General features: G+C 51.2%; 49 protein-coding genes and 1 tRNA gene (1 of these 50 cut by a window edge). 4 read left to right on the top strand and 46 right to left on the bottom strand.

Annotation, left to right across the window (positions count from 1 at the left end; all coding sequences use genetic code 11):
* The first annotated feature begins 189 nt into the window (after positions 1-189).
* Positions 190-441 carry a hypothetical protein gene (locus G5B42_RS11940; protein WP_231133390.1) on the top strand — a complete coding sequence of 84 codons (252 nt, stop codon included), beginning with the start codon at positions 190-192 and terminating at the stop codon, positions 439-441.
* A gap of 256 nt (positions 442-697) precedes the next feature.
* Here G5B42_RS11940 and G5B42_RS08855 read toward each other — a convergent pair whose 3' ends face one another.
* A complete protein-coding gene (locus G5B42_RS08855; protein ID WP_181340111.1) occupies positions 698-1045 on the bottom strand; it encodes a LysM peptidoglycan-binding domain-containing protein in 348 nt (115 codons plus the stop codon).
* Positions 1046-1253: 208 nt separating this feature from the next.
* Here G5B42_RS08855 and lexA point away from each other — a divergent pair, with 208 nt between their 5' ends.
* Positions 1254-1874 (top strand): transcriptional repressor LexA, encoded by a 621-nt coding sequence (gene lexA, locus G5B42_RS08850; RefSeq protein ID WP_181340110.1) that lies wholly within the window; start codon positions 1254-1256, stop codon positions 1872-1874.
* Between the two features lie 191 nt (positions 1875-2065).
* On the opposite strand, the gene G5B42_RS11935 is transcribed toward lexA, so the two are convergent.
* From G5B42_RS11935 to G5B42_RS08635, 43 genes are all read right to left on the bottom strand, one after another.
* A complete protein-coding gene (locus G5B42_RS11935) occupies positions 2066-2440 on the bottom strand; it encodes a CAP domain-containing protein (RefSeq protein WP_231133389.1) in 375 nt (124 codons plus the stop codon).
* 657 nt (positions 2441-3097) lie between these two features.
* Complete coding sequence (locus tag G5B42_RS08840; protein WP_231133388.1) at positions 3098-3355, bottom strand: response regulator transcription factor; 258 nt, start codon at positions 3353-3355, stop codon at positions 3098-3100.
* Positions 3356-3471: 116 nt separating this feature from the next.
* A complete protein-coding gene (nuoF, locus tag G5B42_RS08835) occupies positions 3472-5265 on the bottom strand; it encodes an NADH-quinone oxidoreductase subunit NuoF (protein WP_181340107.1) in 1794 nt (597 codons plus the stop codon).
* A gap of 47 nt (positions 5266-5312) precedes the next feature.
* On the bottom strand, positions 5313-5525 hold the full coding sequence (locus G5B42_RS08830) for a hypothetical protein (RefSeq protein ID WP_231133387.1): 213 nt from the start codon (positions 5523-5525) through the stop codon (positions 5313-5315).
* The gene (locus G5B42_RS12360; RefSeq protein ID WP_181340106.1) at positions 5443-5859 is read right to left on the bottom strand and encodes an ATP-binding protein; all 417 of its coding nucleotides are present in this window, start codon (positions 5857-5859) and stop codon (positions 5443-5445) included. Before G5B42_RS12360 ends, G5B42_RS08830 begins: the two co-directional genes overlap by 83 nt.
* 56 nt (positions 5860-5915) lie before the next feature.
* Positions 5916-6410 carry an NADH-quinone oxidoreductase subunit NuoE gene (nuoE, locus tag G5B42_RS08820; RefSeq protein ID WP_181340105.1) on the bottom strand — a complete coding sequence of 165 codons (495 nt, stop codon included), beginning with the start codon at positions 6408-6410 and terminating at the stop codon, positions 5916-5918.
* A gap of 101 nt (positions 6411-6511) precedes the next feature.
* The gene (locus tag G5B42_RS08815; RefSeq protein WP_181340104.1) at positions 6512-7252 is read right to left on the bottom strand and encodes a PHP domain-containing protein; all 741 of its coding nucleotides are present in this window, start codon (positions 7250-7252) and stop codon (positions 6512-6514) included.
* Entirely contained in the window at positions 7249-7581 is a 333-nt protein-coding gene (locus tag G5B42_RS08810) for a DRTGG domain-containing protein (protein ID WP_181340103.1), read from the bottom strand. The genes G5B42_RS08815 and G5B42_RS08810 overlap by 4 nt, the downstream gene beginning before the upstream one ends.
* Entirely contained in the window at positions 7550-8923 is a 1374-nt protein-coding gene (locus G5B42_RS08805) for a [Fe-Fe] hydrogenase large subunit C-terminal domain-containing protein (protein WP_407926907.1), read from the bottom strand. The genes G5B42_RS08810 and G5B42_RS08805 overlap by 32 nt, the downstream gene beginning before the upstream one ends.
* A 29-nt stretch (positions 8924-8952) precedes the next feature.
* Complete coding sequence (locus tag G5B42_RS08800) at positions 8953-9390, bottom strand: ATP-binding protein (RefSeq protein ID WP_181340102.1); 438 nt, start codon at positions 9388-9390, stop codon at positions 8953-8955.
* Complete coding sequence (locus tag G5B42_RS08795; RefSeq protein ID WP_181340101.1) at positions 9347-9766, bottom strand: DRTGG domain-containing protein; 420 nt, start codon at positions 9764-9766, stop codon at positions 9347-9349. Before G5B42_RS08795 ends, G5B42_RS08800 begins: the two co-directional genes overlap by 44 nt.
* 178 nt (positions 9767-9944) lie before the next feature.
* Positions 9945-10433, bottom strand: coding sequence for an SPOR domain-containing protein (locus G5B42_RS08790; RefSeq protein WP_181340100.1), 489 nt, complete (start codon positions 10431-10433; stop codon positions 9945-9947).
* A gap of 103 nt (positions 10434-10536) precedes the next feature.
* The gene (gene murA / locus G5B42_RS08785; RefSeq protein ID WP_181340099.1) at positions 10537-11799 is read right to left on the bottom strand and encodes a UDP-N-acetylglucosamine 1-carboxyvinyltransferase; all 1263 of its coding nucleotides are present in this window, start codon (positions 11797-11799) and stop codon (positions 10537-10539) included.
* A 182-nt stretch (positions 11800-11981) separates the two neighbouring features.
* Positions 11982-13082, bottom strand: a complete 1101-nt coding sequence (gene ftsW, locus G5B42_RS08780) for a putative lipid II flippase FtsW (RefSeq protein ID WP_181340098.1) — start codon at positions 13080-13082, stop codon at positions 11982-11984.
* Positions 13083-13126: 44 nt separating this feature from the next.
* Positions 13127-14107 carry a phospho-N-acetylmuramoyl-pentapeptide-transferase gene (mraY, locus tag G5B42_RS08775; RefSeq protein ID WP_181340097.1) on the bottom strand — a complete coding sequence of 327 codons (981 nt, stop codon included), beginning with the start codon at positions 14105-14107 and terminating at the stop codon, positions 13127-13129.
* Between the two features lie 2 nt (positions 14108-14109).
* Complete coding sequence (locus tag G5B42_RS08770; RefSeq protein ID WP_181340096.1) at positions 14110-15513, bottom strand: UDP-N-acetylmuramoyl-tripeptide--D-alanyl-D-alanine ligase; 1404 nt, start codon at positions 15511-15513, stop codon at positions 14110-14112.
* 5 nt (positions 15514-15518) lie between these two features.
* On the bottom strand, positions 15519-16991 hold the full coding sequence (locus G5B42_RS08765) for a UDP-N-acetylmuramoyl-L-alanyl-D-glutamate--2,6-diaminopimelate ligase (protein ID WP_181340095.1): 1473 nt from the start codon (positions 16989-16991) through the stop codon (positions 15519-15521).
* Positions 16992-17069: 78 nt separating this feature from the next.
* Complete coding sequence (locus G5B42_RS08760) at positions 17070-19193, bottom strand: stage V sporulation protein D (protein ID WP_331274094.1); 2124 nt, start codon at positions 19191-19193, stop codon at positions 17070-17072.
* A gap of 21 nt (positions 19194-19214) precedes the next feature.
* Positions 19215-19649 (bottom strand): hypothetical protein, encoded by a 435-nt coding sequence (locus G5B42_RS08755; protein WP_231133385.1) that lies wholly within the window; start codon positions 19647-19649, stop codon positions 19215-19217.
* 67 nt (positions 19650-19716) lie between these two features.
* On the bottom strand, positions 19717-20658 hold the full coding sequence (gene rsmH, locus G5B42_RS08750) for a 16S rRNA (cytosine(1402)-N(4))-methyltransferase RsmH (protein WP_181340093.1): 942 nt from the start codon (positions 20656-20658) through the stop codon (positions 19717-19719).
* A 20-nt stretch (positions 20659-20678) separates the two neighbouring features.
* Positions 20679-21110 carry a division/cell wall cluster transcriptional repressor MraZ gene (mraZ, locus tag G5B42_RS08745; RefSeq protein WP_181340092.1) on the bottom strand — a complete coding sequence of 144 codons (432 nt, stop codon included), beginning with the start codon at positions 21108-21110 and terminating at the stop codon, positions 20679-20681.
* Positions 21111-21260: 150 nt separating this feature from the next.
* Entirely contained in the window at positions 21261-21437 is a 177-nt protein-coding gene (locus tag G5B42_RS08740; RefSeq protein WP_181340091.1) for a hypothetical protein, read from the bottom strand.
* A 106-nt stretch (positions 21438-21543) separates the two neighbouring features.
* A complete protein-coding gene (pnp, locus tag G5B42_RS08735; RefSeq protein ID WP_407926908.1) occupies positions 21544-23589 on the bottom strand; it encodes a polyribonucleotide nucleotidyltransferase in 2046 nt (681 codons plus the stop codon).
* A 171-nt stretch (positions 23590-23760) separates the two neighbouring features.
* Positions 23761-24027, bottom strand: coding sequence for a 30S ribosomal protein S15 (gene rpsO, locus G5B42_RS08730; protein ID WP_181340089.1), 267 nt, complete (start codon positions 24025-24027; stop codon positions 23761-23763).
* Positions 24028-24174: 147 nt separating this feature from the next.
* On the bottom strand, positions 24175-26697 hold the full coding sequence (locus G5B42_RS08725) for a DUF3656 domain-containing U32 family peptidase (RefSeq protein ID WP_181340088.1): 2523 nt from the start codon (positions 26695-26697) through the stop codon (positions 24175-24177).
* A gap of 91 nt (positions 26698-26788) precedes the next feature.
* Positions 26789-27625 carry a CvpA family protein gene (locus G5B42_RS08720; protein ID WP_181340087.1) on the bottom strand — a complete coding sequence of 279 codons (837 nt, stop codon included), beginning with the start codon at positions 27623-27625 and terminating at the stop codon, positions 26789-26791.
* Positions 27626-27711: 86 nt separating this feature from the next.
* On the bottom strand, positions 27712-27990 hold the full coding sequence (locus tag G5B42_RS08715) for a cell division protein ZapA (RefSeq protein WP_181340086.1): 279 nt from the start codon (positions 27988-27990) through the stop codon (positions 27712-27714).
* A 145-nt stretch (positions 27991-28135) separates the two neighbouring features.
* Positions 28136-28789, bottom strand: coding sequence for a hypothetical protein (locus tag G5B42_RS08710; protein ID WP_231133384.1), 654 nt, complete (start codon positions 28787-28789; stop codon positions 28136-28138).
* An 859-nt stretch (positions 28790-29648) separates the two neighbouring features.
* Positions 29649-29762, bottom strand: coding sequence for a cyclic lactone autoinducer peptide (locus G5B42_RS12355; RefSeq protein ID WP_181340084.1), 114 nt, complete (start codon positions 29760-29762; stop codon positions 29649-29651).
* Positions 29763-29766: 4 nt separating this feature from the next.
* Positions 29767-30456 (bottom strand): accessory gene regulator ArgB-like protein, encoded by a 690-nt coding sequence (locus G5B42_RS08700; protein WP_231133383.1) that lies wholly within the window; start codon positions 30454-30456, stop codon positions 29767-29769.
* A 125-nt stretch (positions 30457-30581) separates the two neighbouring features.
* Positions 30582-32996, bottom strand: a complete 2415-nt coding sequence (pheT, locus tag G5B42_RS08695) for a phenylalanine--tRNA ligase subunit beta (protein WP_181340082.1) — start codon at positions 32994-32996, stop codon at positions 30582-30584.
* A 14-nt stretch (positions 32997-33010) separates the two neighbouring features.
* Entirely contained in the window at positions 33011-34033 is a 1023-nt protein-coding gene (pheS, locus tag G5B42_RS08690; RefSeq protein ID WP_181340081.1) for a phenylalanine--tRNA ligase subunit alpha, read from the bottom strand.
* 313 nt (positions 34034-34346) lie between these two features.
* Complete coding sequence (locus tag G5B42_RS08685) at positions 34347-34442, bottom strand: YqzL family protein (RefSeq protein WP_187350989.1); 96 nt, start codon at positions 34440-34442, stop codon at positions 34347-34349.
* Between the two features lie 179 nt (positions 34443-34621).
* A tRNA-Val gene (locus tag G5B42_RS08680) sits at positions 34622-34698 on the bottom strand.
* Between the two features lie 123 nt (positions 34699-34821).
* Positions 34822-36567 carry an NADH-dependent [FeFe] hydrogenase, group A6 gene (locus tag G5B42_RS08675; RefSeq protein ID WP_181340080.1) on the bottom strand — a complete coding sequence of 582 codons (1746 nt, stop codon included), beginning with the start codon at positions 36565-36567 and terminating at the stop codon, positions 34822-34824.
* A gap of 170 nt (positions 36568-36737) precedes the next feature.
* Positions 36738-37100: a (2Fe-2S) ferredoxin domain-containing protein gene (locus tag G5B42_RS08670; RefSeq protein WP_181340079.1), complete on the bottom strand. Its 363-nt coding sequence runs from the start codon at positions 37098-37100 to the stop codon at positions 36738-36740.
* A 103-nt stretch (positions 37101-37203) separates the two neighbouring features.
* Positions 37204-38253 (bottom strand): low-specificity L-threonine aldolase, encoded by a 1050-nt coding sequence (ltaE, locus tag G5B42_RS08665; protein WP_181340078.1) that lies wholly within the window; start codon positions 38251-38253, stop codon positions 37204-37206.
* A 28-nt stretch (positions 38254-38281) separates the two neighbouring features.
* Positions 38282-38764, bottom strand: coding sequence for a 2-amino-4-hydroxy-6-hydroxymethyldihydropteridine diphosphokinase (folK, locus tag G5B42_RS08660; RefSeq protein ID WP_181340077.1), 483 nt, complete (start codon positions 38762-38764; stop codon positions 38282-38284).
* 26 nt (positions 38765-38790) lie between these two features.
* Positions 38791-39996 (bottom strand): dihydropteroate synthase, encoded by a 1206-nt coding sequence (gene folP, locus G5B42_RS08655; RefSeq protein WP_181340076.1) that lies wholly within the window; start codon positions 39994-39996, stop codon positions 38791-38793.
* Between the two features lie 141 nt (positions 39997-40137).
* Entirely contained in the window at positions 40138-40899 is a 762-nt protein-coding gene (locus tag G5B42_RS08650) for a sigma-70 family RNA polymerase sigma factor (protein WP_181340075.1), read from the bottom strand.
* Complete coding sequence (spoIIAB, locus tag G5B42_RS08645) at positions 40886-41329, bottom strand: anti-sigma F factor (protein WP_181340074.1); 444 nt, start codon at positions 41327-41329, stop codon at positions 40886-40888. The genes G5B42_RS08650 and spoIIAB overlap by 14 nt, the downstream gene beginning before the upstream one ends.
* A 16-nt stretch (positions 41330-41345) precedes the next feature.
* Positions 41346-41684: an STAS domain-containing protein gene (locus tag G5B42_RS08640; protein WP_231133382.1), complete on the bottom strand. Its 339-nt coding sequence runs from the start codon at positions 41682-41684 to the stop codon at positions 41346-41348.
* A gap of 204 nt (positions 41685-41888) precedes the next feature.
* Complete coding sequence (locus tag G5B42_RS08635) at positions 41889-43052, bottom strand: D-alanyl-D-alanine carboxypeptidase family protein (protein ID WP_181340072.1); 1164 nt, start codon at positions 43050-43052, stop codon at positions 41889-41891.
* Between the two features lie 164 nt (positions 43053-43216).
* Here G5B42_RS08635 and folE2 point away from each other — a divergent pair, with 164 nt between their 5' ends.
* Positions 43217-44050: a GTP cyclohydrolase FolE2 gene (folE2, locus tag G5B42_RS08630; protein WP_181340071.1), complete on the top strand. Its 834-nt coding sequence runs from the start codon at positions 43217-43219 to the stop codon at positions 44048-44050.
* Here the strand turns inward: folE2 and G5B42_RS08625 are convergent.
* Entirely contained in the window at positions 43975-47394 is a 3420-nt protein-coding gene (locus G5B42_RS08625; protein WP_181340070.1) for a UvrD-helicase domain-containing protein, read from the bottom strand. The genes folE2 and G5B42_RS08625 overlap by 76 nt on opposite strands.
* Positions 47381-50422: a PD-(D/E)XK nuclease family protein gene (locus tag G5B42_RS08620; RefSeq protein ID WP_181340069.1), complete on the bottom strand. Its 3042-nt coding sequence runs from the start codon at positions 50420-50422 to the stop codon at positions 47381-47383. The genes G5B42_RS08625 and G5B42_RS08620 overlap by 14 nt, the downstream gene beginning before the upstream one ends.
* 137 nt (positions 50423-50559) lie before the next feature.
* Between G5B42_RS08620 and G5B42_RS08615 the strand changes: the two genes are divergently transcribed.
* Positions 50560-50609 carry the beginning of a PspC domain-containing protein gene (locus G5B42_RS08615; RefSeq protein WP_181340068.1) on the top strand. It continues 337 nt past the right edge of the window, so 50 of the gene's 387 nt are visible here — the first part of the coding sequence; its start codon is at positions 50560-50562; the stop codon falls past the right edge of the window.

Genomic DNA, 50609 nt, shown 5'->3' with positions numbered 1-50609 from the left:
CACCTTCAATATCCCGTAAATGTTTGATATAATCGATTTGAGTCACTGTTAGCACTCCTTTAAATTGCCTCCTTACAATGATATGCTCAGAGGCTTATTTTCAGGATGCTATGCAGTGACTCCTCCTTTTTTACCGAACTATGGAATTTTAGACTGCCATTCTCGGTATTCTTATACTACCACAAACAAATGAGTATCTTTTTAATTCTGGTTTTAGCTATTCTTCTTATTGGTTGTGGCAAAAAATCGGAAAAAGACACTTCTAAACACACATCTTTAGAAGGAACATGGAAAGTAACAGAACGAATTTTTGCAGTCGATGGAGAAATCCATCAAGAACTTAAATACCCGTCAGAAACAGAGTTAGCGGGTATGAAGTTTGTGATACAGCCATACTATCACAAAGTTCCCGATTCAGAAGTGGATGGGTGGGACAGATAAGAGCTCTTTTTATATATACCCTGAGAGAACAGCAATTCCAACCATACCAAAAATTTCGCACCTCATCGAAACCCAGGAGGCATGAGGTGCTTTTTTATGCCTTAAGCTTATTCCTGACAATATTGAAATATCTTCGCGGTAGCTTCAAAGTGTATTCTTTTGAAGTTTAAGCATGAAATACATTTAAAATAACCCCTCTACTCCCCTCTTCTTCATACGAGCTGCCTATAATCGTATATGCAATAAATTATTACTTCTATTGGGGTAAGCGTAGGACTTGCCCAGTATAAATCATCGAAGTTTTCATGTTATTCAATTTCATAATCTCGGCAATCGGTTTTCGCGGGTCCGTATTGGGGTAATGACGGCTCGCGATTTCCCATAACGTGTCCCCCATTTCAACCGTGATCTCCCGGCCAAGAGCTTGTCCCTGACTTTTCGTCGCGCTATAATAGAAGGCCATCAATATAAAGCAAAGCATAAAGATAAAGAACACCAAATTGGCAAGGCCTTTGCGCGGATTCCACCGCCAGCGCCTTCTTAAACGAACATATCTTACGGTCCCCAACCTAACCTCGCCGGTTCTGGTTTCGGTCGTGTTCATGGTCATCACCCCACGTATGGCAAACAGATGTTCGTTTCGGTTACTATCATTTTAACACGAACATATGTTTGCGTCAAGTAGTCGAACAATTGTTTGCATTAAAAATTTGCCTATGGTATACTGGAAGCAGGGTTTGCTTATGGGATCATAAAATTATATACAAAAGTTTACCAGTGATGACTGATCTGGGAAATAAGGAGGTACCGGGATGGAAGATTTAACCCAACGGCAGCAAGAAATTCTCGACTATATTATTAAAGAAACGCAAATGAAGGGCTATCCCCCTTCAGTTCGTGAAATTGGCGAAGCGGTCGGTCTAAGTTCAAGCTCTTCGGTCCACGCCCATTTGGAAAAGCTCCAGCAGATGGGCTATATCAGACGGGACCCCACCAAGCCGCGGGCGATTGAAGTATTGAAACCAGCCCCGGAAACGGGCGAACTGTTTTATCCCGAGGTCATTCCGGTTCCGGTCGTCGGACGGGTGACGGCCGGTGAACCAATCTTAGCCGTAGAAAACATCGAAGAGTATTATCCACTACCGAAAGATTTCACTTCCTACCGGGAACTTTTCATATTAAGAGTCAAAGGAGACAGTATGATCAACGCCGGGATCTTCGATCGAGACCTGGTCGTGGTCAATAAGACGTCCACCGCCAATAATGGTGAGATTGTAGTAGCCTTACTTGATAACGGCGAAGCAACGGTTAAACGCTTTTTCAAGGAAGCGGGCCGGTTCCGGCTACAACCGGAGAATCCGGTTTATGAACCGATCTATACGGAGAACCTCTCGATCTTAGGTCGGGTGATTGGTTTAATTCGAAAATTTTAAATGATAAAATCCTTATCTGAGGATTAAAAAGGCACAGGTTCAAACCTGTTGTCAAAAGTCGTCCAATGCCCAAAAATCGTACTCCCCTTTTTAAATTAATCAACAAAAAAGCCTGTCCCCATTTGGAACAGGCTTTTTCTTTGGGAAAAAGCGGTGCAGCCTTTCCCGACGACAGGCAGTTTTTTATTAATTTACTTTCCGATGAATAATTGGGTGAACATATTCCCATAGGGGCCACCTACGGCAATCCCGACTCCAAAATGATTAAACCTGGAGTTGAGTATATTTGCCCGATGGCCCGGGCTGGCCATAAGACTGGCGTGGGCCGATTCAACCGAACCTGCACCCGCCAGGTTTTCGCCGGCGGTGTAATACTTGACGCCGGCATTTTTCATCATATCAAAAGGTGAACCGTACGTCGGTGACGTGTGGCCAAAATAATTCTTGTCGATCATATCTTGGCTTTTCATCCTTGCCAGCTGAACCAGGGTGTTGTCCACCTTTAACTCTTGCAAACCAGCCTTAATTCGTTCTTGGTTGACAAGCGATACCATCTTCTGCTCCATTGCGGTCAACCCTTTAGCCGGAGCTGGCGGGTTGGTTGGTGTCGGCTCCTTCGGAGTTGGGTTACTGGGAGCCGGATTTGTTGGAGCTGGGTTGCTTGGCTTCGGATTAGACGGAGCCGGAGTACTTGTTTTCGGAGGCACATAATAGCTTGATCCGTTGTTAGAGGGGCTGGTGTAATAATAGTACTGCGTGGAGTAGTTCGAATTGTACTTCGTTGAGTAGCTCCCCGTATTAACCTGATACGTACTTCCGCTACCAGAATAGGAACCACCAGTGGGTGGAGTATAAATGGGTGAACCATAGCTCACATAGTAAGTGACAGCTAACGATGGAAGTACTACCAATAAGCTTAGGGCAACGGCAAGAACAAAACTACTAACGAATCGGGCGCGAATCCGCATCGAATCTTCTCCCTTCAGACTGCCCTTTTCGTTGGTGCTGCAACGGTTGGTTCCATCTTCTCTCCAAACCGGTGGTTGTCCGCTTTCTCTCCTCCTTTACCATAAGTTAAACCTGGTACCGCAACCACTTCGGTGATGATTATTTTCTTGTTCCGAAGACCTATTCCTTTATGTAAAAAAAGGCAGCCCCGGTCACCCAGGACTGCCTGCACAGTCGCTAATTTTTAGCTTAAGTCTAAACGTTAAAACCTCATCTTATTTATCCAGAACGGTATCATCGAGGCTAATAATCCCCTCTTTAAGTGCAAAGAGGGCGATCTGCGTCCGGTTCTTAAGTCCCAATTTCTTTCTGATACTCGTTACATAGTTTTTCGCTGTTTTCTCGCTGATAAACAGAATCTTACCAATCTCTCGATTATCCATTCCTTGCGCCACCAAAGGCAGAATCTCCTGCTCTCTTGGGCTCAATTGTTCAAGGAGATTGGGTCGATGCGTACTCGGTAATTGGGCCATCTGCCCTTCCTCCTCTCCATTCCACCATAGAAAATGCTTACTAAGGACGATTTTCTTCTGGTACATGATATGAATGAAGAGGCAAGGAGGTGAAAAACCTTTAACCGGCCCGTAGATTACGACAGGCTGATGGCATCAAAGGGACACTTCTCCGCACAGACCCCGCATTTGATACAAACGTCCTGGTTGATGAAATATGGCTTCTTCCGCTCGCCACTGATGGCCTTCTCTGGACATTCCCGGGCGCAGATACCACAACCGCGGCAAACTTCACTATTGACCGAATAATGTAACAAGGCGCGGCACACTTTGGCCGGACATTTTTTGTCACGGATATGAGCCAAATACTCGTCGCGGAAATTCTGAATCGTACTGAGGACCGGATTGGGAGCCGATTGGCCTAATCCGCACAGGGCGGTAATCTTAATTGTCTTGGCCAATTCCTCAAGAAGCTCCAGATCCTTCTCTTCCCCTTTACCCTGGGTGATCCGGGTTAAAATCTCCAACATCCTTTTCGTCCCAATGCGGCAAGGCGTACATTTGCCACAAGATTCATCTTGGGTAAATTCCAGGAAGAAGCGGGCCACATCAACCATGCAGTTGTCTTCATCCATAACGATTAAACCGCCGGAACCCATCATTGAACCCGCCGCTACCAGGGATTCATAGTCGATTGGTTGATCCAGATGCTTTTCGGTGAGACAACCGCCGGATGGTCCACCGGTTTGTGCGGCTTTGAACCGCTTGTTGTTGGGAATTCCGCCACCCAGTTCGAAAATGATCTCCCGCAGCGTAACACCCATCGGTACTTCAACCAGACCCGTATTGTTGACCTTTCCGGCTAAGGCAAAAACCTTCGTTCCCGGGCTGTTTTTGGTCCCGATTTGCCGGAACCATTCGGCTCCATAGTTAATGATCGCGGGGATATTGGCGAAGGTTTCAACATTGTTGATTAAAGTGGGTTTGCCCCATAAGCCCTCTGAAGCCGGGAAGGGAGGTTTCGGACGGGGTTCGCCCCGTTTACCCTCAATCGAAGCCAAAAGGGCCGTTTCTTCACCACAGACAAAAGCACCCGCCCCGACGCGAATCTCCAAGTCAAAACTGAAGTCGGTACCGAGAATATTCTTCCCCAGCATCCCAAAGGCCCGTGCTTTTTCAATTGCGTTGGCGAGCCTTTGGACGGCCAAGGGGTACTCCGCCCGGACATAAACATAACCCTGGTTGGCGCCAATGGCATAGCCGGCAATCGCCATCGCCTCAATCACCGAATGGGGATCGCCCTCCAAAACACTGCGGTCCATAAACGCACCGGGGTCGCCTTCGTCCGCGTTACAGACCACGTATTTTACCTCACCGGGAGCATTTTTGGTAAACTCCCATTTCAATCCGGTGGGGAAACCAGCTCCTCCCCTCCCCCGCAAACCGGAGTCTTTAATCTCTTGAATAACCTGTTCGGGAGTATACTTGGTCAGGACCTTACCCAGGGCAAAATAACCGTCCCGGGCAATATATTCTTCAATCGCTTCCGGATTAATCATCCCCACGTTACGCAAAGCGATCCGTTTCTGCTTCCGGAAGAAATCAATCTCGTCGTAATATGGGATCTGTCCGCCACTGACCGGCCGTTCATAGAGGAGACGGGTAACAAATCTCCCTTTGATCAGGTGTTCTTCCACGATTTCCTTAACATCATCCGGGGTTACTTCCTTATAAAAAACCCCTTCTGGATAGACGACAATTACCGGTCCCAAATCGCAGGTTCCGATACACCCGGTTTCCACAACATGCACTTCATCTTCCAGGTTATGGGCCTTTATTTCCTCAGTAAACCTGTCCAGAACTGCTTTACAGCCCGATGAAATACAACCGGCTCCGCCGCAGACTAAAACATGAGCACGATACAGCTTCATTATTCCTTCCCTTCTTCCTTAATGTAGCTTGTTAATTTTAAAAAATATCAAATTCGAACAATTTCGGATAAGCCTTTTCTGATGTCCTCTTCTAAATAAGCCAAAACCGTCGGGTTCCAGATCGGAACATCTTCCAGTTGTTCTTTAACTTTCATCGTATCAAAGATATACTTGTTGTCATCCTTTTGGTAACAAAAGATAAAATCGACATTGGGGTTGCCCGCAATTAAAACGATCAGTGTTCCGGCCATATCGCCCAAGGGGGGGGCGATCCCAATGGTGCAGAAGAAAGCTGGCGGTCAATTTGGTTCCTTTTCCCGGTTGGGAAGAGATGGAAAATTCACCATTACAGCGTTTGGCCGCCGCCGCGAACAAGGACAGACCCAGCCCTACTTTGCGGGTGGTTCGCGTGGTATAAAAAGGGTCGACCACTTGCTGCACCTCGTGGGAAGTCATTCCTTTCCCGTTGTCTTCGATCTCGATGACCAAACGACCCTCCGCGACCAGTTCATTGAGGTGGAATTTGATTAAAGTTGCGCCTGCCCGCAAAGAATTTTGCGCCAGGTCTAAAAGGTATAAGGATAAATCTTTCATCGGTAATCACCGACTTTGATCCAAAAATCACAAGGAGGGGAAATAAAAAAGCCTGCTTATTCCGTTTCTTGGTATTGTTTGATAACCTCCGGGATCTTATCAGGAGTTAAACGGCCATAAACATTTTCACCTATCGTTAATACCGGGGCCAATCCGCAGGCACCCAGACAACGGGTCACCATCAAAGTAAAATCGCCGTTGGCAGTCGTCTCGCCAACTTTAACTTTCAGCTGTTCCTCAAGGGCTTCCACAATCTCGGCGGCCCCTTTCACATAACAGGCCGTCCCTAAGCAAACGCCAATCGTGTGCCGCCCCCGCGGTTGTTGGGAAAAGAAAGAATAAAAGGTTACTACGCCATATACTTCGCTCAAGGGGACCTTTAGACCTTCCGCCACTCTAATCTGTACTTCTTGCGGAAGGTAACCAAAGATCAACTGGGCTTTGTGAAGAACGGGAATTAATCCGCCGGGCTTTCCTTGGTATTGCGCAATAACCTCATCCAAATCACGGAATTGTTCTTCCGAAAAGCGCTGGCAACATGCTTCTGTCATTTTCAATTGCCTCCTCAGTAGATCTAACTCCTCGTTCAAGATTACCATCATTTTAACAATTATTCAATGTGTAACTTTGGATCAATCTATTTACATTATTGTTAAATTGCCACCACCTTCCTTTGTTCTTGCTGGTTCAGGGCAAGCAGGAACTCTTCCCAACACAAACCGCCCATCTCCAAAAGTGAAGGTTTTACACCAATTTGGTTTAAATAATGGGCATCGGAGGCGCGGATTAAGTTATGTCCAGGATACTCTTGACGCATCTTGGCCAACGGGGCACGGGGCGAAATTTCCAGGAAGGAAAAGGTCGGCTCGGCCGGAAGAAACCCAATCTGCGAAAGAATGCTGAAGGCTGGACGGTCGATATGGGCCGGGTAAATCACCCCGCCCAAACGACGTACTTGCACAACAGTTTCTTCCAAGGAAAGGGCAATCGAGTTCAGGAGGAGGATTTCCTCTTCGCCACAGGGTTTTCCGTGCTTATCCAGAATGATTTGCTGGCCGAAATAGGTTGTTTTATTTTTTAGCGGGGTCAAAAAAGCACGAACGGTCCTCCCCCACTCCATCGCCGCTTCCAACTCCGGAAACAAACAAACCAGATGGATCTCTTCTTTGGTCTGGACTTCCATGCCCGGGATCACCCACAGCCCCGGCGGGCAATTCCGCAGGAAAGCCGGGAGGTTCCGGGTGGAATTATGGTCCGTGATGGCCAGGACATCAACCCCTGCTTTTTTCGCCTGGGCAAAAACCAACTCCGGCACCATCTGCCGGTCGGCACACGGCGAAAGCGTGGTATGAAGGTGTAAATCGGCAGTGTAAGTCTTTAAATCGGTTTTCATTGCCAGTTTGTGTAGAGCCGTCCGGCTGTTTCAAAAGTGGGCAGTTTAGTAGTGAGCAAAACGGTTCCTTCGGTTTGGGCTTTGGCGATGGTCTCCGCCTCGGGCTCAGCTCCCGCCGTAAAAACGATGGCGGCTAAATTCAGTAGTAAAGCTACCGCCACAACATTGGCATGGGTTTGAATGGTCAGCCAGGCCTGTCCTTCCTGCGCATGGCCAATGACATCGCTCAATAAATCGGAAACATAGACACCGGTAATTGTGGTCTCCAATTTTTCATGACCGGTTATGACGTTGGCCTCAATTACCTTGACTAGCTCTTTTAGGGTCATTCTTTTCCTCCTTTTCGTTGGCCCAACCCATGGCGGGCGGCCGGATTTGGGCTAGAACCAATAGTCGCTGGGCTAATTTCTCCAAATGTTCGCGGAGGATGAAAATACAATCGGTCAAATGGGCGTTGCCCTGGACAATATCTTCGGCCAGCGAGCGGCAGGTGGGCGAACCGCAGGCTCCACAGTCGATCGCCGGAAGTTTGGTCAAGATGTTTTCCAGTTGGTTCAGTTTTTTGATGGCCTTTGATAAATCCCGGTCCAATCTTAATACGGAATTGTCGGCAATGACCTTATCGTGGGTGAAGAAATGTTCGTTTTCCTTTTTTAATTCCGCATACAACGTTTCAACCACGTCAGGTATGGCGTTGTTTCCATAGAGGGTTGCCAGTTTTCGAATCATCGCCCGGGCAACATAGGGGTTTTCCACCGTCAAGGCGCCCCCGACACAACCCTGCGGGCAAGCTAAAGCTTCAATATACTCAATATCATTTAGTTTGCCCAGTTCAATCTCTTCCAAGATCGCGGCTACATTCTGGATGCCATCGACAGCCAATGCATTTTCGACATTAACCCCAAAATTCTCCCCGCCAGCCCGAGCCCAGCCGATCCCCACTCCCGAGCTGCGGCGTTGAACCGGAGAAAGCACTTTCTCCACCAAGATATGGTTGAGCTCCCCAAAAAGAAGATTAATCGGTAACGCACCGTCCACTAGTGGCTGTCCATAGTTGTTTAGGTCGGTAATCTTCGCCGGGCAAGGTGTAATAAAAAAAACACCCACTTTTTCCCGGGGGATGTTTAGCTCTGGTAGTCTTTCCCGCAGAAAATATTTGGCCGCGGTGATATACGGTGGATCAACCGGAACCAAATTCGGAATTAAAGTAGGAAAACGGATTTGGACCAGCCGGGTAACCGCCGGGCACGAAGAAGAGATCACTGGGAATGGTCCCGCTGATTTCCGCCGGTTTTTAACATATTCCCGGATGGCACAGGTGGTTAGTTCGGCGGCAAATGCCACTTCGTAAACTTCGTCAAAGCCAAATTCGTAAAGGGCGGCGATGATCCTTCCGGGGTTCTCCGCTTTAAACTGGGCATATAAGCTCGGGGCCGGTAAGGCAACCCGGTAATCGTATTGCTTTAGGGTCTCCAGGTCTGTGGCGACCGCTTTTTTAGCATGGTTTTCGCAGATCCGGATACATTCCCCACAATCAATACACCGTTCCGTGAGAATGAATGCTTTTCCACTACGAACGCGAATCGCCTCGGTCGGACATTGTTTTATACAGTTGGTACAGCCTTTACATTTTTCTTCGTCCATCACGACGGAGTGGGAACGGAGTTCCACCAAACCACCTCCCGGGCAAAAAATGGTTATTAGTTTGCGGTTGGGTATTTAAACTTCATGACCACTATCGTACCGACATTAACTTTGCTGTCAATTTCAAGCTGGTCGGAGCATTTTTTCATGTTCGGCAGCCCCATACCCGCACCAAAACCCAAGGCGCGGGCCCGTTCCGAAGCAGTGGAAAAACCGGCCGTCATCGCTTGTTCAAGATCGGGAATTCCTTTCCCCCGGTCCTCGGCCTGTACGGTAATTCCTTCGGCATCCACCTGGAGAATAATCTTTCCGTAGTCGGCATGGATCACTATATTCATCTCCGCTTCATAGGTGGCAATGGCCACCCTTCTGACCAGGTTGGAATCAATGCCGAGCTTTTGCAAAGTTTGTTTTACCCTGCTGGCCGCTTCCCCTGCCGTCGTAAAATTATTACCTTCGACTGGGATCTCCAAGAGGACGCGGGGCTCTGTCAATTTTGTCACCCCCGGTAGCTAAACTTAGTCCACTGCAACCCTGTAATCCGGCATTGTATAAAATACCACAGGATTCGTAAAGCGGCAGCCTTGTAAGGAGGAGTGGAAGATTACGTTCGCCGGCCATCTTTATAACTTCATCACCCGGTTTTTTGCCACGGACAAAAACAATGCCGCAGAGATCAATCATTTCAGCGGCACGAATGATCTGGGGGTTAGTCAAGCCGGTAAGGAGAAGGGATCGCTCTTTGGTAAAAGACAAAACATCACTGATCAGATCAGAACCGCAGATCATTTTAACCTCAACCTGGTTCAACAGTTCTTCCCCGGTCAGAACAGTTGCGTTTAGTAGTTTTTGGATCTTAATCAGTTTCATCCAGCCAACTCCTTACGGCAATTTCACCACTGTCTTCAGGAAAAGAGCATACAAAAAAATACGACAATTCTTTTTTAAATCCTGCTCTCAAAAGAATTGCCGTTTTAAAAGGTTTAACGAACGGACCCCGACCGCCATTATCTATCCATGGTTATTTTTATTATTCTTATCCTTACTCCTATTCTTCTTTAATATAGGCGGCATAACCTTTACTCAAGAGTTCGTTCTGGAGATTGTTCGCGTTCTGCGGATTGGAAAATGCACCAACCTGAACATAACACGGCTGGCCTCTACTGACAAACACCGGATACCCTTCACTCTGTAACAGGCTGGCGACCTGAAGAGCTTCCTCCCGCAATTGGAAGGGGCCAACCTGAACTTTAAAGCTGACCGGTTTTTCCTCCAGGAAATATTCGTCTGTGTACAAGTAACTACTACTGGTGTCACTTGGTCTTTGCTGTTGCTGTTCAGGAAGTTTGATCGTCAACGGTTCCTGGTATGGTTCGTTTAAACCCTGAACCGGAGACAACGGGTCTTCGCTGACCCAGTCTTTAAATAAGGTCCCAAAGATTACCCCCAAAGATATGGCAAGAAACGCAAAGAAAACCAGACCGGCCACTTTAGTCAAGATCGAAGTAAAGGCCTTCAGTGACTTTTTCGTTTCCAAATTTAGCCCTCCCCCTGAATAATAGTTCTCTCCTTAAATGTTACGAGTTTCCCTGAAAAATATTCCTTAAATTTTTAGCTCATTTCTGTGGGAGGTTGTTTGGTCAAAGGGTAATACGGGAAATATCCGCTCCTAGGGCCGACAATTTTTCCTCGATCCGTTCATACCCACGGTCAATAAAATGAACCCCTTCAATGACGGTTTTTCCTTCCGCCGCCAATCCCGCCAACACCAGTGCTGCTCCCGCCCGCAGGTCCGGCGCGATCACCCCGGCACCGGTCAGGCGCTTTACGCCCTTCACCACCGCACTTCTTCCTTCCACGCGAATGTTGGCCCCCATCCGTACCAATTCATCGACATAACGGAAACGGGCGCCAAAAACATTCTCCGTAATAAGGCTGGTTCCTTCGGCCAGCGACATGACTGCGGTCATCTGGGGCTGTAAATCGGTGGGAAAGCCGGGGTAGGGCAAGACCGTAACGTCAACGGATTTTAACCTGCGGTCCGCGGTGACTTTCAAGGTATCACCGTCAATCTCAATCTGGACCCCGCTCTCCCTTAATTTGGAAGTCAATGCTTCGAAATGTTCGGGAATCACGTCAAGAAGGGTGATCTCCCCCCCTGTAATCGCGGCGGCCAAAATATAGGTTCCCGCTTCGATCCGGTCTGGTATCACGGTATAATCAACCGAGACCGGGCGCAGCGCCGGAACGCCTTCAATCCGGATCGTGTCCGTCCCCGCCCCCCTGATCCGGGCCCCTAAACGGTTATAAAAGTTTTGTTCCTCGATGATTTCCGGTTCTTTTGCTGCGTTCTTAATCACCGTCGTCCCTTCCGCCAGGATTGCGGCGGCCATTATATTTTCGGTCGCCCCGACACTGGGGAAATCAAGGTGAATATCGACGCCTTTTAGTCTTTTGGCTTCGGCATATACATAGCCGTGCTCTTCCACTACCTTGGCCCCTAAGGCTTGGAAACCTTTGAGGTGTAAATCAATGGGGCGCTGTCCGATCACGCAGCCACCCGGCTGGTAAAGTTTAACCCGGCCAATTTTCGTTAAAAGCGGACCCATCACCTGAACGGAGGCACGCATCTCTTTGACCAGTTCATCGCGGGCAACATGGTTCAAGTCTTTCGTTGGCTTGATCCGTAAAACGGCTTCATCCTCCCAAGTTATCTCCACACCTAAACTGCGCAAGACCTCAATCATGGTTAAAACATCCTGAATTAAGGGGACATTCCGGATAATACATTCGTTTTCAACCAAAAGCGAAGCCGCCATTAGTTTGAGGACCGCATTTTTGGCGCCACTGATCCGAACTTGGCCACGAAGCCGCTGTCCGCCGACTATATGTAACTGTTCCACCCGTGTCACCTCCATTCATGCCGAATCATCAATTACATATAAAGTTAAACTAAAGTGCGTTTGCGCTGTCGGGACGATTCTTGTCAACACCGTATTCTGACGTAGGTATTCTATGCAAAAGACATCATCTTAGTGACAACGGGCCAGGTTTGTCCCCCGTTTGCACTTACTTCCGCCAACAGCTACAAACTTTCCCGTGGATCACGGGAGATATTCAGTAAAATACCGACCGCCATCATAGTAATGCCCAAAGAAGAGCCGCCATAACTTAGAAAGGGAAGCGTAATCCCGGTCGCTGGAATCGTGGCGGTCACGACGGCAATATTGATTAAGGCCTGAATGACAAGCCAAGAGGTGATCCCTACCGCCAAGAGGCTCCCGTAATGATCCTTGGTTGCCAAGGCGATTTTATACCCACGCCACGCCAGACAAAGAAAGAGAACCAGCACCAGCATGGTCCCGAGGAGGCCCAATTCTTCACCGATAATGGAAAAAATATAATCGTTATGGGGTTCCGGCAAGTAAAAAAATTTCTGCCGGCTCCGCCCAAGCCCCAACCCGATGATCCCACCGGAACCTAAAGCCATCAAAGATTGGAGAATTTGCCAGCCCGAACCTTGGGGGTCCTGCATCGGGTCAATAAAGGTAAAAAGCCGCTGCAGACGGTAGGGTTCTTGGATGATTAAATAAACACCGACGGGTGCCACAAACAAGGCAACCAAAAAAAGATGGGAAATCCGTACGCCCGCGGCAAAAAGCATCGTCAAGAAGATGACAAAAATAACAATGGTGGTTCCCAAATCCGGTTCCATCATGACCAACCCACAGATTAAGCCAACATAGATCAGGGGAACAAGGATCCCCGTAGAAAAGCTCCGCACTTCTGCCCCGATCTCGGTCAAATAATGGGCCAAGACAAAGATAAGCGCCAGTTTGGCAAACTCTGAAGGTTGAAAGTTAAAGATTTTAAAGTCAAACCACCGCCGGGCTCCGTTGATTTCGTTGCCCAAAAAGAGGACCAACACCAGCAAGACAGGTGTCAAAACCGCAAACAAAACCGTAAAACGGCGAAACCGGTGGTAATCAAAGTTAATCATGAAGACCATGATGACCAGGGAGAGAAGGGTGAAAAACAGCTGTTTTTTACCGAAAGAAAAGGGATCGGCCCCACCGGTCGCGCTTAAGGCCCGCGGGAAACTTGCGCTGGTCACCATCACCACACCAAGGGTTAACAGGAACAAGACCACTAAAAAGATGAACAGATCCGGTTTTCCTGCTTTCATATCCTCACCCCACTCCCGCGTGTCGTGACCATAATTCGCCCTACTTATCCTATTTTATACCCGGCCAGGCCTAATAATGCCAATAAGATGCTGACAACCCAAAACCGCACCACTACTTTACTTTCGGCCAACCCGCCCAGCTCAAAATGGTGGTGCAGGGGGGCCATCCGTAAAATCCTTTTTCCTCGCATTCTGAAACTGAGGACTTGGAGAATGACCGAAAGATTCTCGGCCACAAAAACTCCCCCAATGATGGGCAGAAAAAGGGCCGTCCGGGACAGAATACCAATCGCGGCCAGCGCCCCACCGAGGGCCAAGGCCCCTGTGTCCCCCATAAAAACCTGGGCCGGTGGCGCATTAAACCAAATAAAACCGAGACAGGCACCGGCCAAAGCCGCAGCAAAGATTCCGAGGCTCATTTCTCCCTGGACCAGCGCCAAAATGCCCATGGCCAGTCCGGCAATTAAAGTGGTTCCACTCGCCAAGCCGTCCAGACCGTCGGTGAGATTTACCGCATTCGACATGGCAACCAGAGTAAAGACCACAAATAAAAAGGTCAGCACCGGATTGATGAAGGCCAGATGGGTATTGAAGTAGGGAATTTTTAAGGTCTCCATCGCCCCCGATTGCACCACATACAGACCAAAAAGGCCAGCAAAAAACACTTGCCCGAGCAGTTTATGACGGGCTTTTAAACCCAAAGACCGGTGAAAAACAATGATTAAAAGGTCATCAAGCAAACCTAAAGCCCCAAAGGCCAGGGTGATAAAGACCGTCCAAATGAGATTGTAGGACCAGTTGCCCCCAAGGCCTGCAATCGTTCCCGCGGTGATCCCAAACAGAATAAGAAGACCACCCATCGTCGGGGTGCCGCTTTTGCTCTGGTGGGTTTTGGGTCCATCGCTTCTGACCGTCTGACCGCACTTTAGTTTGGTTAATAGACGAATGACATAAGGTCCGAACAGAACAACAATGAAAAAGGCCGTGGTGCCGGCCAGAGCCAGACCGAACCAAGGAATTCTCATTCTTATTCCCCCCAATTATGGGCTATGACCTTTTCGACTAAAGTTTCCATGGCCATCCCCCGTGAACCTTTGAACAATACCGTATCTCCCGAGGTTAAATAAGTCTTTAGTTCCTCCCAAAGCTCATCTTTGGTGGTGAAATGACGGGCGTAAACGCCTTTTTGCGCGGCCCCTTCCGTGGTTGCGACGGACAAAGGACCATAGGCAAAAAGAGCCTTACAACCGTAGGCGGCGGTTAATTCCCCGATCTGATGGTGGGCTTCCCGGGCGAGGGGGCCCAGTTCCAGCATGTCTCCTAGAACGGCAATCTTGCGTCCGGGGTTTTTCATGTTGGACAAAACTTCCAAAGCGGCCCGAACCGATGGCGGGCTGGCATTGTACGTATCATCCAAAACGGTAATCCCACCGACTTCTATTTTCCGAAGCCGGTTTTCGACAGGGTTGACCCGTTGCAAACCGCGCACCACTTGGTCCCGGGTTAGGCCGAGCGATAGCCCGACGATAAGGGCGGCCAAAGCATTGGCGATATTATGACGGCCCAGTAAGGGCAGGGTAAATTCAAACTTACCCCAGCGGCCGTCCACCAGCACCACTTCCTGGTCGCCTTCGGTTGCGGACTCGACCAGGTAGAGTGCAGGCTCGGTTTCCCCATGGTCGTCCGGCCTTTTTAGACTATAAAAAAGAGTCTCCCCCGGGAATTTCCTTGCCATTGGGGTCACCAACGGGTCATCGCCATTGAGCACGGCCAATCCCGACGGGGGAAGGCCGGCAATCAATTCTCCTTTGGCAGCGGCAATGGCCTCCTGGGTTCCCAACAGCTCCAGGTGGGTCACGCCGATGTTGGTAACAACGCCGACCGTCGGTTGAGCCAGCCTGGTCAGATAGGCGATCTGGCCGGGGCCGCGCATCCCCATCTCCACCACGACCGCCTCGGTGGTCTCGTCGATCTGGAATAAAGTCTGCGGCAGTCCAATCTCGTTATTATAGTTTTTCTCCGTCTTCACCACGTGGTACCTTGCGCCCAAGACCGCCGCGCTCAACTCTTTAGTGGTGGTTTTGCCATTACTCCCGGTAATTCCGATTACCGGAATGGTATAGCGTTGGCGGTGATAACGGGCTAAATCTCCGTAGGCCAACAAAGTGTCGGGCACTTTGATTACCGCACCCGGCCAGGTGGCAGGAAGATCAAGCTCCCGCCCACAGACGATCGCGGCTGCCCCTTTTTCTGCCGCCGCCGCTGCAAAATCATGGCCATCAAAGTTGGGACCTTTCAACGCAAAAAAAACGTCCCCAGGGACCAGGCTGCGGCTGTCAATACTTACACCCGTAATTTGCGGATGGCTTCCTGCCGTTAAAAGCCGGCCGTTGGTTGCTTTGATTATCTCTTCCAGAGTAAACTTGGGCATCGTTGTCAAGCCTCTGCTTTCTCTTTCGCCGCCGCCAGGACGGCTTCTTTGTCGTCAAAATGGATTTTATAACTGCCAAAATCCTGATAGGTTTCGTGTCCTTTGCCGGCAATAACCACCATATCACCAGTTTCCGCCATCATGACTGCCTGACGAATGGCCTCCCCCCGGTCCAGGAGGACAGTAACGTTGCCGTCGGGTTTTTTCTCTAAAAAGCCGGCTTTAATCTGTTCCGCAATGGCGGCGGGGTCTTCCCAACGGGGATTATCGTTGGTAATAATTGTGTAGTCACTTAGTTCGGCGGCAATCCCGCCCATCAACGGTCTTTTCCCTTGGTCCCGGTTTCCGCCGCACCCGAAAACCGTGATCAACCGGTTTTTCACCAAGGCCCGGGCGGTCTGCAACAGATTTTTTAAACTGTCTGGGGTATGTGCATAATCAATAACCACGGTGTAATCACCGGGGGTAGGGACAAGCTCAAAACGTCCCGATACCCCTTCCAGCCGTGCGAGTCCACTCCGGATCACCTCGCCGTTCAGGCCAAGGGAAAGGCCGAGGCTACTGGCGGCTAACGCATTGTAGACATTAAAACGGCCAATTAAATTTAGGCGCAGGGGAAAACACCCCTCGGGGCTAACCAAGTCAAAGCTCGTCTCACGCATGGTCATTTTAATGTTTTCCGCCCGCACCCGGGCATCGCTGCTCAGACCATAGGTGATCACGTCGGCAGCGGTCGCCGCCGCGATCTGCGGACCGTAAGGATCATCCACATTGATGATGGCTTTTGCGGTCAAAGGAGACAAGTCCGCAATAAATTTCGTTTTTACCTTTAAATACTCTTCAAAGGTTTGATGAAAATCCAAATGGTCGCGGGTAATATTGGTAAAAACACCGCGGTAAAATTCTAAACCGGCAATCCGCCCCAAAGCAATGGCGTGGGAGGAGACTTCCATCACCACATACTCGGTTTGACCTTTCACCATTTCCGCAAAGAGCCGGTGGAGTTCTAAGGAGGCGGGCGTGGTGTTCACGGAGGGGAGTTTTTCCCCGTTGACCAAGTAATAATTGGTCCCGATTAAGCCCACCTTAAAACCGGCCGCTTGGAGAATGGAAGCGATCATAAAGGCGGTCGTGGTTTTCCCTTTGGTTCCAGTAATCCCGATTAGTTTTAGTTTCGCGGCCGGATCCCCATAAAAATTCTTCCCGACTATTGTTTGCGCGCTTTGGGTGTCTTCCACCTGAACCACGCATACGCCAGCCGCCACGGACACCGGCTCTTCCACCATGACGGCGCTGGCCCCTTTCGCCACCGCTTCGTCGATAAAATGATGCCCGTCATGGCGGGATCCCCTTAGGGCAATAAACAAAGCACCGGGGGTTACTGCTTGCGAATTGGTAACAACCGAGGAAATTTCGACCTCCGGATCACCACTGAATTGACGGATGGCAATCCCATTCAAAATTGTTTTTAACTTCATCTTTAACACCTTCAACTGATAAAATTAGATATTTCTCCGCCCATTGCTATTCTTGACAATTTTTAGCATTTTATTCCACTAATGGTTCCGGCTTGCATCGGGAGCAATAAAGTAAACCGTAACGGTCGCTCCGGCCGAAAGCCGCGTTCCAGGGGCCGGGACCTGTTGATAGGCGATCCCCGACCCATTAACCGCAATTTTTAACCCCAGATCCGTTAGGGCTTTGGTTGCTTCCTGTGGGGTAAGTCCGGTTAGGTTTGGTACCAAAACCGTGGTGTGTTCTCTGCGGTACCTTGATTCTTCATCGTAATAGAGCAAGATGGTTGTGCGCGGTTCAACCGCGACACCGGCCTTCGGATTCTGGTCAATGACATATTCGCCCACGCCGAGTTCCCGGTGGGTCAGTCCCATCTGTTTCAAGATCTGAATCGCTTCCCCCTTGGGCAAGTGGATCACGTTCGGAACGACCACCGCGTTGTCTTCGCGTTTTTGTTGCCGATCTTCCAACTCCCGGCTGGGTTCAACCCCTAGATACCGGAGAACATCCCCGACGATCGAGGAGAAAAACGGAGCGGCGATGACCCCACCGTATTTAACCGGTCCTTGCGGCTCGTCTAAGATAATGATCCCGACTACTTTCGGGTTCTCCACCGGGGCAAACCCAATAAATGACGCAATCCGTTCTTGCCCGTATCCGCCTTTGTCCGGCTTTTGCGCCGTTCCGGTTTTCCCTGCCACCCGGTATCCGGCAATCCGGGCCCGGTTCCCGGAACCGTTTTCTACCACCGAAGTCAAGATGGACGCCAGCTCGCGGGCAGTTTGTTCCGAAATGACCTGCCGGACTACTTTGACGTCAAAGCTTTTTAAAATTTCCTTCCCGTCGGGGGTGCGGATCTCCTTCACCAAGCGGGGCTCCAGAAGTTTGCCGCCGTTGGCGATGGCACTAAGCGCGCAAAGCAACTGTAGAGGAGTGATCGAAATCCCTTGCCCAAATCCGATCGTCGCCAGCTCAACGTTTTTGATGCGCGAAAGCGGAGGAATGATGCCCCGCGCTTCCCCGGGAAAGTCCACCCCGGTTTGCTGGCCAAAACCAAAGGCCTGAATATATTGGAAAAACTTCTGCGGCCCCAAACGGAGGGCGAGCGAAGCAAAGACCGGATTGCAAGAATTCTCGACCGCTTCGACAAAGGTTTGACTGCCGTGTCCTCCCGCCCGCCAGCATTTAAGCCGCCGGTCTTCCACAATAATAAAACCCGGATCGAAAAACTGGGAATCCCGCCGGACGATGCCTTCTTCCAGGGCCGCCGCCGCCGTGATAATCTTAAACGTCGAACCCGGTTCATACTGATCCGAAAGGACCCAGTTTCGCCGGTTCGCCGCCGGATACTGGGCGTAGTTATTGGGATCGAAAGAAGGGTAATTGGCGAGGGCAAGGATTTCACCGGTCATGGGGTCCATAAGGATGACTGCCCCTTTTTTGGCCCCATTCGCTAAAACCGCCTTTTCCAACTCGCGTTCGGCAATGTACTGGATCACCTGGTCAATGGTCAAAACGATCGACGCTCCGTTCTGGGCGTCGATAAAACGTCGTTCACCCAAAGGGATGTGATTCCCTTTGGAATCATACTCGGCCTGTTCACGGCCGGGAATCCCACAGAGATATTGGTCGTAGTATTTTTCAATACCTTCCAACCCCTGGTTGTCGATCCCGGAGATCCCCAGTACATGGGCGGCCAAGCTCCCCTGGAGATAAAACCGTTGCGCTTTTTGGGCTACCTCCACGCCCGGCAGGCGGGCTTCTTTAATCTTTTGCACTTCTTCCGGTAAAGGTCTTAATTTCAGCCACACAAACGATGTTTTTTTCGTCAGCTTACTATAGACTTCCTTTTCCGCGAGGTTTAATTTTTCGGCAATAATTTTCGCCGTGCCCTGCGGATCTTTAATCTGGTAAGGAATTGCGTAAACGGCTTCCGTATCGAAACTAAAGGCCAAGGTATTCATATTCCGGTCGAAGATTGTACCACGCATCGGTTCGACCCGAATGTCCCTCAGCCTTTGGTCTTCTGCCATGTGCTGATAGTAACTGGCTTTAATCCCCTGAATATAAAAAAGACGACCTGTCAGGATTCCAATAACGCCAAAAATACCTAATAGAAGTAAGGTCGTTCTTTTTCTGATCACTAATGGATTTAACCCGGGCACCAGGATACCTCCCCTAACTTCTCACTCCGCAAATACTCCTTCGGCCAAGGTCCGTCCCATCCCAGACACCCAATCATAGATCTTTGCCGTGATCGTTTTTTGCGGAAGTGGAGTGGCCGGATCAATGCTTAAAATGTTCGGCGGGAGAACAAGATTCGGCGACAGCTGGACCTGGGCATTCTGCTCCCTCTGGCCCGCCTCTTCCCGTCCCCGCGTTAACCGTGCAATTTGTTGTTGGGAAAGGTGACCGGCCAGTTCATACTGGAGCCAACCGATCTTCTGGTCCACCGTCTGTATTTCCGCCTGGACTTCTTTTAAGTGATACTGAGTCTGGGCCACAAGGGCTTGAATTGAGGCGTTCGCCATCGTTAAAACAACAAACAACCCACCCACCCGCAGAACATTCCGGACTTGATCCATATTGATGATAACTTTCTTAACCTTCTTGGTGCGCACCTTAGGGGGATCGGGTGTTAACCTGCTCGCACCGGCCCTGATCATTATTATGCTCTCCTTTCCTAACCTAGACCAGTTTATAGGCGGCCCGAAGTTTGGCGCTCCTGCTGCGGGGGTTCTTTTGACACTCTTCTGCGGTGGGAACCACGGGCTGCGGGGTTAAGATCTTTAAATCCGGTTTTCCTTTACACTGGCAAACAGGGAGCCCGGGAGGGCAGTGACACGCCTTGGCTCTCTGGCGAAATGTCCTTTTCACGATCCGATCTTCCAAGGAATGGAAACTAATCACCACAATGCGACCGCCCGGTTTAAGAGCCGCAATTCCGGCCTCGAGACCTTCCGCGAGGGCTTCAAGCTCCTGGTTGACGGCGATCCGAATTGCTTGAAAGGTACGACGGGCAGGATGGGGACCGGTCCGCCGCGCCCCGGCTGGAATTGCTGCTTTAATCACCTCAACCAACTGGTCAGTGGTGGTCAGGGGCGCTTTTTTGCGCGCTTCCACAATAAACTGGGCAATCCGGCTGGCCCACCGCTCTTCCCCGTACTCACGGAGTATCCGCGTCAATTCTGCTTGGGAATACGTATTGACCAGGTCCGCTGCGGAAAATGTTTGCTCCGGATTCATCCGCATATCCAAAGCAGCCTCTTGTTGATAAGAAAAACCCCTTTCCCCCCAATCAAGTTGGAGGGAAGAGACACCGAGATCAAGCAGCAGGCCATCGATGCCTTGCGGCGACGATTGCCGTATAATTGACCCGAGATTACGGAAATTATCATGGAACAGGAGCAATTTTCCCGTGAAAGAAGCCAGGTTTTCACGGGCAAGCGCCAAAGCCGACCCGTCTTGATCAATTCCGATCAGGAACCCTTCTGTCCCCAGCCGGGCGGCAATTAGTTTGCTATGCCCACCTAAACCGATCGTTCCATCAACGATCACTTCTCCCGGTTTGGGGTCCAGGTACTGGATAACCTCCGCCGGCATCACCGGTTGGTGCCTGACTTCTGCCATATGTAACCTTCCTATTTCCCTTAGATTCCAATCCCAACAATCTTTTCGGCCAACGTTTCATAGGATTCTTCCGCCTGCGCCGCATATGCCTCCCAGACCTCACGCGCCCAAATTTCAATACGGGTGGAAACACCAAGAATATAAAGGTCCTTGTCAATCTGGGCGTAGGCGCGGAGATGGGGCGGAATGGAAATCCGCCACTGCTTGTCCGGTTCACATTCAACGGCGCCCGAGAAGAACATCCGGACAAAGGCACGGGCATCGGCCTGTGTTGTCGGTAAAGACCGCATTCTTTCTTCTATGGTTTCCCACTCGGAGAGGGGATAAACAAAGAGCGAACGGTCAAGTCCACGGGTGAGAATAAACTTCTCCCCCAACCCTTCCCTTAGTTTGGCGGGGATGATGAGGCGTCCCTTATCATCTAAGGAATGTTGGTATTCCCCCATAAACAAAACCGTTCCACCCTCTTCTCCATTTCACTCCACTTCGCTCCACTTTGTCTCTCCACTATCCATCATGCCCCAATTTACTGGATTTGTCAAGTATTTTTAATAAAAAAAGGAAAAACTCTTTTCCCGTCACCAAAGAAAAAAAGCCCCGTTTTAGAGGCCTTTTCTGTTACCGAGAAAGATCATTCCGTCGAGCAGTAACAGTCCGACTAAGAGGATTACATCCAGGGCGTTGGGAAAGATCAAACACTTGAGAAAGGAAACCAGGGTAATACCCAAAAGAAGCAGCCGTTCGTAACGTTTAAGGTGGAACCAAGGGGCTATTCTCATTCCTCCTCTCTGTTGCCTGAAGGTAGTTTTTTTAAATAGTATATGTGCGGATGTAATTCATTTGTGAATAAAGTAAAAAAACCGAGAAGTTCCTCTCGGTTCTCGTTTAGTTCCGTTCCTGCTCGAGGAGGAGGGCTTTCCGGGAGAGATTGATCCGGCCCAACTTGTCGATCTCAGTAACTTTGACCAAGATCTCATCGCCCACCTGGACGACATCCTCCACCTTGGCCACCCGTTCCTTCGCCAGTTGGGAAATATGGACCAAACCTTCTTTCCCCGGCAGGATCTCGACAAAGGCGCCAAAGTTCATCAAACGGACGACTTTCCCCAGATAGGTCTTTCCGACTTCCACATCGCTGGTCAACCGGTCAATAATGGCTTTCGCTTTTTCCCCGGCTGCGCTGTCCACCGAAGTGATAAAGACGCGGCCGTCGTCTTCAATGTCAATATCGACACCGGTTTCTTCAATGATTTTACGGATTGTTTTACCGCCGGGTCCAATCACATCACGGATCTTATCGGGATCAATTTCGAAAGTAATCATCCGTGGCGCATAGGGCGACAGGTCGGGCCTGGGTTTTTCGATGACTGCCAACATTTTGTCGAGGATAAAGAGCCTTCCTTTTCTGGCCTGCTCCAATGCCTGTTGCAGAATTTCCCGGGTAATACCGGCAATCTTGATGTCCATCTGGATGGCGGTCACGCCGTCTTTTGTCCCGGCCACTTTAAAGTCCATATCGCCCAAATGGTCTTCCAACCCTTGAATGTCCGTGAGGATCCGGATTTGGTCCTGGTATTTAACCAAGCCCATGGCCACTCCGGCAACGGGTTTCTTGATCGGCACCCCGGCATCCATCAGCGCAAGCGTACTCCCGCAGACACTGGCCTGGGAAGTTGAACCGTTTGATTCGACTACTTCCGAAACAACCCGGATCGTATAGGGAAACTCTTCTTCCGAAGGGATCATCGGGGCCAACGCCCGTTCGGCCAATGCACCGTGACCAATCTCGCGGCGTCCGGGACCCCGGACCGGTTTTACTTCGCCAACACTAAAGGGTGGGAAGTTGTAGTGGTGTATGTAGCGCTTGGTCTCTTCATCATCCAAACCATCCAGGATCTGCTCTTCGCTGATCCGCCCCAAGGTAACTACGGAGAGAACCTGGGTTTGTCCACGGGTAAAGAGGCCGGAACCATGCGTCCGGGGGAGGATTCCTACTTCACAAGTGATGGGCCGAATTTCATCCAAGGCCCGTCCATCCACCCGAACCCCTTCCTCCACGATCATCCGGCGCACTTCTTCTTTGACCAAAGAATCGAAGACTTCACTGATCATGCTGGCTTTTTCGGCGTAGGCTTCTTCCCCTAATTCCACCGCAAAATGCTGATGGACTTCTTCTTTCAACTGGTCGACCTGCGCCTCTCTTTTTTGTTTGTCCCCGGTCCGCAAAGCTTCCGATATCTTGGTCGCGCAGTAGTCTTTTACCGCAGTATACAGTTCCGGATCCGGTTCTTCAACCACTACTTCCATCGGCGGTTTGCCAATTTCCGCTTTGATCTGTTCCTGGAAGGCGACGAGCTTTTTGACCTCTTCATGACCAAAAAGAATGGCTTCCAGGATGTCTTCCTCCGGTACCTCGTTCGCGCCGGCTTCCACCATCATAATCGCGTCTTTCGTCCCGGCAACGATGAGGTCCATATCACTCTTCGCGGCTTGCTCCGCTGTGGGGTTGATGACTAGTTTGCCGTCCACCCGTCCAACGTGTAAACCGGCAATCGGACCTTGGAAAGGAATCTCCGAGATAGAAAGGGCGATGGAAGCACCGATCATCGCTGTGGTATCAGCCGGATTATCCGGATCAACCGACAAGACAGTCGCGACCACCTGGACGTCATTGCGGAAACCCTTCGGGAATAAAGGTCGAATCGGCCGGTCGATCGTCCGGGCGGCCAAGATGGCGTTTTCCGTCGGCCGTCCTTCCCGCCGGAGAAAACTGCCGGGAATCTTCCCTACCGCATACAGTCTTTCTTCATAGTCTACCAGCAACGGGAAAAAATCGATCCCCTCTCGGGGTTCGGGGGAAACCACGGCCGTAACCAAAACAACCGTGTCCCCATACCTGACCAGAGCGGCACCATTGGCCTGCCTTGCCATTTTGTCAATTTCAACAGTCAAAGGTCGACCGGCCAGGTCAGTTTGGTATTTCTTCAATAAATAATCCTCCTTTCTACCCTTCTCCAAAGTATGCCTTCGGAAACTGGGTAAACTATTTTTATTATTACCAAATACAGAAAGAAAAGCGGGGAGCCCCCCGCTTCCTTTTCTCTATTTGCGCAACCCAAGGCGTTCAACGATCGAACGGTACCGTTGGATGTCGGTCTTGTACAGGTAGTTCAACAGGCCTCTGCGCTGACCGACCATCTTTAATAAACCACGCCGCGAGTGGTGATCCTTCTTGTGGACCTTTAAGTGCTCGGTAAGGTAGTTTATTCTTTCCGTCAGAATCGCAATTTGCACTTCAGGAGAACCGGTATCGTCTTCATGCAGACGATACTTGGCAATGATTTCCGCCTTTTTCTCCGCCGTCAGCACTTGTTTCACCTCCTTAATCGCTTAGCCCACCAATCCGAGAATCCCGCCGGAGGAAACGGTAATCCCAGAAAGGGGTGGCCTTTAACAATTTGGCGAGAAAACTCCAAAACAAATTTTATCACAGTTCGGATGCTGTGTAAATCATTATTATTCAACTCCGCGGTAAAAATGGCCGCGCGTCAGTTCCTGACCGAGAAGCGACTCTAAAGTGGCGTGGTCGGCTTCCCCTCCTCCGCCTGCTAAACCCCGCTGAAAGAGGTGGATCACCCTGGCCGCCACCTCCGGATCCTGGTGGCGGAGCTCCAAGCGTAGGCTAAGGCGTTTCTCTTTCAAAGATTCCAGTTCGCGCAGCAACGAAAGATACCTGCTGTTCAGTAAATGCATCCGGCAAAACTCATCCACCATGACCGGAAAATCTATCTCTTTCCGGTCACGGAGAAAATACCGCTGCTGTCTACAGGGACGTGAACAGTTCCGGGGCTTACTGCCCCCCACCCAGGCCCCGATGGGACAGAACTGGGAGATCATCAATTCCAATGCGCCAAAGACCAAAAGCTCCACTTCAACTTCGCTGAGTAGGGGGGAATCGACCAGGGCGAAGACTTCCCCTTTGTTCAATTCCGGAGACAGGGTCAGCCCCGCAATGCCCTGTTTCTGCAGTAGCTTAAGGGTGAAAGGATTGAAAAAGTGAAAAGAATAATTGGCATAAATCGGTAAGTCAGAATAATCGCGGACCATTTGGATGCTCCCCAGATGGGAAAGGAGAAAGCCGTCGGGTTGCAGCTCATTGCTGATCCGGATGTAACTGGCAATGGCTTTCTTCTCCCGTTCTCTGGTAATCCGGGGCAGGGCAATGATGGCTTTTGCTTTGGCCTGCCGGGCAAGTTCAATCGCCGCAGCCAAATGCTCCTTTGTCCAACGAAATCCGGGGGTGAAACTTTCGCCCCCGAAGATTACCTTTGGTATGCCGGCCGCCAACGCCACCTTCAAGAGGTCAAGATTGCCCGCAAAAACAGTCAAGAAAGAGGGACCGGAACGTTTTTTGAGGGTAGCGGCCTCCATGACCTCTTCTTTTACTTGGCGCAGGTCAACTAGGGGCCGACGGTAGGGGGTTAAAATCTTCTCGCTTAAGCGGGCCACCGCTTCCCGGCGGACCTGATTAAGCTGGCTGAAGGGCAGGATTGGGTTCCCCTCAATCAAGCTCGTGAAACTGGCGGCGCGGAAGGGAGTCTCCCCTAGCCTGGTCAGATGGTGATGAAGGATCTCTTCAGTTAAGGGGTGCTTGGTTGCCGCTTGTGCTTGATCGGCCGAAGTAACCACCACCTTCTCCCCCAAACCTTCCATCGTAAACACCAGGTTTTTTCCGGGCGCCACTTTAACTTGAAGGTGACATGGGAGTTTTGACCCGGAATAATCAGGACGCAGCATTTCCTGGATTTTTTTCTGCAACGACACGGAGGAAGTAAGAAAAACCCGGTCGCCCGGTTTCACTTCCTGCGGCAGAGCAAACCATGCTTCTTCCCCGGCCCGGGCTACGTCCACACGGTTTCCGTTCACGGTCAGATTCTCAACGATCGTGCCCACCCGGCCGCCCACTTTCACCCAGACTTCCACCCCGTCGCCCGCGCATAAATCTTCCTCCAGTTTAACCAGGCATCTTTTTCTTTTCTGGTCATATTGCTTTACCCGGCCGATAAAGCGCCCCCGGTTGTTCGGCCGCTCGGGACTGGCCAAAGCAGGGCCAAGGTCCCCCAAGAAATAACCGGAGGATAAATCCCGGTTGAAAACAGTGGTTAAGGCGTTTAGCTCTTCCCGTAGCACCCGGAACTGCTCCGGCGCTTCACGATAACGGTCCAAGGCCTTCCGGTAGCAATTCACGACCGTGCCCACGTATTCGGGGCCTTTCATCCGGCCTTCAATCTTTAGAGAGCTGACCCCGGCAACAATTAACTGGGGAATAGCGGTAATGAGCGAGAGATCTTTCGGGGAAAGCAAGTGTTTTTCCTTTTCCGAGACGGGGACCGCTCTACCGCGGCCGGTGGTCTGGTATAAAGTATAGGTCAGACGGCAGGGTTGGGCACACCGCCCCCGGTTTCCGCTCCGCCCGCCCACCAGACTACTGAAGAGGCAAGCACCGGAATAGGCCACACAAAGCGCGCCGTGGACGAAAACCTCAATTTCAACTTGACTTTCTTCATGGATCGCTTTAATCTCTTCCCAGCTCAGTTCGCGGGCGAGAATAACCCGTTCCACGCCTAGGCTTTTCAGCAGCCGTACTCCCGCTCCGTCATGCACCGTCATCTGCGTACTGGCATGAACCGGCAGTTGCGGCCAGTAAGTGCGGATCAGATAAAGCGCCCCCAAGTCCTGAAGGATAACCGCATCTGCACCGATGGCGGATAAAAAATTAATGTAATCTAAGAGGTCATCGATCTCTTCCTGTTTAATCAGAGTGTTAACGGTTATGTACAGCTTTCGCCCGCGCAGATGAAGATAGTCGGCGGCTTTTGCCAGTTCATCCCGGTCAAAGTTGGTGGCATACTGGCGGGCGCTAAAGAGTTTCCCGCCAACGTAAACCGCATCGGCCCCGGCGGCAACGGCAACCTTTAAGGTTTCCCAGTCCCCAGCGGGGGCGAGCAACTCGGGAAGCTTAGATTTGCTGTTTACCATCGTTATCTCACTTTATTTTCTGAATAATCATGTCGTAAAGGCGACTTCAACATAAACACCAAAAATCCTCTTGTTTACCCGTGTCAACATGTTAAAAGGAGCTGACATTACTTTGCCCGCATACTGGACAGATGGTTCCCGGGTAAACCGGAGGTTCCGTATGCCAAATTTCACATTTCGTGCCCTGGGGGAAGGTCCGGGCGTCCCAGGGGCAACGGCCGTAAAAAAGATGGAAACCCTCGAAAGTTTGGCACCCGTCACTTTTCCGTCCGCAAAGGCTGCATTCGAAGAGGGGAAAATAAAAAAGGCCTTGCTTGGCCGGTCCCAAATAACGAACCTCACCGCCGCAGGCAATACAGGTGCTTCCGTCTAAATCTTCGTATTCGACTCTTCTAAACTGTAACCCCTCAGGGGTTAAATAGAGCCGCGGGACGTCAGCCGGCAATGCCCGCTCCTGGAGAAAATAAAAGGTGGGGGCTAGTTTTAAAACATCCCGGGCCAGTGTTGAGTCGAGTAAAGGGGTTTGGATAAAATCCCATGGCATGGAGGAAAGCAGCAGTAAAACCAGGACCCAGACGATCAGAACTTTAAGGGCACCGAAAAGGGCCCCCAAAATCCCGTCGAGCGTCGAGATGGCCGAGTTGTCGGTAATTTTTTTCCATTTTTTACCGCTAAGACCCACCACCGCACTGATCCCGATCACAATTAAAATAAAACCAAGGATACCGGCGAGGTTGTCCGAGATGCGGAGCCATTCCGCTAAAACAAGACCAAGCTTTTTATAAAAATAAAAAGCGGCGACCACGGCAGCCACGGAACCAAGGAGCCCTAAAAATTGTTGCACAAAACCGTGACGAAACCCCCGGTAGGTAAAGATAAGGAGCGAAATAATGATTGCCCAGTCCAAAAAGGCGAGATCAAGGTTCATGCTAAATTCCTCCGGTTGGTGTAAACCGATTTGTCCGCTTTTAGTAATTTTTCCATTTTTATAGGGTCTATACGACCTTGCAACCTCTATTTGGCGGCTTGAATCAATTTTTCCATTTTTTCATGGGTGATCCGAAGCTTCTCCAGTTGGTCCGTGAGCTGTAAGGCAACCAGAATCGCCAATTGGGTTTTCGACAGTTTGGCGTCACCGTGGGCTTTCTGTACTTCCTCAATTTTGGTTTCAATGGTTTTAACCAAGTGGTTAATATACTCGGGTGACTCGGGTCCGACCACGTTATATTCATCACCCATGATTTTTATGGTTACACGGTTGAGGGGCTTCTGTTGGACCCCGCGTGTTAACATCACAACACCACCCAAGCATCGTGTTTCTAAGTATAATTTGACAATAAAAAAGAAAACTCCTTCTTTTCCAAAGGAGACTGGTGACAAAGGAAAAACGGTGTGCTGTATACAGTAAGAAAGACGCCTCCTTTCCTGGAAGGTTGCCTCATAACCCAAGAGACAAGAAAAACTTTTTGCGCCGGGCCTTACCTACTTTAAACAGGCAACCGACCAATTCATCGCCCTTGTACAGAAAGGAAAACTTCCCATGAAGCTGCTTAATGCGCTTTTTAATCTGCTGCAGTGTTTGGTCATCCTCCAACGGGCCGCCCTCCGCCCTCGGCTCCAGATTTTCCGGCTTGACCTCCAATTCTCTCAAAATCATGAAGGAATAATACTGCCTGTCCTCGTCAACTTCGATGTTGAGATAATGCTGGTCGCGGTTACTCCTTTCTTCGTAGGCCACAACACACTGGAGTAGGTCCTTGAAGAGATCGTAAACTTTAACCGGATCCTTCAGCTCGCTTAAGGTTGTCTTTGTGTTGTTGGTAATGATTATCCCCTTTTCTCTGGCTTTAATCTGCTCCGCCACCAACAATGAGGTGAAAATCAGGTTTTCTTCACTAAAAGTCTCCACCAAGGACATCTCCGCGTGAATATCGTCGATATAGTCGACGATCTCCCTGGTTTTTCCCCTCTCCGCCAGGGCTCTAATCACCTGAAAAAAGTTGCGGTATTCGCGTTGTTTGGAAAGGATCGTTTTCAGCAAATAGGTGCTGTGGTCTTCTTCGCTTTTTTTCTGCTGTTTTTTGATTTCCAATCTGATCCGAAAAATGATAAAAAGTGTAAAACCCACCAGTATTGCTTCGGTTATCAGTAATTCTCTTAGAATATTATAAGAAGACTGAGAAAGTAAATACAAAATTATCATGCACAAAACATACACGACAAGTAATAGGTAAATATATAAATTTATGGTTAGATCCAAACAATACGTTTTTAATCTCCTTAATTTCGATGAGATACTTGTCCGGGAAAAGAGCATAATAAAAAAAGGCAGCATAACCTCGATCAAGCTCCCAATGATAATTCCGGTTGGCTCCAACATAAGTTTCCTAAATTTATCACTGATCAGTAAAGGTTGCCCGAACAATAAAAAACTAAAGACAACTGTTAACAGAGATAATATTGCTGCATAGAGGGCTTTTATTATTTTAGTGCCAGTTATTCTCTTTAATATAAAGAACGATAAAAGTAATGTGGTAAAAAAAAACATGAAATCAGGAATGATTAACCTGCCAAACAAGCTATAGATCGTACCCGCAATAGCCCAAGGAAAAACAAGATTTATATTTTTTTTGTGAAATTTAAGGATAAATAACCCGAATTTAAGATTTATTGTCCAGTTTACTAAAAAAACGCAGACTGTCAAAAATAATGTTAAATATTGTTTCTCCAGAATAATTTGGTAATACATCTCCTTTGACAATTATTACACCTGCCTTTTGTCCGCATGCATATTGATAATTAATAACGGGAGCACGTATATATGTCTATGCACATAAATATACGTCCTCCCGTGGTACTTGTAATATTTCTACTACGTCGTTAAAAATACCTTGTTTGGACAATTAGCAAAACATTTTGCGGCTTTTTGCAACGTAGAATATCACTTTAGGTCACTTTTGAGGAATCTCTGGTTGATAGAAAAGTAAAAGACACGCCATGCTCATCGTGCATGTAGCCAGCACCGCCAAAACCGACAGGACGACCGACAAGATCCATTTTCTCATTCTCCTATCCTCCTTTCCCTATAAATTCGGTAAAACTATGAAACTTATTTACACCATGGTCAAAGAGACGGTCAAGCCCATCAATTACCTTTGCCATCGGAACGGTCAGGTTTAGAACTTGAAAAGCCGTTCCATAGAAAAGCTCATTGGTGACAGCCCCCTCCGGCCAGCACCAACAAATAAACGCAACCAGCAGGATCAGGACCCGCGAATTACGGGCCAATCCCCTCTTTTGCGGGGCGGTCAGGGGTTTTCCCTTTGCCTCCCGGGGTGCTTTTTTCCAGACAATATAAACCAGCAAGCCAAAGATCCCCCATTGTACCGCTTTTGGCATCTGGAGATAAGGGAAGGAAAGGGCTAGATAACTAAGGATGATGGTCATGACCGCCCCGACCAGCGCGCAGCGGAGTGGCGTTTTCAAGTGTAATCCGCCCATCACCGCCTTCAAGGCCGACATGACCAATGTCAGGAGAAGTGCTGTTTTTAAAACGCCAAAGATCAGTCCAAACAGTAAAATGCAAAGGAGCGAAAGGAAGGTCGAAAGGAGACTTTCCAGCATGTAACGGGCCAACGCAATTTTGTATTGGTCGGTTTCCCCGGTCTTCCGGGCAAGCGCTTGTGCCCATGAAGTCGCCAGATTCTTCAGGACCAAACCAACGCCCCCCTCCTTGTTCTCATTCCCAATATCGGACATTGTCCATCAATTATTTATCCCGAGAACAACCGGAAAATTACTTAATTTCCATGTTTTTACCTAAAATGACAGAACAAAAACACCCCCTGTTTTACCCAGGGGGTGTAACCAAAATACCTCCATTCTTAACTTCGTAGCTGGGCCCCAAAACGTTCAGCCGCCGCCGCGATGATCGCTTCCATAATCGTATTGACCTCGTCATCCTGTAAAGTGCGGTCGGGCGTCCGGAAAGTCAAGGAAAAGGCCATACTCCGGCAGCCGGCCGGGATTTTATCGCCTTGGTAGACATCAAAGAGGTTCACCGCTTCCAACTTGTCCCCGCCGATCTCCCGGAAGAGGTCGGTAACTGCTTGCGCGCTGAACTTTTCCGGCAGGACCAAAGCGAGATCCCGCAAGACCGGCGGGAACTTCGGAAGGGGTGCCACGCGGATGATCTCTTTATCCACCGCGGACCAGAGCAAATCCAAATTGAGCTCAAAGAGGATAACCGGAGTCGTCAGGTCGAACTCCTTTTTCACCGCGGGATGAATCTCGCCGACAAAGCCAACTGGGTGGCCGGCGACTTCAACCACTGCCGTGCGGCCCGGATGCATTGCCGGGTGTTCGCCCCGGCGAAAGCGGACGCCTTCAACCCGTAAATGGTCAAAAAGCGTTTCGAGCAAACCTTTCCCGTCGTAAAAATCGACTTCCCGGTCGTTTTGGTTCCACCCCGGTTCGTTAATCCGTCCACTGAGCCCACCGGCCAAATGCAAGGGTTCGTCGGGTAATTCTTCCGCCTTCTCCTTGGGGTGATAGACGTGGGCGATCTCAAAGACCTGGAGATCGTGGTGGTTACGGTTGGCGTTGTAGCTTAAACTCTCCAAGACTCCCGGGAGTAAAGTGGTGCGCAGCATGGAACCTTCTTCACTCAAGGGGATCATCATCTTAACTGTTTGGCGCAATTGATGCCCTTCCGGGATGTTCAAGCGGTCGAACATTTTCTCCCCGAGAAAACTATAGGTAATGATCTCGGTTAACCCGAGCCCTAAAAGAAGGTTCCTGACTTTGGCGGAAAACTCTTGTTCCGGCGTGAGCCGCCCAACGATCTGGGCCGCGGGATAGGTCGCCGGAATATTGTTGTAACCGTAGATCCGGGCAACTTCTTCCGCCAGATCCGCTTCGTTCTCAATATCCAACCGGTAAGAGGGCGGTACCAGATAGGTTTTCCCGGCAGCCTTGTCTTCCTCCGTTTGGAAATTCAACCGCTGGAAGATGGCCATGATCTCCTCTTTTTCCAGCCGGGTTCCGAGTAAGGCATTGATCCGCTCCGGACGGAACCAAATTTTCCGTGCCGCCGGGGGGCGGAAATTCAAGTCAATAGTTCCCTTCGCCACCTGGGCAATCTTTAGTTGTTGGACTAGGAAGGCAACGCGGTCCAAAGCCAGAGTTACGCTCTCCGGATCCAGGCCCTTTCCGAAACGGATGGCGGCTTCGGAACGGATCGCAAGCTCCTGGGCGGTTCGACGGATACTGACCGGCAAGAAATAGGCGGACTCCAAAAAGATGCTGTTGGTCGCCACGGTTACCTCGCTGTCAAACGCCCCCATTACACCGGCGATACACTGCGGCCGCTCAGCATCGGCAATCACCAGTTGGCCGGCTCTTAGTTTTCTTTCTTCGCCGTCCAGGGTTTGAATCAGCTCATTCTCTCGTGCCGCGCGGACCACAATCTTCCGGTCCTTCATCCGGTTAAGGTCAAAGGCATGGAGCGGTTGGTTAAACTCCAACATTACATAGTTGGTCAGATCCACCAGGTTGTTGATGGGACGCATCCCGGCCGCCAGAAGACGAGTCTTTAACCATAAGGGCGATTCCCCGACTTTGACATTGAGGAAGACCCGTCCTGCATAGCGGGGAGCCAGTTCGGGATTCAACACTTCAACGGTGACCAAATCATGGATGGATTGTTCCAGTTCATCTTGGACGGAAAATTGGGGCATTTTTACCTGTGACCCCGTCAGGGCCGCCACTTCCCGCGCGAAATTCAGCATGCCGTAACAATCAGCCCGGTTTGGGGTTAACTCCAAGACCAAAACATGGTCGTCCAATCCTAAAACAGCCGGTAAATCAGTATTTAAGTCGGTGTCGCGGGGTAAGACCATGATTTCTTCAGACTTTCGCGCCAGACCCAGCTCTTCTTCGGAGCAGAGCATCCCTTGGGAGACAACACCCTGAAATTCGACCGGCTGAATTGCTTTCCCGTCGGGGAGGATTGAGCCGGGCAGGGCAACCGGCACCTTATCCCCCACTTTCAGGTTGGTGGCGGCGGTGACGACGGTCACTTCGCCACCGGGCAAACGGATTCCGCAGACCAAGAGCTGCCCGGCGCGGGGGTGGGGCTGGAGGCTGGTAACCTGACCAATTTTGAGGCTGCGGTAGGCAGCGCCCAGATTGATTACCTCATCGACTTCTAGCCCGGCCATGGTTAAAAGCTCGGCCAATTCCTCTGGGCTTTGCTCCACCGGAACATATTCTTGTAACCATCTATATGAAACACGCAATCCTTATTCCCCCCTTAGCAAAATTGACTGAGAAAACGAAAGTCATTCTCATAAAAATGGCGGATGTCCGTAATCCCGTACCGTAGCATGGCGATGCGTTCAACTCCCATGCCAAAGGCAAAACCCGAATAGACTTCCGGATCATATTTGGCCATCGCCAGCACTTTGGGGTGAACCGAACCGGAGCCTAAAATCTCAATCCAGCCGGTATTCTTACAAATGCGACACCCCTTACCCTGGCAGACACAGGAGACATCCACTTCCGCACTGGGTTCGGTGAAGGGAAAGAAGCTTGGTCGTAACCGGACCTGCCGGTCTTCACCAAAGAATTTTTTGACAAAAACGGTTAAGACCCCTTTCAGATCGCCAAAGGTTATTCCCTTATCCACCAGCAGCCCTTCAATCTGGTGAAAAAGCGGTGAATGCGTCGCATCCAGAGCGTCGCGGCGGTAAACCCGGCCGGGGACAATAATCCGCACGGGCTCGGGATAGAGCTTCTCCATCGCCCGAATTTGCACAGGAGAAGTGTGGGTGCGTAAAAGGATATTATCGGTGATGTAAAGCGAATCATGCATCTCCCGTGCCGGGTGCTCCGGCGGTATGTTCAGGGCTTCAAAATTATAATAATCAAATTCCACTTCTGGACCTTCCGCCACCGAAAAACCCATCCCCAAAAAGGTCATGGTAATCTCTTCAATGATGATTTGCAGTGGATGGGGGTGGCCCCGGCGCGGCCGTCGACCCGGGAGTTCAACGTCGATCTTTTCCCGTTCAAATTTGGCTTCCGCTTCGCGCCGTTCCATCTCCGCTTGGCGGATTTTCAGCTCGGTCTCCAGCCTTTCACGGAGCTCATTAATGGCTTTGCCAACCAGCGGACGCTCTTCCGCCGAAAGGGTCCCGAGTGTCCGCGAATATTTGGTGACAACACCCTTTTTCCCAAAGTACTTCAGCCTAATCTCAGCCAGTTCCGGCGAAGAAGCGGCAGCCTGAATCTCCTGCAAGGCTTGTTCTTGAATGGTTTTCAATTCATCTTGCATAAAAAACCCTCCTTCCCAATTGAACCAATAAAAATAGTAAAATAAAAACCTCCCGCCCGCCATTGGGACGAAAGGTTAACTTCCGCGGTACCACCCATCTTAGTCATACCGACTCCACTTTACCGATCCTTGCCTGCCCGGCAAGGGTCGTTTCCGATAACGGTGGAAACCGGCATAGCCTACTCCAATTTCAACTAGCAACTCCAGAACGAACGATAACCGCCTTCCCGGGGAATGTTCTCAATTTACCATTCCTCCCTGTGCCGTTCCGTGCGGTTACTCTTTCCTTCCTCGTCTTTCCGTATAATTAAATTTAATTGAGGTTTATCAGTTCTTTATATAACAGATAGGCTGTGATCGACCCGGTAATCTCAAATAGTTTCCAGAAAAACTCTGCGGAAAGGATCATAAAACCCCTCCCCTTCCATTATTCTGGTCGAAACTGCCCGCCATTTACTCACATTATAGCATAAGCCCAGCGGGTTTACAAGTACTTAACGATAGTAAAAATTATGCGTGCGGCGGACATTTTGGCAACCGGGTCCTGTGTGCAAAAAAAGCAGGTCTTCCCTGCCTTTTTCTCAAATATGGTGGGGAGGAGCGGGCTCGAACCGCTGACCTCTACGATGTCAACGTAGCGCTCTAACCAACTGGGCTACCCCCCCAAAGCAAAATTAATAATAACACAAAACCACATTTAAGTCAATAGGTCTTTTTTTTCTTTTTTTTCGATAAAAAAATGAGAATAAAAACCCCGGTTAATGACCTGATTAACCGGGGGTTGCGCGTTATTTAACCGCTGCCACCGGGTATTTGCCCCGCTTGGTATAGTGGGTATGAAGTAAATGATGACTCTTTTCACCCAAGGGCTGACCCAGGAATTCTTCGTACAGGGTTTTGACGGCCGGATTTTCGTGGGATTTGCGCAACGGTAAACCACGATCGGCTTCGTAGATCGCTTCAATCCGTTTTTTCCGGACCGCATTGGTCGTGCCGATCGGTTGACCGCCACCGCCGATACAACCACCCGGACAGCACATGATCTCGATAAATTGGTAATCCGCTTTTCCGGCTTTAATCAACTCCATCAATTGTCGGGCATTTGCCAATCCGTTGGCCACCGCTACTTTAACCTTCGTTCCCTTTAAATCTACCTCCGCCTCTTTGATCCCTTCAATGCCGCGGACGGCGGTAAAGTCCACGGACGGTAATGGCTCTTTGGTGACCACTTCGTAGACGGTCCGGAGGGCGGCTTCCATTACTCCGCCGCTGGCCCCGAAGATCACACCGGCACCGGTCGTAATCCCGAAGGGATCGTCAAATTGTTCTTCGGGTAACTGGTTAAAATCAATCCCGGCCTGCCGGAGCATTTTCCCAAGTTCGCGGGTGGTTAAAACGGCATCCACATCGGGATAACCGGAAGCGGACATCTCCGGACGACCGCACTCAAATTTCTTGGCGGTACAAGGCATGATGGAGACCACATAAATATTCTTCGGGTCGATTCCGGCCTTCTCCGCGTAATAGGTCTTCGCAAGCGCACCAAACATCTGCTGCGGCGATTTGCAAGTGGAAAGGTGGTCTAAATACTCGGGGTAAAAGTGCTCGATGTATTTGATCCAACCCGGGCTACAGGAAGTAATCATCGGGAGCGTGCCACCATTGTTCAAGCGTTCAATCAGTTCATGGCCTTCCTCGATAATTGTTAAATCGGCGGTAAAATCAGTATCGAAGACGCGGTCAAAGCCCAACCGTCGCAAGGCAGCAACCAGTTTGCCGGTGGTAACCCGGGCCGGTTCCAAACCAAACTCTTCGCCAATGGAGACCCGGATCGCCGGCGCCGTTTGGACCACCACATGTTTTTCCGGATCCGCCAGTGCCGCCCAGACCCGTTCCGTATGATCCTGTTCGTAAATGGCACCCACGGGACAGACCAACGAACATTGGCCGCAGAGGACGCAAGCCACATCGTTCAAGTTCTCTCCGCCCGCCGGGAGGATTTGGGTCTCCATCCCCCGGTTGGCGGGGCCAATCGCCCCCACCCCTTGTACCTCATGACAGACTTCCACACATCTCCGGCAAAGAATACATTTATCCGGATCCCGGACGAGGGCGGGCGTTGACTCGTCTTTTGGATATTCCGGCCATTTTGGGGTCGGGAAGGACTGCGCTCTGACCCCCAATTGGTCGGCTAAAGCCTGTAATTCACAACGTTGGTTGCGGACACAATTCAAACAATCCTGGGGGTGGTTGGATAAGAGAAGCTCTAAATTCATTTTGCGCGCTTGGCGTACAGTGGGTGAATTGGTAATAATCACCATACCGTCGGTCACCGGTTGCGAACAAGCCGTTTGGAGTGTGCGCGCCCCCACAACTTCCACCACACAGATCCGGCACATGGCGTTAACCTTTAAATCTTCATGGTGACAAAGGGTTGGGATCTTAATGCCGGCTTTTTGGGCGGCTTCCAAAATTGTACTACCCTTTGGCACCTCTACTTTTTGACCATCGACGGTCACACTTACCATCACCAAGGTTTTTCACTTCCTTTCGGCATTTATCAACCGCATCCAGTTGTCTGGCTTTTGTGTGGCTTCTTTTCCCGCACAAATTTCTCTACATTATAATTTAAATATAATTAAGCAGTTAAGCAGTTCGGGATTAATCAGGATATCCTTATGTATTGGTGAAAGTCCTGCCGATCCTATTTACGGCCGATGACCCATTCATCGATAATGTTATTGTTCACCAAATGTTTCGCCACGATCTGCCGGGCTTTCTCGGCCGAAATTTTCCCATATACAATCCGGGGTTGATCCGGAATTTCCACTTCGACAATGGGTTCCTGTTCGCAAAGGCCTAAGCATCCAGTTGGCGTCACCGCAATCCCGGTGAGATTGCGTTTGTTAATTTCATCAAGAATTGCCTTCATGGTTTCACGTGCCCCGGCGGCAATTCCACAGGTGCCCATCCCAATGACTACTTTGGTTTGCGGTTTCTCTCCCCGTAATTCGGTTAGACGTCGTGCCTGGTCCCGGATTTTTTCCAGTTCCGCCAGCGAAGTCATGTTCTTTCCTCCTTCATGAACATTGATCCGATTTTCACAAATTTCCGGTTCATTCAAATTATATCCTGCGGTAATAAAAGATGTCAATCCTCGATCCAAATTGTTAAAATTGATCGATCGCCTTCACGATCTGATTAATAATGTTCAGAGCGGATTTAATCTGTGTTTTGGTCACATCTTTATGGGTGACAAAACGTATTTCCGTGGGCGAGGTCGGGTTGGCCAAAACCCCGTGTTGGGCAAGGAGAGCGGAAAAACGCTGGGCGGAAATGCCAAGTTTGGCCACGGAACAGATCAGAATGTTGGTGGGAAAAGCATCAGGGTCAATCGTTAACCCGGGAATATTGGCCAATCCCTCGGCAAGTAGCCGGGCGTTGACATGATCCTCCACTAACCGGTCAACCATCTGTTCCAGGGCGACAATCCCGGCCGCCGCCAGGATTCCGGACTGGCGCAATCCCCCTCCCAACAATTTACGGACTTTGCGCGCCTTGTCAATAAAGTCTTTTCTTCCGGCCACGAGCGAACCGACCGGCGCGCCCAATCCCTTCGAAAGACAAAACATCACCGAGTCAACAGGCGCGGTCAGTTCCCGGACATCGGTGCCCAGGGCGATGGCCGCGTTAAAAATGCGTGCGCCATCCAGGTGAACCGGTATTCCCCGCTCATGGGCCACCTGGGCCATTACGCGGGTTTGTTCGGCGGTGAGCACCGCTCCGCCTGCCCGGTTATGGGTGTTTTCCAAGCAAAGTAATCCAGTGCGGGGAAAATGAAGATCGTCCGGCCGGATGGCCGCAGCAATCTGTGCCGGCTCCATAAAGCCTTTCCGCCCTTGGATGGTCCGGGTCTGGACGCCAGAAAGGAGGGCGAGTCCTCCGACTTCATAATAGAAGATATGCGATTCGGCCTCCAGGATTACTTCATCCCCCCGCTGCAAATGGGTCATCGCCGCCACTTGGTTGCCCATGGTACCACTGGGGACAAACATGGCGGCCTCCTTCCCGATCTTCTCCGCGGCGATTGCTTCCAATCTCCGCATCGTCGGGTCTTCACCATAAACATCATCCCCCACTTCCGCAGCGGCCATTGCTTTGCGCATTTCGGCCGTGGGTTTGGTCACCGTATCGCTTCGTAAATCAATCAGTTCTGCCATGAAAATACTCCTTTCTATGGTAAGTACTCTATATCACTGGGTAACAGCGGGAAAGACGGTCTTTCTTCGTTTCCCATATTTCCTTCAACCCTAGTCCACTGCGGGGATCCACCCAGTCGGGAACCAGTTCCAGCAAAGGCCGGATGACAAAGGATCTTTCCAGTAACCGGGGGTGGGGTATGGTCAAAAGGTCAGAGGCCATGACCCAAGACCCGTAGAACAGGATGTCCAAATCAAGGGGACGGGGACCAAAGCGCGGTCCCTCCGTACGACCGGCCGCCTTTTCCAGCATTTTAAATTTATACAGCAAAGTTAAAGGCAGCTCCTGTGTTTCGCCGACACAGACTTGATTTAAAAACCAAGGTTGATCCAGGTAACCAACGGGCTCGCTCTCGTACACCCGGGAAAAAACCACGTTGTTGAGGAGAGCCGTCAGTTCCGCACGGGCTTTCCGTAAATGCTCCTCCCGGTCGCCAATGTTGGTTCCTAAAGCCACTGCAATAATCGGCAAGTCTCTGGTCCTTTCTGTTTTTGTTTTTAGTGAGAATGATTTGCGGAATGAATGATCGCGTCGGTCATGCGGGCTACCCGGACCATCGCTTCCACATCATGAACACGAATCAGATGGGCCCCGCGGGCAATCCCCACCGCGACCGTGGCGGCCGTCCCCTCCAAACGCTGGTCCACCGGCAAATCCAGCACATGACCGATCACCGACTTCCTGGAGGTTCCCAGCAGGATCGGCGCCCCTAATGCCTTTAACTCATCCAAACGGTTCAAAACGGTCAAGTTGTGTTCGGGTGTCTTGCCAAAACCAATACCCGGATCAATAATGATCTTTTCCCTTGGTAAACCATGGGCTACAGCCAAATCAATACTCTTTTGGAGAAAGGCAGCAATTTCACCCATGAGATCCGTATATTCCGGCGTCGTTTTATTATGCATCACAATCACCGGCACCTGGGCGTCCGCCACAACCTTGACCATCGCGGGGTCCTTTTGTAAGCCCCAAATGTCATTGATCAGATCCGCACCCGCCGCTAAAGCCGCCTTCGCCACCGCCGGCTTATAAGTATCCACCGATAAGGGAAGCGGAATTTTTTGGGCCAGGGTTTCCAGCACCGGAAGGACCCGTCTTTTCTCCTCTTCCTCGCTAATCTCAGTATAACCCGGCCGTGTTGATTGGCCGCCAATATCCAAGAGGTCGGCCCCGGCCTCAAAAAACGCTTCGGCCTGACGCAAGACTTTGGTCAGCAAATGCTCCTGTCCCAAAAGGCCGTCACCGGAGAAGGAATCGGGCGTGATATTGATGATCCCCATAATATAAGTCCTTTTTCCCCATTCAAAACGCCGGTTTTTAATCGTCAGCGGCGCCGGCCCTCCTTCAAGGTTGGTCAAGAGGCGGTTTAATTCCCGCGCCAGGTCCGCAAGGCCAAAAGGTTGCCGGGGCAGCAATTCCAATAAACGCCGGTATTGGGTACGGGTGCCCATGATAATAGCCTCCCCGGCCTCCGCCTTTAAGTAAGCCATCTCTTTCCCCAGGGCAACCTCGCCCCCTTTGGCCAGCATCTCTTGTTTCAAAATATTCGCCGCCGGGGCGGAAATATTGCTTACTTTAACAATCAGGAACTCTCCTTTGCCAATCATCAATTCCAAACCTTCGGGCGTAACCCCGATACGGATCATCTCTTGCCAAACTGCGGCCGGTTGATTGGCGGAGATCAGACGCAACGAAAATGCCATCGCTGTTTTCCTTCCTTTTTGTCCAACTTTTATCCCAGTAGAAAAGATTAACTTTTCCTACTTCGTTGTCAACGTTATAGATCCTCCCTTTTTTATGCACCCACGATAAAAATGGCCGTAACGGCCATCATTAAAAAAGAATCAGATCTGCTCATGGAGGAGCTCGCGAAGCCGGCAAAGGGCGGTTTTCTCCAGGCGGCTGATCTGAACTTGAGAGACCCCGAACTTCTCCGCCAGCTCACGCTGGGTCTTTTCCCCAAAAAAACGCTCTTCAATAATCATTCTCAATCTTGGTTCCAACTGGTGCAGGGCTTGCCGGAGAGCAAAATCCTCGACCAATTCTTCCTCGACCTCGGCACCGACCTGGTCTTCCAAGGTTAAGGCCGCTCCGTCTTCTTCGTAAACTACCTCTTGTAAGGAAGTAAGGGGTTTGCTTACCTCGAGGGCGGTCGCAATCTCTTCCCGGCTTAGGGCAGTAAGCTCGGCCAATTCCGCGAGGGTCGGCTCTTTCCCATGCGCGGCAATAAAATCGGACCGCGCCCGCATCACCTTCTGCGCCAGTTCCTTCTCTCCCCTGCTCACCTTGATCAAGCCATCGGTCCGGAGATATTGTTTGATCTCACCGATGATCAAAGGGACGGCGTATGTCGAAAACTTAACTTCCAGTTCCGGATTGAAACGTTCAATTGCTTTCATTAAACCCAGGGCCCCGATTTGGACCAGATCATCGTATTCGACCCCCCGCCCGGCAAAACGGCCCACGATACTTTTGACCAGACCCAAGTTGCGTTCGACCAGAACCGCCTTGGCTTGGTCATTCCCGGACGCAACTTGATTGAGTAAGGCGCGGGTCTCCTCATGGGACAAACGATCGGGACTGGGTTGACTGTCATTGACAATCATGGCTACTATTTTTACTCCGTTCGGGTTTCTTCACCATTAAAACTTTTGTCCCTTGATTGGGCTGGGATTCAATGGTCATTTCATCCATAAAAGATTCCATAAAGACCAGCCCCAACCCCATACGCTCCGGATCCGTGGAATAGGCCGGTGTTTTGGCCAGATCCAAATCCTGAATGCCGCAACCTTCGTCGATGACCTCGATCATCAGGGTGTCATCTTTGATCTTTAATTCCAGGCGCACCTCCCCAACGTGGTCCGGATAGGCATGGATCACACAGTTGGACACTGCTTCGGAGGTTGCGACCCTAATTTCCTCCAGCTCATTAAGGGTGAAATCAAGCTGCGCGGCAAAAGAAGCGACAATCACACGGGAAAGACTGACATTATCGGGTAAGCTGGGAAAAGAAATATTCAAATAATTTTCCTTCATTCCCTGGCCAGCCTCCTTACTCTATATTTTGGGCTTCCTCGAGGGAAGAACAGATCGTCATGACTTTTAACAGACCCGACAGTTCAAAAAGGCGTTGGAGATGAGGGGGGACATTAACCGCAGTCAGCTTCCCGTTTCGTTGCGCAATGGATTTATAGCGCCCTAGAATTGCCCCCAAGCCTGAACTATCAACGAAACTGGTTTCTTTTAAATCCAGGATCAGATGGTTAATCTCCTGGTTGTGCCCTAGTTCCTCTTCAATACGGTTCCGAAAAGTCGGGGAGGTTGAAAGATCGAGTTCCCCGGAGACTTGAACAGTTAAAACCCGACCGTTCCGTTTTAGTTCCAATTTCAAACTGGAATCCCCCCTAATCATGGCATAGTTCTCAAGCCTCTTTTCGGCATCTAAAAGGATTTTCCTGCCGGAAAAAGGATCAATTTTCCAAAAATTGCGGAAGCCCACCGCCAAACCGTTCGAAAAAACCACAAAAAAGGCCGGCGAAAGCCGGCCAAATGAAAACCGCCCACAGGCGGTTTTTCCGGTTATGGTAAGTCCAGATTAGCGAAAAAATCTTTCGATCATACTTTTACCGATTTGCCACAGGAAACGGAAGAACCCGCTTTCTTCGACCGCTTGTTCAGCCACCAAATCAACCGTCACTTTGGTTTCGCCGTCAACCTTCACGATGATCTGGCCGACCGCTTCCCCCTCCGCTATAGGCGCCCTCACTTTTGGCGGGATTTGGGCCAAAACTTCGGGGGTGCTTTGGACATCTTTCTTTAAAACGACCAGCACATCTTCGGGGACAACGAGGTTTACTTCGCTGACGCCGCCCTTCATGACTTTGGTCTTTCCAAGCACCTGGCCCTTGCTTAACACTTTTAAGGCTTTGAACTGACTAAAACCATAATTGAACAGTTTTGTGATCTCATTGTTCCGCACGGCGGAAGTAGGTGCCTTCATCACCACCGCCAGCAACCGTACCCCGTTCCGCCGGGCGGTGGCCACCAGGCAATAACCGGCTTCAGTGGTGTAGCCGGTCTTTAAGCCGTCACAACCCTCATAAAACCGGACCAGGTTGTTGGTGTTCCGAAGAAAGGATTCACCGCCGCGGAGACTGTCAATCCAGGCTCCCGTCCATTTTAAAACCGTCGGATGTTTAAGCAGTTCCCGCGCGAGGATGGCTTGATCGTAGGCGGATGTTACATTCCCGGGCCCGCCACCGTCAGGCGACAACCCGGTGGCATTAACATATTTCGTGTTTTCCAAGCCAAGCTCTTCCGCACGTTTATTCATCAATTTCACAAACTCTTCGTGTGAGCCGGAGATGTATTCGGCCAGCGCAACACTGGCGTCATTGGCGGAGACAATACCGACGGCTTTCATTAAGTCTTCGACAGTCATCTCTTCGCCCGGCTCCAGCCAAATCTGGGAACCACCCATCCGGCAAGCTTCCGGACTGGCCACGACTTTGTCCGTCAGTTTGATCTGCCCGCTCTCCACCGCCTCCATAACGAGGAGCATCACCATCATCTTGGTGATACTGGCCGGCGGCAGCGGCTTTTTACTGTTTTTATCAACAAGGATCTCGCCACTGGAGACTTCCATCAGCAAAGCCGATTCCGACTGGATCGTGAAGGGAAGGGCCGCCAGTGCCGGCTGGACACATAGCAGGCCAATTAATAAGGAAAGGATAACTATTGTTCGCCATTGCTTCCGCATCATACTTCCTCCTTAAGTTCCCGTCTTTAAGAGTTTTTACAAAAGGAAGAAGCATTATGCGTGGAAACACTGGGTTAAAAAAAAGGAAGCTTCCCTAATGGTGCGAATATAGAAGAAAAAGAGAAAAATCTTGCCGGTTTCAAACTGGCGGAAAGGGTATCGCCATGGAAGATGTGCAGAATCGCTTGGACCAGCGGGGTATTGAAATTCAACGGGTTGGCGTCAAGGGGGTCCACCTTCCGTTTCTGATTGCCACCCGCGACGGCGGTTACCAGCAGATTTTAGGGAAGATCACCGCCGCCGTAAACCTACCCGAGCAATATAAGGGAACCCACCTCAGCCGTTTCATGGAGGTCCTGGTGGCTTGGGGTGATAAACCCATCTCCGGCCGGGAGTTAAAGCTGATGTTGGCGGAGTTGAAAACAAAGCTCAAAGCCTCGGCGGCCGAGCTAAGCCTGGATTTTCGTTACTTCATGCCGGTCACGGCTCCGGTCAGCGGCCTGTCCTCCCCTTTGGATTTCTCTTGCCAGTTTTGGGGGCGGCTGACCGATTCCGGCTATGATTTTCGCCTCACCGTCCATGTCCCCGTTGTCTCCCTTTGCCCCTGCAGTAAAGCAATCTCCCGCTACGGGGCCCATAACCAGCGGGCGGTCATCCGGGCTTCCGTCCGTTGCCGGCCCGGAACTTATCTTTGGATTGAAGACCTGATCCTGCTCCTCCGGGAACAGGGCAGTTCCTGTGTTTATCCTGTTCTGAAACGGGAAGACGAAAAGTACGTGACAGAAGAGGCCTACGACCACCCCAAGTTTGTCGAAGACATCCTCCGCGACTCAGTACTTGCTTTACGCCGTGAACCAAAAGTTTCATGGTTCCGTTTGGAGGTGGAGAGCTTCGAATCCATCCATAACCACAGCGCCTTTGCTTACCATGAAGAAGAGACCGCTTCCTTGCACCAAGGCGTAAAGGGGCAAAACTCACAATCTTCTCCGGGAGGATAATCCGCCGGATCATCGTGGGTGGTAATATACTCAACGGTTTTCAAGATCTGTTCCTCGGTCGCCCCGAGGTTTTTTTCGGTCAAGGGGCAAGGCAGTTTAAGATTGGGGCGGACAAAATAGATCCAGCCTTCGTCCGGCAACCGCCGGTAAATATCGCGGATCGCCAAGGCGTAAAGGTAAACTTGGAAATAATAGCGGTCGCGGATCTTCCCCGGCGGCGGTAGGCGGCGGTTGGTTTTAAAATCAACCACCACGATCCGGCCGTCGGGATAGAAGAGGATCCGGTCGATGACCCCTTTGATGATGACGTTTTGTAAGGCCAGGACAAAGGGAAGCTCATTTTCCACCCGCACCCCCGTTTCCGGCAGGAAGGGGCTGGCCAGGTAGTTTTGGTACATCAGATTCACCTGGGTAAAGGCGGCTTGCCTTTCCTCCGCCGGCAACGCATGGAACCAACCGGCCAACGCGGACTCGGCTTCGGCCTTGTTTAGAGCCGGCCCGGAGATCAAACGGTGAAAGACTTCCCCCAGGAGCAGACTGTAATTGGTGACGACCTTTTCCCCGGGCGAACCAGGAGGCACCGGAACCGTCGTCGGGTCGCTCCCCAGACGGTGTTGCCAGTAAAAACGGCGGGGACACTCCTGGAAAGTGAGGAGTGGCGTTAACGAGAGGCGGCGGGTCGTCATTTTTTGCGCCGTAACAGGTAATTCAAGGGTGGCGGCGATCTCCTCGGTCTGGGCTCTCTGCTGGTCTAAGGCCAGTCCCGCCTGAACGGCGACCGGTACCGACCGGGTGAGCTTAACCGGGTGATCGGCAAGGAGATGGAGCCCTTCCTCCGCGGTGGTCAAACCGGGCCACACCAGTGCCAACCAGTCCAGCCAAGAACATCCCTCATCAATGCTCTTGGCTTTAACCTCCTTTACGGTGGCGGATAATAATAAATAATCGCGGGCCCGGGTGAGACCGACATAGAACAGGCGCTTTAACTCCGAGATCTCCGCCCTTTTCTCCACGGCTTTCAACTGCGCGGTCGCCTCCGTCTCCAGCCACGACCCGGACGGGTCCTTTATTTTATGGACAAGCCCGTATTCTTTATGGTAAGCCACGGTCGTCCGGGCGGAGAGGTTAAATTCCCGGTCCAGCTCGGGGAGGACCACCACCGGAAACTCCAATCCTTTCGCCGCGTGTACCGTCATCATCTGCACGAAGTTCCCCTCACCCTGCGGTACCGTCGCCTCTCCTTCCCGCACCTCCAAGGTGGACAGATGACGGAAAAAAGCGACAAAGTCACGCAGACCGGAGTAGCCTTTTGCCGCAAAATCTTCCGCCCGCAGGATCAGTTTTTCCAGATTCGCCAGGCAGCGTTCACCTTCCGGCAAAGCGGCCACTGTCGCCAAATAACCCGTTTCGGACCAGGCGGCGCGGAGGATCTCCGGAATCGTGAGCAGGTGGGCATTTTGGCCCAAAGCGGCCAAAAACTGCCTAAACCGTGCCAGACGTTGTCTTTCCGGGGCGGGGATTTCCCGCGGATAAGCGGCGGCCTCCTCCCCCGCCCAAAAACCTTTCGTAAGCCCGTCGGGATGGGCCAGCCAGAAAAGCCCCCGGTCGGAAACCTGACAGAAGGGTGATCGTAACACCCCCGCCAAAGCAAGGGCATCATCCGGACATTCGACGAGACGGAGCAGGTTCAGCTGGTCCTGAATCTCTTGCCGGGCGTAAAAACCGACCCCTGCGGTAACCTGATAAGGGATCCCCTGCGCCCGGAAGGCATCTTCATATGCTTTAATCCTGGTTTTCGTCCGAAAGAGCAAGGCCACATCACCGTACTGTGCCGCCCGGCTGATTTTTCCGTTCCGGACCTGAAGCGTTCCCTCCTCCACCAACTGCTTGATTCTGGCGGCGAGCAGTGCCGGTTCGTCTTCGTCCGCAAGTAAGATTTCGACCCCGGTTTCCCGGGTTTCCTCTTCGCCCGCCGGTACCAGCGGATGGTAGGGAAAGCCTTCGCTGGCAAAGACGGTACGGCAGAGATGATTGATCACGGCGGCAATCGTCGCTTTAGTCCGGTAATTTTTCGCCAAGACCAGCACTTGACCGTCCCCTTCGCGTTTGGCGTTGGCCAAAGCGGTCATGATCTCCACTTCCGCCCCCCGAAAACGGTAGATCGACTGTTTCAGATCACCAACCAGAAACAACCGTCCTTCGCGGTGTCCTTCCCCGCACAGGAGCTGAATGATCTCCCACTGTAGACTGTTGGTATCCTGAAACTCATCCACCATAAAGTAGGCAAAGCGCTTTTGGTATTCCTGGGCGATAGCCGGGTGGGTGCGGAGCATTTCCCGGACTAAAAAGAGTTGATCGGTAAAGTCAAGTTTCCCCTCCATCTGCTTCAGCCTGCTGTATTCTTGATCGAAAAGACGGAGAAAAGCAAGGATCACCGGTTTTTGTGCGGCCGCCTCCCGGGACGCCAGGGCTTTTCTGACCGCCTCCACCTGGTCGTGGACCGTGTCGATGGCCGAACGCAGTTGCTTGTTGAGGTTTTTGGGGAGAAAACCTACAAGCTCCGCCAGGATCTTGGCTCCTGTTTCGTCTAACCGATCCGTCTTGGCCAACGCTTCCCGGTAAGCCGGCCATTGGGCAAAAAGGGTGGTCAACAGTTCCTGGGCCCGGGGGGTCAGGCGGACGGTACCGGCCTGTTGTTGCAGGTGAAAGAGGGCGCTGGTTAAGTCCTTTTTGGCGGCAGCCAATTTCCGGTCGAACTCCCCCTCCGGAGCGGACGGCGCCAGCTTTTCCACCTCGACTCCGGCTTCCTTCAGGGTGCTATATAGCGCCGGAAGCTGCTCCAGAAAGAAGTGGGTCCCGAGCGCCAGCACCACCGAAAGGTTAAACCCGTCGTCGTCGGCGGCCAACAGAGCACTTAAGGCTGTTTTTGCCGCTTTTGTTTTAAAGAGGTACTCCTCTCCTTCATCCAGGATCTTCCCCTGCGGATCGATGCCGGCTTCCACCGGGTGTTGTTTCAAAAGCCCCAGACATAAGCCATGGATGGTGGTGATCTTCGCCGCCGCTTCCAATAACTCCACCTGTCGGGACCAGTATTCCCTTTCCGCACCGGTGCTCTGGTGGTAAATAGCCACCATTGCTTTCCGGATCCGGTCCCGCATTTCCGCAGCGGCCTTGTTGGTGAAAGTGACAGCCACGATCTGGGGCACTTCACATCGGCGCGTCTGCAATAAATGCAGATATTTTTGGGTCAGGACTCTGGTTTTCCCGGTCCCGGCCCCGGCCATGACCAGCAGATCCGTGGAAAAATCTTCAACGGCCCGTCGTTGTTCCTCATTCAGCTGCATCTTGATCCTCCCTTCCCCAGATCCCTTGACGACAGATTGACCAGAATTCACAGTAATCCGGGCATAACTTCGGTGGGCAGAAAGGAAAGGCCCCCTGGAGGATGGCATGGTAGGATTGGAGCGCCGCCGTCACGGCGTTTTTCAGCGTTGCCGTCCACTCCTCGTCCGTCAGGATGTTGCGGGTACCAATCCCTAGCACCTGCGCTTCCGCACGCCAGATCCCCCTCAACCGGTTGGCCTGTTGCAGACTGTAATAGGCGGCACCCACCGGCCTCCCCTCCGGGAGAAAAAGGCGGCTCACCGCCAGGAGATACAGGGGAAGCTGCAGGCGCTTACCGCTGAGAATCTCCCCTTGGGCCGGCAGCGTCCCTGTTTTATAGTCATAGACGATGAAATTCCCGGCTCCATCCGTATCAACCCGGTCGATCTTCCCCCAAATTTTTAATGGCGGCCGGTCGGGCGGAACGTCTTCCGCCGTCAAGACCAGCGGCTGGGGCGTGGAACTGGCGTCGGCGTCGTGTAGAAGGCCGCCAAAGCCCAATTCGAAATAGCGGGGGATAAAGCGACCGTCGGTTTTCTCCCCCCACGCCACCTCTTCCTGGACTACTCTGGTTAACAGGGAAATTAAGTGTTCTCGCCCCAAGACCAACAGATTGTGGTGGAGCATTGACTTTTTTGCTTCGGCCTGTGGGTAATGCTTTTGGACCAAATTCCGGATTTCGGTCAGATACATGTCCAAAGATTTCCGCAGCAAAACCTCTCCCCGGTGGCGGTGGAAAAATTCTTTCAACACCAAATGGGCAATACTGCCTTCCGTCAACCGGGAAGGGATAATCTCCGGTTCGCCCAGGGGATCGATCCTGAGCCACCGCCGGCAAAAATAAAGAAAAGGACAGGTCATATACTCCTCCAAAGCCGAAATGCCAAAAGGTTTGTCACTCAGTTTGGCCCGGAGGAGCTGAGCTTCGGACGGACCCAAATAACCGTTGCGGGCACGCCCGGCCCGTTGCCGCGCGAGCGCCGCCCGGATCTTTTCGTCAACCTCCGATGCTAATGCGGCAGAGTTGAACGAAGAGAAGGGCGCAATCAGGCTACCTGTCTCTACCTCTTTAATCGGTTGCGCACCGGGTAAGAGCTCGATCAGGTCTTCCCAGAAGGAACTGGGGTTAACCGCTTCCCCTTCCTCATTGGTCTGACAGCAGCTGAGGACCAGTTTTTCCCGGGCTGTTTTCAGGAGATAAGAAAAGAGCAAACGTTCCCGTCGTAATTGCTCACGATTGGTCGGCAACAAGGAAGCGAGGGGCAAGTCGAGAACCCTTTCTTCCCGTAAAAGCCATCCTGTCGGGGTTAAACGCGGGACAACCCCTTCGTTGAGACCGACGAGAAAAGAGACCCGAAAGCTCAACCCCCGCGCCTCCGTTGGGGTTAAGACCCTGATGCCGCTTCGCCAGGAAGTTGGTTTCGTCGTCACCTCCTGGGACAGCATGGCTTCGAGTGTTAAATAGAAATCAGCCAGTTGGACTTCAAGCGCCGCATAGGACGCCGTTAAACTCAAACCTTTCTGGACCAGACTCCGAAGTTTACCAAGAAAGGAGGTCTGCACAAATCTGGCTTGGAGAAAGGGCGTAGCCCCTTCGGATGGAGGTATGAAGTTATCCAAAAGCAACGGATGATCCAGCCAGTCCAGACAGAGTTGGAAATATTGCCCATAAGTGGCTTTTTGCGGGATCCGGGCCAGAAAAGTGAGGAGAGCTTTACTGCACGCCCCTTGTTCCTCCTTGTCAGCGAAAATCGCGGTCAGAGTTGTTTCCCATTCGGCCAAGGTCGCCGGCGGGTTTACCCGGTATAGTTGTCCCGGTGGATAGACCCCGCCCCAACGCAGGTATTTAACCATTTCGGCCCATTCAAAGGCGGACAAGATGACCCGGAAAGGTTGCAGTAAGGCCTGGGCCGCCGGTTCCTGCACCAAGGAGCCGCTGATCTGGGCGGTCACCGGGAGTCCAAACGCCGTTAAGATCCGGTAAACCTCGTCCACCGGGTATGGTGTAACAACCGCGATATCTCCGGGCGTCAGGGACGGGTCGGCCGCTAATAATCTTTTCACTTCATTGGCCACCGCTACCAGCTCGTGACGGCTTCCCCCTTTAACTTTTAGCAATTCTACGCTCCCGTCGGAACCAGGGGGATCCGTCCCCGGAGGACCGGCCCACAAATTCTGCTGGAGATGGGCCAGCAAAAGGCGGCCTTCCATAGCCTCCTGCCCTGCTTTCAGCGGGGAATAGATTAATTCTTGCGTCTTTTCCCCGCTCGGCAAAGTGGGTTGGATGAGCTCATGCCGGTCGGCCAGCCCGTGATCAAAGACCACGGTCACCTTCATCTGACTACTGAGGTTATGTAAGAGGGCTTCTTGTTGCCGGGTAAAATCGGTAAATCCGATCACCAGGAGTTCTTTCCCCTGGAGCCAAGGGAGGACTTTGTCACTTTCGGCCACCGCTTGACGGTATTTTTCTTCCCCGTCGGCCAAATGCCGCTCACTTAGTAATTGTTGATAACGTGCATAGACCGCAGCCAGCTCATGTAATGGTTGATCTGCCGTCCGTACCAGGTGGCCAAAGGAGACGGGATCAAGGCCCGCCCGTTTCAGAAGGCTGATCTCCTGACGAAGGGTGGCGTAAAAACCGACCGCCGGAAAGGCCTTGGCCAGATAAGGGATTCTTCCCTCCTTGGCCAGCTCGGCAACGGCCAACCGTAAAAGCAAGATGCTGCCCCCGGGTGTCAAGTCGGAAAGGTCCGGACGGATTTCTTGTAATAGATCCCGGACGAAACCATCGAACAGGACAAAACGCACCCCGCCCCAACTGCCGAAGGCCGGCAGTAATTGTTCCTCCCAGTACTCCAAGAGCGTTTGGGTGGAAAAAATGAACACCAGTCTCCGGTCACCGGACTTCGGCCATTCATCTCCAATCAGGTCCCGGATCGCACCGACCGGATCCCGGTAGAGATCGGGATGTCGAATAATTTGCAGCATTAATTACGCCCCCATCTCCTGATTCTTGTGGATCAGGTTCTTGCCGCGGGCGTTATTTTCCTGCCGAAAGATTGCTTGTCCGCAAATCATGGTGTAAGATAGGAAAGACAAGAGGAAGTAAAAGGAGGTCTTGCCTGGTGGAACCAAAACGTCTGTACCGATCCCGAAAGGATCGGGTAATCGCCGG

It is taken from the genome of Capillibacterium thermochitinicola (genome assembly GCF_013664685.1).
Lineage (GTDB): Bacteria > Bacillota > UBA4882 > UBA10575 > UBA10575 > Capillibacterium > Capillibacterium thermochitinicola.
The sequence above is the reverse complement of the archived record's forward strand: the minus strand, read 5'-3'. Positions and strand labels throughout refer to the sequence as shown.

Coding starts and splice junctions, on each gene's coding strand:
- G5B42_RS11940 (WP_231133390.1), top strand. CDS start 190: ATGAGTATCTTTTTAATTCTGGTTTTAGCTATTCTTCTTATTGGTTGT.
- G5B42_RS08855 (WP_181340111.1), bottom strand. CDS start 1,045: ATGAACACGACCGAAACCAGAACCGGCGAGGTTAGGTTGGGGACCGTA.
- lexA (WP_181340110.1), top strand. CDS start 1,254: ATGGAAGATTTAACCCAACGGCAGCAAGAAATTCTCGACTATATTATT.
- G5B42_RS11935 (WP_231133389.1), bottom strand. CDS start 2,440: ATGGAGCAGAAGATGGTATCGCTTGTCAACCAAGAACGAATTAAGGCT.
- G5B42_RS08840 (WP_231133388.1), bottom strand. CDS start 3,355: ATGGCCCAATTACCGAGTACGCATCGACCCAATCTCCTTGAACAATTG.
- nuoF (WP_181340107.1), bottom strand. CDS start 5,265: ATGAAGCTGTATCGTGCTCATGTTTTAGTCTGCGGCGGAGCCGGTTGT.
- G5B42_RS12360 (WP_181340106.1), bottom strand. CDS start 5,859: ATGAAAGATTTATCCTTATACCTTTTAGACCTGGCGCAAAATTCTTTG.
- nuoE (WP_181340105.1), bottom strand. CDS start 6,410: ATGACAGAAGCATGTTGCCAGCGCTTTTCGGAAGAACAATTCCGTGAT.
- G5B42_RS08815 (WP_181340104.1), bottom strand. CDS start 7,252: ATGAAAACCGATTTAAAGACTTACACTGCCGATTTACACCTTCATACC.
- G5B42_RS08810 (WP_181340103.1), bottom strand. CDS start 7,581: ATGACCCTAAAAGAGCTAGTCAAGGTAATTGAGGCCAACGTCATAACC.
- G5B42_RS08795 (WP_181340101.1), bottom strand. CDS start 9,766: ATGAAACTGATTAAGATCCAAAAACTACTAAACGCAACTGTTCTGACC.
- ftsW (WP_181340098.1), bottom strand. CDS start 13,082: ATGAAAGCAGGAAAACCGGATCTGTTCATCTTTTTAGTGGTCTTGTTC.
- mraY (WP_181340097.1), bottom strand. CDS start 14,107: ATGAGAATTCCTTGGTTCGGTCTGGCTCTGGCCGGCACCACGGCCTTT.
- G5B42_RS08770 (WP_181340096.1), bottom strand. CDS start 15,513: ATGCCCAAGTTTACTCTGGAAGAGATAATCAAAGCAACCAACGGCCGG.
- G5B42_RS08765 (WP_181340095.1), bottom strand. CDS start 16,991: ATGAAGTTAAAAACAATTTTGAATGGGATTGCCATCCGTCAATTCAGT.
- rsmH (WP_181340093.1), bottom strand. CDS start 20,658: ATGGCAGAAGTCAGGCACCAACCGGTGATGCCGGCGGAGGTTATCCAG.
- G5B42_RS08740 (WP_181340091.1), bottom strand. CDS start 21,437: ATGAGAATAGCCCCTTGGTTCCACCTTAAACGTTACGAACGGCTGCTT.
- pnp (WP_407926908.1), bottom strand. CDS start 23,589: ATGGCAAGGCAGGCCAATGGTGCCGCTCTGGTCAGGTATGGGGACACG.
- G5B42_RS08725 (WP_181340088.1), bottom strand. CDS start 26,697: ATGGTAAACAGCAAATCTAAGCTTCCCGAGTTGCTCGCCCCCGCTGGG.
- G5B42_RS08720 (WP_181340087.1), bottom strand. CDS start 27,625: ATGAACCTTGATCTCGCCTTTTTGGACTGGGCAATCATTATTTCGCTC.
- G5B42_RS08715 (WP_181340086.1), bottom strand. CDS start 27,990: ATGTTAACACGCGGGGTCCAACAGAAGCCCCTCAACCGTGTAACCATA.
- G5B42_RS12355 (WP_181340084.1), bottom strand. CDS start 29,762: ATGAGAAAATGGATCTTGTCGGTCGTCCTGTCGGTTTTGGCGGTGCTG.
- G5B42_RS08700 (WP_231133383.1), bottom strand. CDS start 30,456: ATGTCCGATATTGGGAATGAGAACAAGGAGGGGGGCGTTGGTTTGGTC.
- pheS (WP_181340081.1), bottom strand. CDS start 34,033: ATGCAAGATGAATTGAAAACCATTCAAGAACAAGCCTTGCAGGAGATT.
- G5B42_RS08685 (WP_187350989.1), bottom strand. CDS start 34,442: ATGATCCTTTCCGCAGAGTTTTTCTGGAAACTATTTGAGATTACCGGG.
- G5B42_RS08670 (WP_181340079.1), bottom strand. CDS start 37,100: ATGACTTCGCTGGCGGAACTGGAAAAAATCCGGGACCAGGCACGACGT.
- ltaE (WP_181340078.1), bottom strand. CDS start 38,253: ATGGCAGAACTGATTGATTTACGAAGCGATACGGTGACCAAACCCACG.
- folP (WP_181340076.1), bottom strand. CDS start 39,996: ATGGCATTTTCGTTGCGTCTGATCTCCGCCAATCAACCGGCCGCAGTT.
- G5B42_RS08650 (WP_181340075.1), bottom strand. CDS start 40,899: ATGATTGTCAATGACAGTCAACCCAGTCCCGATCGTTTGTCCCATGAG.
- spoIIAB (WP_181340074.1), bottom strand. CDS start 41,329: ATGAAGGAAAATTATTTGAATATTTCTTTTCCCAGCTTACCCGATAAT.
- G5B42_RS08635 (WP_181340072.1), bottom strand. CDS start 43,052: ATGCGGAAGCAATGGCGAACAATAGTTATCCTTTCCTTATTAATTGGC.
- folE2 (WP_181340071.1), top strand. CDS start 43,217: ATGGAAGATGTGCAGAATCGCTTGGACCAGCGGGGTATTGAAATTCAA.
- G5B42_RS08625 (WP_181340070.1), bottom strand. CDS start 47,394: ATGCAGCTGAATGAGGAACAACGACGGGCCGTTGAAGATTTTTCCACG.
- G5B42_RS08620 (WP_181340069.1), bottom strand. CDS start 50,422: ATGCTGCAAATTATTCGACATCCCGATCTCTACCGGGATCCGGTCGGT.